The organism is uncultured Thermanaerothrix sp. (assembly GCF_938028735.1).
Lineage (GTDB): Bacteria > Chloroflexota > Anaerolineae > Anaerolineales > Anaerolineaceae > Thermanaerothrix.
The window spans coordinates 1-48,682 of record NZ_CALIMF010000030.1; the positions used below are offsets into that span (position 1 = coordinate 1).

General features: G+C 58.2%; 51 protein-coding genes, 1 tRNA gene, 2 pseudogenes and 1 other annotated feature. Of the genes and pseudogenes, 20 read left to right on the forward strand and 34 right to left on the reverse strand.

Annotated elements, in window-relative coordinates:
- A pseudogene (locus Q0721_RS11455) lies at window positions 1-581 on the reverse strand (tRNA uridine(34) 5-carboxymethylaminomethyl modification radical SAM/GNAT enzyme Elp3); the annotation flags it as partial.
- 48 nt (window positions 582-629) lie between these two features.
- Between Q0721_RS11455 and Q0721_RS11460 the strand changes: the two are divergent.
- Window positions 630-1,385 (forward strand): class I SAM-dependent methyltransferase, encoded by a 756-nt coding sequence (locus tag Q0721_RS11460; RefSeq protein ID WP_299030018.1) that lies wholly within the window; start codon window positions 630-632, stop codon window positions 1,383-1,385.
- A gap of 6 nt (window positions 1,386-1,391) precedes the next feature.
- On the opposite strand, the gene Q0721_RS11465 is transcribed toward Q0721_RS11460, so the two are convergent.
- The 5 genes from Q0721_RS11465 to Q0721_RS11485 all read right to left on the reverse strand — a co-directional run bounded on the left by Q0721_RS11465 (window position 1,392) and on the right by Q0721_RS11485 (window position 5,526).
- Window positions 1,392-2,042, reverse strand: coding sequence for a hypothetical protein (locus Q0721_RS11465; protein WP_299030021.1), 651 nt, complete (start codon window positions 2,040-2,042; stop codon window positions 1,392-1,394).
- A 162-nt stretch (window positions 2,043-2,204) separates the two neighbouring features.
- Window positions 2,205-2,657, reverse strand: a complete 453-nt coding sequence (locus tag Q0721_RS11470; protein WP_299030024.1) for an OsmC family protein — start codon at window positions 2,655-2,657, stop codon at window positions 2,205-2,207.
- Between the two features lie 220 nt (window positions 2,658-2,877).
- A complete protein-coding gene (gene cysE / locus Q0721_RS12395) occupies window positions 2,878-3,654 on the reverse strand; it encodes a serine O-acetyltransferase (protein WP_366519213.1) in 777 nt (258 codons plus the stop codon).
- Between the two features lie 22 nt (window positions 3,655-3,676).
- Window positions 3,677-4,639 (reverse strand): cysteine synthase A, encoded by a 963-nt coding sequence (gene cysK / locus Q0721_RS11480; protein ID WP_299030027.1) that lies wholly within the window; start codon window positions 4,637-4,639, stop codon window positions 3,677-3,679.
- A 389-nt stretch (window positions 4,640-5,028) separates the two neighbouring features.
- Entirely contained in the window at window positions 5,029-5,526 is a 498-nt protein-coding gene (locus Q0721_RS11485) for a DoxX family membrane protein (protein WP_299030030.1), read from the reverse strand.
- Between the two features lie 270 nt (window positions 5,527-5,796).
- On the opposite strand from Q0721_RS11485, the gene Q0721_RS11490 reads away from it, so the two are divergent.
- Complete coding sequence (locus Q0721_RS11490) at window positions 5,797-6,714, forward strand: VOC family protein (RefSeq protein ID WP_299030033.1); 918 nt, start codon at window positions 5,797-5,799, stop codon at window positions 6,712-6,714.
- Between the two features lie 137 nt (window positions 6,715-6,851).
- On the opposite strand, the gene Q0721_RS11495 is transcribed toward Q0721_RS11490, so the two are convergent.
- The 5 genes from Q0721_RS11495 to Q0721_RS11515 form a co-directional block, all read right to left on the reverse strand.
- A complete protein-coding gene (locus tag Q0721_RS11495) occupies window positions 6,852-7,526 on the reverse strand; it encodes a DUF4013 domain-containing protein (protein WP_299030036.1) in 675 nt (224 codons plus the stop codon).
- 104 nt (window positions 7,527-7,630) lie between these two features.
- Window positions 7,631-8,035 carry a hypothetical protein gene (locus Q0721_RS11500; RefSeq protein ID WP_299030038.1) on the reverse strand — a complete coding sequence of 135 codons (405 nt, stop codon included), beginning with the start codon at window positions 8,033-8,035 and terminating at the stop codon, window positions 7,631-7,633.
- Between the two features lie 101 nt (window positions 8,036-8,136).
- Entirely contained in the window at window positions 8,137-8,403 is a 267-nt protein-coding gene (locus Q0721_RS11505; RefSeq protein ID WP_366519215.1) for a cyclic-di-AMP receptor, read from the reverse strand.
- 6 nt (window positions 8,404-8,409) lie between these two features.
- The gene (locus Q0721_RS11510; protein ID WP_299030044.1) at window positions 8,410-8,763 is read right to left on the reverse strand and encodes a cyclic-di-AMP receptor; all 354 of its coding nucleotides are present in this window, start codon (window positions 8,761-8,763) and stop codon (window positions 8,410-8,412) included.
- A complete protein-coding gene (locus Q0721_RS11515) occupies window positions 8,760-11,159 on the reverse strand; it encodes a hypothetical protein (RefSeq protein WP_299030047.1) in 2,400 nt (799 codons plus the stop codon). The genes Q0721_RS11510 and Q0721_RS11515 overlap by 4 nt, the downstream gene beginning before the upstream one ends.
- A 763-nt stretch (window positions 11,160-11,922) precedes the next feature.
- On the opposite strand from Q0721_RS11515, the gene Q0721_RS11520 reads away from it, so the two are divergent.
- The 5 genes from Q0721_RS11520 (at window position 11,923) to Q0721_RS11540 (ending at window position 16,889) form a co-directional block, all read left to right on the forward strand.
- A complete protein-coding gene (locus Q0721_RS11520) occupies window positions 11,923-12,534 on the forward strand; it encodes a hypothetical protein (RefSeq protein WP_299030050.1) in 612 nt (203 codons plus the stop codon).
- 78 nt (window positions 12,535-12,612) lie between these two features.
- Window positions 12,613-13,230 (forward strand): hypothetical protein, encoded by a 618-nt coding sequence (locus tag Q0721_RS11525; protein WP_299030053.1) that lies wholly within the window; start codon window positions 12,613-12,615, stop codon window positions 13,228-13,230.
- Window positions 13,231-13,302: 72 nt separating this feature from the next.
- The gene (locus Q0721_RS11530) at window positions 13,303-14,514 is read left to right on the forward strand and encodes a signal peptidase I (protein WP_299030055.1); all 1,212 of its coding nucleotides are present in this window, start codon (window positions 13,303-13,305) and stop codon (window positions 14,512-14,514) included.
- Window positions 14,502-15,506, forward strand: coding sequence for a hypothetical protein (locus Q0721_RS11535; protein ID WP_299030058.1), 1,005 nt, complete (start codon window positions 14,502-14,504; stop codon window positions 15,504-15,506). Before Q0721_RS11530 ends, Q0721_RS11535 begins: the two co-directional genes overlap by 13 nt.
- 165 nt (window positions 15,507-15,671) lie before the next feature.
- The gene (locus tag Q0721_RS11540; RefSeq protein WP_299030061.1) at window positions 15,672-16,889 is read left to right on the forward strand and encodes a DUF3048 domain-containing protein; all 1,218 of its coding nucleotides are present in this window, start codon (window positions 15,672-15,674) and stop codon (window positions 16,887-16,889) included.
- Window positions 16,890-17,119: 230 nt separating this feature from the next.
- Here the strand turns inward: Q0721_RS11540 and Q0721_RS11545 are convergent, their stop codons facing one another.
- The 5 genes from Q0721_RS11545 to icd all read right to left on the reverse strand — a co-directional run bounded on the left by Q0721_RS11545 (window position 17,120) and on the right by icd (window position 23,374).
- Window positions 17,120-17,893: a nucleoside phosphorylase gene (locus Q0721_RS11545; RefSeq protein WP_299030064.1), complete on the reverse strand. Its 774-nt coding sequence runs from the start codon at window positions 17,891-17,893 to the stop codon at window positions 17,120-17,122.
- Between the two features lie 21 nt (window positions 17,894-17,914).
- Window positions 17,915-18,796: a site-specific DNA-methyltransferase gene (locus tag Q0721_RS11550; RefSeq protein ID WP_299030067.1), complete on the reverse strand. Its 882-nt coding sequence runs from the start codon at window positions 18,794-18,796 to the stop codon at window positions 17,915-17,917.
- A gap of 7 nt (window positions 18,797-18,803) precedes the next feature.
- Window positions 18,804-19,223 (reverse strand): secondary thiamine-phosphate synthase enzyme YjbQ, encoded by a 420-nt coding sequence (locus Q0721_RS11555; protein ID WP_299030069.1) that lies wholly within the window; start codon window positions 19,221-19,223, stop codon window positions 18,804-18,806.
- 84 nt (window positions 19,224-19,307) lie between these two features.
- Window positions 19,308-22,025 carry an aconitate hydratase AcnA gene (acnA, locus tag Q0721_RS11560; protein ID WP_299030071.1) on the reverse strand — a complete coding sequence of 906 codons (2,718 nt, stop codon included), beginning with the start codon at window positions 22,023-22,025 and terminating at the stop codon, window positions 19,308-19,310.
- A 17-nt stretch (window positions 22,026-22,042) separates the two neighbouring features.
- Window positions 22,043-23,374 (reverse strand): NADP-dependent isocitrate dehydrogenase, encoded by a 1,332-nt coding sequence (gene icd, locus Q0721_RS11565; protein WP_299030074.1) that lies wholly within the window; start codon window positions 23,372-23,374, stop codon window positions 22,043-22,045.
- 119 nt (window positions 23,375-23,493) lie between these two features.
- On the opposite strand from icd, the gene pdxS reads away from it, so the two are divergent.
- The 6 genes from pdxS (at window position 23,494) to Q0721_RS11595 (ending at window position 29,456) form a co-directional block, all read left to right on the forward strand.
- The gene (gene pdxS / locus Q0721_RS11570) at window positions 23,494-24,381 is read left to right on the forward strand and encodes a pyridoxal 5'-phosphate synthase lyase subunit PdxS (protein WP_299030078.1); all 888 of its coding nucleotides are present in this window, start codon (window positions 23,494-23,496) and stop codon (window positions 24,379-24,381) included.
- Window positions 24,382-24,399: 18 nt separating this feature from the next.
- The gene (gene pdxT, locus Q0721_RS11575) at window positions 24,400-25,017 is read left to right on the forward strand and encodes a pyridoxal 5'-phosphate synthase glutaminase subunit PdxT (protein ID WP_299030081.1); all 618 of its coding nucleotides are present in this window, start codon (window positions 24,400-24,402) and stop codon (window positions 25,015-25,017) included.
- A gap of 247 nt (window positions 25,018-25,264) precedes the next feature.
- Window positions 25,265-26,161, forward strand: coding sequence for a transporter substrate-binding domain-containing protein (locus tag Q0721_RS11580; protein ID WP_299030084.1), 897 nt, complete (start codon window positions 25,265-25,267; stop codon window positions 26,159-26,161).
- A 67-nt stretch (window positions 26,162-26,228) separates the two neighbouring features.
- Entirely contained in the window at window positions 26,229-27,104 is an 876-nt protein-coding gene (locus Q0721_RS11585; protein WP_299030089.1) for an amino acid ABC transporter permease, read from the forward strand.
- 120 nt (window positions 27,105-27,224) lie between these two features.
- A complete protein-coding gene (locus Q0721_RS11590; RefSeq protein ID WP_299030092.1) occupies window positions 27,225-28,043 on the forward strand; it encodes an IclR family transcriptional regulator in 819 nt (272 codons plus the stop codon).
- Window positions 28,044-28,103: 60 nt separating this feature from the next.
- Window positions 28,104-29,456 (forward strand): citrate (Si)-synthase, encoded by a 1,353-nt coding sequence (locus tag Q0721_RS11595; RefSeq protein ID WP_299030096.1) that lies wholly within the window; start codon window positions 28,104-28,106, stop codon window positions 29,454-29,456.
- Between the two features lie 6 nt (window positions 29,457-29,462).
- Here Q0721_RS11595 and Q0721_RS11600 read toward each other — a convergent pair whose 3' ends face one another.
- The gene (locus Q0721_RS11600; protein WP_299030099.1) at window positions 29,463-30,641 is read right to left on the reverse strand and encodes a L,D-transpeptidase; all 1,179 of its coding nucleotides are present in this window, start codon (window positions 30,639-30,641) and stop codon (window positions 29,463-29,465) included.
- Window positions 30,642-30,838: 197 nt separating this feature from the next.
- On the opposite strand from Q0721_RS11600, the gene Q0721_RS11605 reads away from it, so the two are divergent.
- Window positions 30,839-31,963 carry a VIT1/CCC1 transporter family protein gene (locus Q0721_RS11605; protein WP_299030102.1) on the forward strand — a complete coding sequence of 375 codons (1,125 nt, stop codon included), beginning with the start codon at window positions 30,839-30,841 and terminating at the stop codon, window positions 31,961-31,963.
- Here the strand turns inward: Q0721_RS11605 and der are convergent.
- Genes der through coaE form a run of 4 tightly spaced genes read right to left on the reverse strand, consistent with a single transcriptional unit; the run spans window position 31,960 to window position 36,660 of the window.
- The gene (der, locus tag Q0721_RS11610; RefSeq protein WP_299030105.1) at window positions 31,960-33,321 is read right to left on the reverse strand and encodes a ribosome biogenesis GTPase Der; all 1,362 of its coding nucleotides are present in this window, start codon (window positions 33,319-33,321) and stop codon (window positions 31,960-31,962) included. The two genes, Q0721_RS11605 and der, sit on opposite strands and share 4 nt — an antisense overlap.
- Before the next feature lie 15 nt (window positions 33,322-33,336).
- The gene (locus Q0721_RS11615) at window positions 33,337-34,599 is read right to left on the reverse strand and encodes a CdaR family protein (protein WP_299030108.1); all 1,263 of its coding nucleotides are present in this window, start codon (window positions 34,597-34,599) and stop codon (window positions 33,337-33,339) included.
- A gap of 3 nt (window positions 34,600-34,602) precedes the next feature.
- The gene (gene cdaA / locus Q0721_RS11620; RefSeq protein ID WP_299030111.1) at window positions 34,603-35,487 is read right to left on the reverse strand and encodes a diadenylate cyclase CdaA; all 885 of its coding nucleotides are present in this window, start codon (window positions 35,485-35,487) and stop codon (window positions 34,603-34,605) included.
- Between the two features lie 33 nt (window positions 35,488-35,520).
- On the reverse strand, window positions 35,521-36,660 hold the full coding sequence (gene coaE, locus Q0721_RS11625) for a dephospho-CoA kinase (RefSeq protein WP_299030114.1): 1,140 nt from the start codon (window positions 36,658-36,660) through the stop codon (window positions 35,521-35,523).
- A gap of 181 nt (window positions 36,661-36,841) precedes the next feature.
- Between coaE and Q0721_RS11630 the strand changes: the two genes are divergently transcribed.
- Window positions 36,842-37,450: a nitroreductase family deazaflavin-dependent oxidoreductase gene (locus tag Q0721_RS11630; protein ID WP_299030117.1), complete on the forward strand. Its 609-nt coding sequence runs from the start codon at window positions 36,842-36,844 to the stop codon at window positions 37,448-37,450.
- Here the strand turns inward: Q0721_RS11630 and Q0721_RS11635 are convergent.
- Both Q0721_RS11635 and Q0721_RS11640 read right to left on the reverse strand, forming a co-directional pair.
- Window positions 37,419-38,261 (reverse strand): inositol monophosphatase family protein, encoded by an 843-nt coding sequence (locus tag Q0721_RS11635; protein ID WP_299030120.1) that lies wholly within the window; start codon window positions 38,259-38,261, stop codon window positions 37,419-37,421. The genes Q0721_RS11630 and Q0721_RS11635 overlap by 32 nt on opposite strands.
- Window positions 38,262-38,307: 46 nt before the next feature.
- Window positions 38,308-38,931 carry a response regulator gene (locus tag Q0721_RS11640; RefSeq protein ID WP_299030123.1) on the reverse strand — a complete coding sequence of 208 codons (624 nt, stop codon included), beginning with the start codon at window positions 38,929-38,931 and terminating at the stop codon, window positions 38,308-38,310.
- A gap of 208 nt (window positions 38,932-39,139) precedes the next feature.
- On the opposite strand from Q0721_RS11640, the gene Q0721_RS11645 reads away from it, so the two are divergent.
- A complete protein-coding gene (locus tag Q0721_RS11645) occupies window positions 39,140-40,228 on the forward strand; it encodes a GGDEF domain-containing protein (RefSeq protein WP_299030126.1) in 1,089 nt (362 codons plus the stop codon).
- Here the strand turns inward: Q0721_RS11645 and Q0721_RS11650 are convergent.
- Window positions 40,225-40,599: a nuclear transport factor 2 family protein gene (locus Q0721_RS11650; protein ID WP_299030129.1), complete on the reverse strand. Its 375-nt coding sequence runs from the start codon at window positions 40,597-40,599 to the stop codon at window positions 40,225-40,227. The genes Q0721_RS11645 and Q0721_RS11650 overlap by 4 nt on opposite strands.
- Window positions 40,600-40,768: 169 nt before the next feature.
- Complete coding sequence (locus Q0721_RS11655; protein WP_299030131.1) at window positions 40,769-41,302, reverse strand: hypothetical protein; 534 nt, start codon at window positions 41,300-41,302, stop codon at window positions 40,769-40,771.
- Window positions 41,303-41,487: 185 nt separating this feature from the next.
- On the opposite strand from Q0721_RS11655, the gene Q0721_RS11660 reads away from it, so the two are divergent.
- The 4 genes from Q0721_RS11660 (at window position 41,488) to Q0721_RS11675 (ending at window position 44,454) form a co-directional block, all read left to right on the forward strand.
- Window positions 41,488-41,772: an FmdB family zinc ribbon protein gene (locus Q0721_RS11660; RefSeq protein ID WP_299030133.1), complete on the forward strand. Its 285-nt coding sequence runs from the start codon at window positions 41,488-41,490 to the stop codon at window positions 41,770-41,772.
- Window positions 41,773-41,898: 126 nt separating this feature from the next.
- On the forward strand, window positions 41,899-42,036 hold the full coding sequence (locus tag Q0721_RS11665) for a hypothetical protein (protein WP_299030135.1): 138 nt from the start codon (window positions 41,899-41,901) through the stop codon (window positions 42,034-42,036).
- A 52-nt stretch (window positions 42,037-42,088) separates the two neighbouring features.
- On the forward strand, window positions 42,089-43,123 hold the full coding sequence (locus Q0721_RS11670; protein WP_299030138.1) for a lysylphosphatidylglycerol synthase transmembrane domain-containing protein: 1,035 nt from the start codon (window positions 42,089-42,091) through the stop codon (window positions 43,121-43,123).
- 32 nt (window positions 43,124-43,155) lie between these two features.
- Window positions 43,156-44,454, forward strand: coding sequence for an NAD(P)/FAD-dependent oxidoreductase (locus Q0721_RS11675; RefSeq protein WP_299030141.1), 1,299 nt, complete (start codon window positions 43,156-43,158; stop codon window positions 44,452-44,454).
- Window positions 44,455-44,536: 82 nt separating this feature from the next.
- Here the strand turns inward: Q0721_RS11675 and rplL are convergent, their stop codons facing one another.
- From rplL to tuf, 9 genes and pseudogenes are all read right to left on the reverse strand, one after another.
- Window positions 44,537-44,923 carry a 50S ribosomal protein L7/L12 gene (rplL, locus tag Q0721_RS11680; protein ID WP_366519214.1) on the reverse strand — a complete coding sequence of 129 codons (387 nt, stop codon included), beginning with the start codon at window positions 44,921-44,923 and terminating at the stop codon, window positions 44,537-44,539.
- A 140-nt stretch (window positions 44,924-45,063) separates the two neighbouring features.
- Window positions 45,064-45,597 (reverse strand): 50S ribosomal protein L10, encoded by a 534-nt coding sequence (gene rplJ / locus Q0721_RS11685; RefSeq protein ID WP_299030143.1) that lies wholly within the window; start codon window positions 45,595-45,597, stop codon window positions 45,064-45,066.
- 15 nt (window positions 45,598-45,612) lie between these two features.
- Window positions 45,613-45,770, reverse strand: a sequence feature (ribosomal protein L10 leader region).
- A gap of 43 nt (window positions 45,771-45,813) precedes the next feature.
- Entirely contained in the window at window positions 45,814-46,533 is a 720-nt protein-coding gene (gene rplA / locus Q0721_RS11690) for a 50S ribosomal protein L1 (RefSeq protein WP_299030146.1), read from the reverse strand.
- Window positions 46,534-46,580: 47 nt separating this feature from the next.
- Window positions 46,581-47,006: a 50S ribosomal protein L11 gene (gene rplK, locus Q0721_RS11695; protein WP_299030149.1), complete on the reverse strand. Its 426-nt coding sequence runs from the start codon at window positions 47,004-47,006 to the stop codon at window positions 46,581-46,583.
- A gap of 78 nt (window positions 47,007-47,084) precedes the next feature.
- Window positions 47,085-47,642 carry a transcription termination/antitermination protein NusG gene (nusG, locus tag Q0721_RS11700; protein ID WP_366519216.1) on the reverse strand — a complete coding sequence of 186 codons (558 nt, stop codon included), beginning with the start codon at window positions 47,640-47,642 and terminating at the stop codon, window positions 47,085-47,087.
- A 155-nt stretch (window positions 47,643-47,797) separates the two neighbouring features.
- Window positions 47,798-48,136, reverse strand: coding sequence for a preprotein translocase subunit SecE (secE, locus tag Q0721_RS11705; RefSeq protein ID WP_299030154.1), 339 nt, complete (start codon window positions 48,134-48,136; stop codon window positions 47,798-47,800).
- A gap of 63 nt (window positions 48,137-48,199) precedes the next feature.
- A tRNA-Trp gene (locus Q0721_RS11710) sits at window positions 48,200-48,273 on the reverse strand.
- Between the two features lie 55 nt (window positions 48,274-48,328).
- The gene (gene rpmG / locus Q0721_RS11715; RefSeq protein WP_054520124.1) at window positions 48,329-48,499 is read right to left on the reverse strand and encodes a 50S ribosomal protein L33; all 171 of its coding nucleotides are present in this window, start codon (window positions 48,497-48,499) and stop codon (window positions 48,329-48,331) included.
- 43 nt (window positions 48,500-48,542) lie between these two features.
- Window positions 48,543-48,682: pseudogene (gene tuf, locus Q0721_RS11720) on the reverse strand (elongation factor Tu); the annotation flags it as partial.

A 48,682-nucleotide genomic window follows, 5' to 3' on the forward strand; every position in this document is an offset into this window, starting at 1 on the left:
TTCAAAGCTTCAAAACAGCGCTTTACAAACCACTCCTGGTAATCACGCTGATAAGCGCTCCAGGTCCCCCCCAAGATTAACAGCTCAACCTTATCAGTCGGGTGACCGACAGCCTTAAGCGCCTCCAAACGGGCATAAACCTGATCGAAGGGATCAAATTTGTGGTGTAGCCCACGCATGGCACCCGGTTCATCGGGCAGGTAGCTTTTCGGCATGCGCACATCTGTCGGGCAGAAGATGCATTTTCCCGGGCAGGGGTACGGCTTGGTCAGCACAGTGACAGTAGTAACGCCCGAAAGCGTGCGCACAGGTTTCATGCGCAAGCGGGCCAGCAGCTCGGGATCCTCTACCAAGCTACCCTGTTGCACCAGATGACGGTAGGCTGCCACCAGGACCGATTTTGCCAAGTGTCCGCCCTCGGGCAGCGGGTGACGACGAATGGCCTGAGCAACTTCTTCGCCTGCCTGCACAGATTCAATGATCTGTTGGGCCAACGCCAACCGCTCCGGCGTCAGCGCATAATGCCGTTCCCAACGCTGCACTTTATCATCGAATGTCACTGTCGGATAGTCCTCAATCATCCTTGCACCACCACTAAACACACACTTAATCCAAGTATAATCGCAAACGTGAAACCTGAAATTGCCGCCAAATTGCGCGCGCTCAATGCCCAATTTTATCAGACCTTTGGCCTGGCGTTTGCCACCACCCGCCGGCGCCTCCAGCCCGGCATCCTGCGCATCTTGCCGCGCCTGCCGCTGGCCGCGCGCTGGCTCGATCTGGGGTGTGCCCATGGGGAAATAGCCCGCTGGCTCGTTCAGCACCGCTTTCAAGGGCACTACTTAGGCTTGGATTTTAGCCCGGTGCTACTGGCCGAGGCGCAGGCCTGGACTGCCCAGCTCAAACCCGATCTTTCGGCACGCTTCACATTCCATCAAGCCGACCTGGGCAATTCCGCCTGGATTGAGGCCCTAGAGGGCCAACAGTTCGATGTGGTTCTGGCTTTTGCCGTTTTGCACCACATCCCCGGCCAGGCGAACCGCCTGCGTTTGCTGGCCCAAGTGCGCACTCGCCTTCATGAGGAAGGCTATCTGGTGCTCTCGGTATGGCAGTTCCAAAACAGCCCCCGCCTTCTCGCTCGCCGTCAGTCCTGGGCCCAGGTGGGAATAGACCCTGCCGATCTGGAGCCCGGCGACACCCTGCTGGATTGGCGCCACACCCTGCCGGATCAGCCCGAAAACGTCGGATTGCGTTATGTACACCAGTTCGACCGGCAGGAATTGGCTGCTCTTGCCAGTGCCAGTGGTTTCTACGTGGAAGAGACGTTTGAATCCGATGGTGAAGGCGGGCGGCTGGGGCTTTATCAAATCTGGCGGCCCGATTAAGGCGCTTCAAGGCACTGCGGGCGCCAGGATGTTTGCACGCACATCGAAGATCAGGTGACTGCCATCCGCGGCTTCGATGAGTAATTTTGCATCCAACACCGCCACCACACGCAACGCTCCTGCGCCCGCGGGGCCCTCTACCCACGTCTCAACCGCCGCACCCTCGGGTAGCACGATCAACGCTCCCTGCTCAGGTTGATAGGTATGCGCGCCGGCGAAAACACGTACCCACCGCCCATCCACCTCACCCTGCCAGGCATTGAGGGTGGTAAAGTCATCCGGGCTCACCGGCGCGGCTACTCCTTCCAGGATTCCCGGTTCACGAGATACTTGCTGCACGGCCAACGGCTCGGGTGGACGCAACGCATTCGGATCAGCGGGTTTGGTCGGCGCAACGTGCGCCAGTGCCTGCTGGCGTGCGGCTTCCTGCGTCTGCAACGGTGCCATCTTGGCTTCTAGGAAGGCGCGCTGTTCAGCATCCTGCACAACAGCCAGCGTTTGCGTGTATTGGGTAAGCATTTGCTGTTGCCAGGATGGCGCCTGGTCAGGTGCCGCCATCGCCTGGCGTTGGGAATACAACGCCAGCCCAATGCCCAGCCCTATCAGGACTAGTAAAAGGGCGAAATACGTCCCTGTTGTCCATAAACGCCTATTCACAAGTTCTACTCCTGACCAAATTCAGGCCCAAAGGCCAACAGCCCAGGAATCCGATACTTCTTTATTATAAATCAAAGCCCTGCCAGCACACGGGGCCTGGAGTTTTGGCAACCAGCGCGCTGGCAAGGCCGAAAAGCGGGGCCGAGGCCACAAAAACCGAAGTTACGCGAACGACGCTTCTTGGGCTAGCACCAGTGCAATCGGCGTCGCATTCCCAATATTATCGGAAATCGGGCAGCGGGCTTCAATCTGACGGACAAAAGCCTCTTTCTCCTCCCAGGAAAGATCGCCATCAACACGGAGATAAACCCGAATTTGCGAAGCACCCACCCGCGCGGCAGGATTCCTGCCCAGGAAGCCATCCGGGTCAATATCTCCTTCAACTCTCGCACTCAGGTTACGCACCGGTAAATTACGCTGTTGAGCAATGATTTTACCTACGGTTAAGAGGCAACTGGCCAGCCCGATCAACAAAAATTCCAATGGGGTGGGGCCAGCATCATTACCGCCCATTTCAACGGGTTGATCAACGTGCACAATGTGATGGCGGGCACGGGTTTCAACCTTGAAACCGTTGACCTGTTCTGCCTCAACGACTACTGTTTTAAGGGACATGGCTGCTGATCCTCCTTTTACGACGAATAGTGTAGGATAAAAGGGAAGCCAATAAAAGGTTCGTATAATGGGTTATACCTGTGCCTCGGCCCCATAACCCAACACCACCTGGGCATTCGCCTTATTTCGACAATATCGCACCCTCGGGTTGTCTCGCAGGTTGTTGACCGCGAGAGCTCCCGCTCCAATTTATGCGTTTGAACGTGTCCTATAAGACGGCTCAGATGCAGAAGTCTTCCCCGCGCCAGATGCCATCCTCAGGCGGGTGCACCAGCGGAGGGCGTTCCAACGCTTGCTCGTGATGGTGGCCGTTACCGTCCTTACCGTTGGTAGGGAGGGCTTCGTGCTCGGCAGACAACGTATGCACCTGTTTTTCCAAGGCTTCCAAGCGCACCAGGACCGAAGCCAGGGTCTGTCCGATGGCATCGGGCAGTTTATCGTGTTGCAAGTCAGGGGCAGCGGGGCGAGGTTGGCTGCGCACCACCACCTGCCCCGGCACCCCCACCACCACCGAGTTAGGAGGCACGGACTTAACCACCACTGCGTTGGCACCAATGCGACTGCCGCGTCCGACTACAATGTTCCCCAACACCTTGGCACCGGCGCCAATGACCACATCATCTTCAATGGTCGGGTGGCGCTTACCCTTCTCCAGGCTAACGCCGCCCAGCGTTACGCCATGATACATGGTCACGTTATTGCCCACTTCTGCCGTCTCACCGATAACGACCCCCATACCGTGGTCAATGAAGAAGCGCCGTCCGATCCTTGCCCCGGGATGAATCTCGATCCCGGTGAGGAAACGGTTGAGCGTCGAAAGCCAGCGAGCCAGCAATTTGAGGCGATGCCGCCAGAGCCAATGGGCAACACGATGAAGCCAGATCGCATGCAGGCCTGGATACGTCAGCAGCACCTCCAGGAAGGTACGTGCCGCAGGGTCACGCTCAAACACTGATTCAATATCTTCGCGCAAAGTCTGAAACACCTTTCCCAACATAGTTCCTTAGTATATCCACCATTTATTGAACGGCCTTCGCTGCCAGCATCTCTTCGGCCAGATCGGCGAACAACTGCGTGCTGAGGTAGCGCTCACCGAACGAGGGGATGATCACCACGATTAACTTACCCGCATTCTCAGGGCGACGCGCCACTTGCAAGGCGGCCCAGGTCGCTGCGCCGGAGGAAATACCGACCAACAACCCTTCTTTGCTCGCCAATTCGCGCGCCGTGCGGAAGGCATCCTCAGCCTTGACGCGGATCACCTCATCATAGATGCTCGTATTGAGCACATCTGGGATGAAACCGGCGCCAATACCCTGGATAGGGTGCGGGCCACGCTGCCCACCCGAGAGCACCGGCGAAGCATCTGGCTCCACAGCAATGGCCTTGAACGAGGGCTTGCGCGCCTTGATCACCTCACCCACACCGGTAATGGTGCCACCCGTTCCCACACCGGCTACCAGAATATCTACCTGACCGTCGGTATCGCGCCAGATCTCCTCTGCCGTGGTGCGGCGGTGAATTTCCGGGTTAGCCGGGTTTTTGAACTGCTGGGGCATAAAGTACCGCGTGGGATCGCTCGCCACAATCTCCTCAGCCTTGCGGATCGCTCCCGCCATGCCCTCACTGGCGGGGGTCAGGACAACCTCGGCCCCATAGGCACGTAATACGATGCGGCGTTCCTTGCTGGCCGTCTCTGGCATGGTCAGGATGCAATGATAGCCTCGCGCCGCGCACACCATTGCCAATGCAATACCCGTGTTGCCACTGGTTGGCTCTACAATGATTGAGCCCGGCCCGATCTTGCCTTCACGCTCGGCCGCATCAATCATTGCCACACCAATGCGATCCTTGACAGAATGTGCCGGGTTGTAGAATTCTAATTTTGCCACCACGTCAGCCACGCACCCCTCGGTGACGCGGTTCAGGCGTACCAACGGCGTATTGCCGATGAGTTCGGTTACATCACGGTAAATTTTCATGTCTGGCCTCCTTGAATGGATTGAGTCATATAAATACAAACAACCAGTCGCCTTAAAAAGGCAGTGAACCGCACTCACTTTTCATAAAAGCGGGACTGCGGTTCACTGCCCGGCGGACTGGTTGTTCAGGTCTGAGTCTAACAGCGCGCTACTCAGGCCGGGGCAGCGACTAGCCGCAGCCCCGCCCAGGACACGCGCATTGGCGTTTGCGAAGTGTCACAAATCTCACAATAAATGTCTTCTTAATCATCAAAATCTATTATAAGCAAAAGTCCACTTCTGTCAAGAAAAACGTCCAGCCTTTAGACAAAGAGACCTCTTGTGAGCACAAGGTAGGACAAGCCTTGAGCAACCCAACAAACTGTTCGCTGAAACACCCGAATGCATGGTCAGCGTGCCTCCGGCTGAGGCGGCTCTGCCACCAACCGCCCCCCGCGCACCGTGGCACCGATGACCAGCCCGGCGCTAATCAGTACCATATTCTTGAAGATGTACTGACCTTCCAGCGTGGGCGCATAAGGGATGCGGTAGAACACCTCGGCAGGGAACAAGAAAATCGGCGTGATGGTGCCCAGCATCTGGAAGAAGAGTAGGAACAGCGTCGCACGCAGATAAAGTCCCAGCATCAACCCCAACCCGATTAGGGTTTCCAACGTCGCCAGCAAGATGCGCGCCGCATCTGCCGAAAGCAGCCCTAGGCTGAGGGTGGTGATGGTACGCGTGGCCAAGCCCTCCGCCGGGCTCAGGCCGGGGAAGAACTTCAGCACACCAAACCAGAAGAACACCACCCCTAGGCTGATGCGAAGCAGGGTGATGCCGTGCCGCGCCATCCACTCGGTCAACACAGGATCTACACGGTGATAGAGTCTCAGCCACCAAGTTTTCATTTTAAGCCACCTCGTTTTGTGATTTTAGTCACAAGAAGTCTAACCTAAGGCCCCTAATAAATCAAGAGTAGAAATACCCATTTTGTAAAGATTTAACTGTTAATATACCGCCACACGCGAATATTTTGGACAATTTCGACCTTGACAGTTTAGAAAACGTGTTCTATATTTGATATCTCGCCCCCATTCACGATGTACGAAAAAGGCCCGGTGCAAAAATCGGTCTAAATTCAATCAACGGTCTTACCCGCCCAAAAGGAGCCCCCTATCATGAAGACCACAACCCCCAAAATCATCCCCAACCTTTGGTACGATCGAGAAGCCAGGGAGGCGGCGGAGTTTTACGTTGCCGCCTTCGGAAACGGCTCCCGGCTCACCAATATCACCACCCTGCACGATACTCCCTCGGAAGATGCCGATATTGTCTCATTCACCCTTGCCGACCAGCCGTTCATGGCCATTAGCGGCGGGCCGCCCTTCAAATTCAACCCCGCAATATCGTTCATCGTCAACTTTGATCCTGCGCGTGACCCGCAGGCCCGTTCCCACCTGGACGCGCTATGGACAAAATTATCCGCAGGGGGAACGATCCTTATGCCCCTCGATCGCTATCCCTTCAGCGATCATTTCGGTTGGATCGCGGATAGGTACGACCTTTCCTGGCAATTAATCCTCTCGAACCCTGCCGGCGAGGAACGCCCTTTTATCACCCCCCATCTGCTGTTTGTGGGTGAGGTGTATGGAAAAGCAGAAGAGGCGATAAATTTCTACCTTTCTGTATTCAAGGACACAACGTGGGGAAGCGTCTTTCGCTATGGTGAAGACCAGGTGCTGGAAAAGCCGGGGACGATCATGTTTGCCGATTTTATGCTCGAAGGGCAGTGGTTCTCCGCGGCGGACAGCGCCTATCCGCATGAGTTCGCATTTAACGAAGCCATTTCTTTCATAGTGTACTGCCGGGATCAGGATGAGATAGATGCGTACTGGGATAAACTCTCTGCTGTGCTCGAAGCCGAGCAGTGCGGCTGGCTCAAAGATCGCTACGGCGTTTCGTGGCAGATCGTCCCGGCGGAGATGGACGAGATGCTCCGCACTGGCATGCCGGAGCAAATCGCACAGTTAACCCAGGCGCTTTTGCCGATGAAGAAAATAAGGATTGCCGAATTACGCGAGGCATTCTACGGATGAAATGACCCTAAGCCCCATCCTCACTCCGGACATCGGCGCGGATCGGATTTCTTACCTCACATGGGTGATGAGTGACCGTAAAAGAGCCGCCTGCGCTCAACTTGACCGCAGGCGGCAGATGGGGCCCCTTGTGAACACTAAGCGGGGGTAGCCCCCACCCCAAGATTCTGAAGCGCCTGATTGTAGGCTTGCCCGTAAAGGTGCCCCATAACGGCCATGCCGTAGGCATACGTGAGCAGCACCCCGACAAAGCACAGGATTACGCCCAGCGGTGCAATCAAGCCCACGATGAACGACCCCACCAGCACCAGCAGATACGCCCCCGGCGCCGCGCGCACCAGACGGAACACCTCACCGAAATTCAGCCCTGCCCCCAGCGATCCCTTGGCCAGGAAATTGGCATACGCCGCCGGCAGGGCCAGCGCTAGAAAAACGCCATACACCAGGCTAAACAGACCAAAACAAAGCGAAAATAGCAGGTAGATCGCACCCACTGCATCCGAGGTATTGCCGCTGTCTATGCCCAGCAGTGAACCCAACAGCCCAAAGATCCCCGAGATCAGGATGATCGGCAGCGCGTACACCAACCCGATGACAAAGGCCTGGAATCCCCGCGCCAGATCATTACCAAAATCTAGATCTGGCAAGGGCTGCGGATCACGGGCCATTACCCGACGGGTCACGTTAAGCCCCCACCCCAGCACAACCAATTGCCCGATAATCGGGATCAAACTCACTAAGGCCACGATGAGGACCTTGCGTAACCAATCTTTGTCCTGAAAGACAAAACCAAAAGCCATTCCGAAGTCCATCACTGCCTCCTCAAGTACTTAAGATGATGATTTCATCATAGCAATGAAAGCGCTGATGCGCAAGCATTCAGCGGCTTGCAACTGCCTTACACACCCACCACGCCTTACGCTGCCGGGGTGTTGAGAGTCTCAAAGTAGCCCCGCACCTGGGCATCGCTATAAAACACCAGCGCCAGAATGCCCACTACTAAGGCGATCACATTGCCAAAGAGAATGCAGCAAATTTCCAAAATGGCAATCGTCTGGGAAAACTGTACCGGCACCGGCGGGTTAGCCAGGATCTTGGTGGCATAGAGGATCTCAAACACCCCCAGTACCGCTGGCAGCACCGTGATTGGCGCGCACAGCAGCCCGATTCCGAAGGTTCCCAGCACCAGACCCCCCGTCAGCCCCAACCCAGTGAGGATGTTAATAATGCCACTGACCAGCGTCAGCACCCCCAACGCCGTTACCGTGCCCGGCTTTTCCAGCGGTGGCCGCGTGGAGGGATAAGATGAAAATTCGCTCATGAGTTCCCAACTCCTCTCAAGTTGATCTACTAGCCCCATCCAGATAGGGCTTCCAGAGGTATCTACGCAAAAAGTCCCTCAGGGTTGCGCACAACAGAAGGTTAAAAGTGCTCAAAACGCTCAATGGGTAACACAAAAATGATAGCGCGCTGCTCGCCTGGCTCTGCTGGCGGGGTCAGGGTCTGGCGAATCACCTCAAGAGCAACCTCCACTCGTTCGGCCTCTACGCCGATCAGCAGGGTGGACTTGCCGCGGCGCAAAAACCCGCCCGTCGAGGCAATGCAAGTCACCCCAAAACCGGCCATTGTCAGCGCACGTGAGACCGGGTCATTGTCCACATCACGCACAATGGCGATGATCATCTTCATCATGGCTCAGACCTCCTCAAAGTGCTCCACTACTAGGCCAAAGACGGTTGCCCCACCGACCGTGATGGGCGTGGGCACAGGCAGAGCGAGCGGTGCGCTTTCTAGCGGCACAGCGATGTACTCCACACGCTGACGGCAGTTCTCCCGCAGGTCCTGCAGGGCCTGCTCTTCGCGGCTTGCAGGCAACCCGATCAACAGAGTGGTATTCCGCCGCCCTAGAAAACCGCCCTGACTGGGCAAACGGGTGATCGTAAAACCATGCCGCTCCAAGGCCAGGACTGCACCATCGGCATCCTGCGCCTGCACCACCACCACTAAGAGCCGATCAACCGGAAGAGAGGGGTTCGCTTGGGGGTTCACGACAGCCTCCGCACTGGGGATGAGCGAGTCCGCACAACCTGATACACACCCGGCCCCTCAATCTTGATTGTAGAATGCGCCGGGAAGGTCACCTGCGTGTGATTACGATGAAATTGTACCGTTATTCCCTGATATTGTACTGTAATTGGCCGGTTGAAAGGGTTTCCATTCTGCAAAATAACCCGTTCTGGCGTGATGGCCACCAAGCCCACCGTGCGCAGGAACAGGCTCAGCGGGGCCAAGCCGCCCACTGCATGCCGCTCTCCCTCGCCCTGCCCGCCCTCGCCCTCGTAAGCCAACCAAAAATCCCCGCTGGCGGCCAGCGAGCGTCCAATCCCATCCAACAACCGCCCCACCAGGTCTGCTGCCAGGTCGCGATAGCCATACCGCAACAGTCCCTCCCCCACAAAGGTATTCCAAAGAGGCCAGACAGATCGTTCGGCAGTACTTGCGCATTGATCTCGCGGGCATAGGCTCAACCCAAAGCGTTGCAGATAGCGCGGTTTGAGCGCTTGCTCTACCATCTGAGCCACTCGCGCCGACGAGGGAATGCCCGCCCACATTGGAAGAAAGAGACTCACATCCTCTAAGGTGTAATCAGGGCTGATCACCTGTCCGCGCATCCCGCGCGCTAGGCCCTCTACTACGATGGAGTCCAACCGAGCGAAGGGCATGGGGACAACCGCCATCCCATATCCCCCTCGCCATGACCACTGCCGCGGGGAAACTACTTCCTCAATACCCCCCTCAGGGCCCTCCCCGCGGAGCACTAGGGTCAGCGGCTGCGTGGTGCCCTCCCCCCCTTCAACAAGCAGCGCGATCCGTCGGAGAGTGGCAAAATCCCGTTCCAGGCCAAAGACGCCCTCGTGCTCAATGGTCAAGAGCACCTCGCCTGCAGGTGAGCAATGGGTGAAGGCATCACGATAACGGTAAGTAGACGCATCGCCATCCCAGGTGGCTTCAACCTCCTGGCGCAGTGCCGCCAGGCGCGCCCTCAGCCAGGGCAAGGGCTCTTCCACGCGCAGGTGCTGCGCCATGCGCAGCAGGCAGCGCCCCTCCTGGTAGAGCCAGGCCGCCAGGGCCGGACTTTCCATCCACGGGCTACCGGCCCCAAAACCTGCCGCGCCCGCGTGGCGAAAGATCGGGGCGGCGTCCAATCCCGTTTGGTAAGCATGATCCCACTCGGGGAAGCCATCCTGATCTCGATCATGGGCGGGCTCAAACCAGAGGCGATAAAACGCCAGCAAGCGCGGAAAAACCTCCATCCACCAAGCCACGGTATCCTCGAGGTGGGGACCGAGTTCCCAGGCCAGGGTTGCCAGCAGGGGCTGGGCCAGATAGCGCCCCCGTTGCCCGCCCAACCCCGGTCGCCAGTCTACGAACCCATCCGGGGATTGAACCGCCAGAAAGTTTTCCAGCCACCCGCGCACCCAAGCCGCACCACCCGGCAGCAGTACCCGGCTCAACCACCACGCTTCCAGCGCGGTTTGCCCAGCCCAGCGGTAGGGGTAATCCCCACCATCGCCACGCGCCGAATACCCCTCCTCGGGGCGGCGAGTGAGGACAAATGAAGCGTGCGGCAAGTGCTGGCTGGCAGGGAACAGGAATCCCCACGCTGCGCGCTGTGACTGGCGCAGTACGGTGTCCCAAGTGGGGTTGCCAGTAGCGATGTGCACTTCCTGCGCAGCCTGCTGCGCCTTCAAGCGGGTGATGTGCGCCTCCCAGGGTGCCCGCAAGCCTGCCTGTGCGCGCTGACGCGCCTCGGCTTCGGTCGCGCCGCGCCCCAGCCCCCAGGTCAATGTCTCGCGCTGTCCCGGCGCCAGCGTCATTTCCACCCCCAGCGCCGTCCATGGCGCCTCCACCGCCTGCGCCGCCGGCGCACTAACCCCCGCCACCCAGACCTGCCCCTGACCTTCAGCCTCCAGCCACCATTGCCCCCCACTGCGCCGCGGACGGAAAGTGCGACCCGCGCCCAGCCAACGCACCACCGCGGCCCACTCCAACCGTACCGCGCGTGCAGTCAGCCCACTATTGTGCAGGGTCAGCCGCCCCACCAGGCGGAACGAATCGGGCACCCAGGCCTCCACCTGCACCTCCAGATTGGGAAAAGGAGCGCAGTGCACCCGCGCATACGCGGCCTGAGCCTCTTCCACTCGCGGCGGGCGATAAAACCGCCGCGGATCGCTTACTGCCCAGCGCCCCTGCACAAAGCGCGGGAAGAGACGTAAATCGCGCACCCGCAGCCCCAGGCTGGTACCCAGCGCCAGGGCAGGAGGATCGCCGCCCCCCAAGGTCCACTCCCAGATGCCATCATCGGCGTAGCAAGGCACCCCCAAGCGCGCATCCGCCGCCAGGATCAGCCGCCAGTTCTCAAAAGACCAATCAGCGGGAAACATCTTAGGACCATTTTAGTCGGGTCGGTCACGCGGGTCAAACCGCTGCCAAAGGGGAAAGATCCACGGGAAGCCCACGCCTCAAAAAAACTACAAGTTAACTCGTTTTTGTCCAATAAATTCCTAGAACTTTTTTAGAATTTTCTAAGAATTTATTCACAATGCTTGACAACCCCTGTGGCACGCGCTATTATATAAATAGATGGGGTAAAACATTTGGCGTGGCGGCGATGAACTGCGGGGTGATGTTCTGGTCGCCTATCCGCCCAGAGGTAGAGGGGGGGACACCCCGCAGGGAGCCAATGGCGAAACCGGCCACAGCGTAGGTCGGTTTTTTGGTCTCTATGGGCTAAACAAGCGATGTGGCAGAGGGGAGCCACCGACCGGACTAAGGGCGAGAAGGATCATCAATTCCCTCAGCGCAATGATCGTTTTACCCCACGCACCTTAACACGCTTCGATGGTCAAAAAAACCCTTGCCCTGGGTGGCGGCCCGGGCAAGGGTGCGGACACAGGGACACGGGTAGCGCCCTCTGTGCATTTTTATTATAGCACGAACGCCAGGCTGGGGCAACTGCCCGGTCGGTTGGCGGACCGGCCGGGCGCCCCCACCCACCCACAAGCGCCAGAGGCCCGCTGCCCGTCCCACCCATGCGGAAAGGAGGTGAGCATCCGCTACGGAGTTGGACGGGTTCAGTCGTTTAAGTCGCTCATTTGCGCACCTTAAAAAACCACCTTTTTGAAATAAAGAAAGGAGTATTGAGCCATGACGAAGCGTCTGCCTCTGGCCTTTCTGGCCATCCTGCTGATCGTCCTGCTAGCCGGCCTGGGTGTAGCCTACGGTTTGTGGTCGGAGACCCTCACCATCAGCGGCACGGTAAAAACGGGTGAGGTGGATGTAGGCTTTTCCGGACCCTGGGTAACCGAGTGGGTCGAAGTGAACGGTGAGCCCCAACCAGAACCAAAAGAGAAGGATGGGGCTGCAGAATGTTATGCCAAGGCGATTGACTCAGACCTTACAAGCGATGGCAAGGAAACCATTCAGGTGACCGTCGAAGGTGCCTACCCCTCCTATCACTGCTTGGTCAAGTTTGATATCTCAAACCTTGGCACAGTGCCGGTGCACATTTCTAAGCCGAAAGCTGGAGAGGGTACCCCCTCATGGGTAAAAGCCTACGCCTGCTACCCTGAATGGTATCAGCTCCACGCCAAAGAAAGTGCCTGGGCCTCGATCCTCATCCATTTCACGAATGATGATGAAGTCAATGAAAACGGCAAATATACCTTTACCTTCACTATCGAGGCTTTGCAGTGGAACGAGGCACCAGCCACAGAAGAAACCACTTCCTGCTTCCCAGAGCCTGTGCTTCAAGAGTAACAATAACAAGGTTGCAGTCGGGGGCACCGTTCTGGTGCCCCCGATAAGGCCTAGTACTCTTGACAAAAGGAGAGCACCATGAGAACGAAGCCTCTGATGCTTCTTACGTTTCTGTTGCTCCTGCTATTGGGCAGTACCGGCATAGCCTATGCTCTATGGAGCGAGGTGCTCACCGTTGAGGGGACCGTCTACACCGGCGAGGTGTATGGGAAATGGGATTTGTGCTTCTGTCTGGATCGGGGGAAAGATCCTCTTCCTAATCCTTGGCCCTACCCCTATCCTAAACCAGTGCGCAAAAATGTAGGCAACACGATCTGCACTATTGACTCCCAAGACCCACGCATCGCCTACCTCACCGTCAACAATGGCTATCCCTCCTACTACAACGTGTGCGATTTCAAGTACATCAATGCCGGTTCAGTACCCGTCATAATTCGTGGTATCAAAATTGCCCCCGACAACTTCAGCGTAGCCACCCAGAATGGAAGTGGCGACGGTGAAATCTGGATTGCGGCAATAGATGGGGTGGGTTCTCAGTTAGAACCAGGCGATAAAAAATCGCTCAACGTCGAATTTCATGTTGAGCAACCGGCCAAGGAAAACTTCACTTATAACTTCAAAGTTTTGGTGTGTATCGCCCAATGGAACGAAACAGCCACACTAGATCAATGTTTGGCCGCCGCACCCAAATACTAGCACCGGTGTAACAAAGGGGCAGGCAATCCCTGGCCTGCCCCTTCACTCCCACTCCATGGAGGCCACCTGCTCATGCGCAAATCCTTTCACCACCGTCTGCTCACGTTCCTGAGCGCACCACGCACCCACCGCGCGGCCTGGTGGGTACTGGCGCTCAGTGCTGTTGCGGCTTACCTCCTCATTTACCTCCTTGCCCCCACGCTGGCGCCGGGGATCAATTTCTACCTTGTCCAACCCCTAGCCTGGCTGCTCCTGGGCGGGGTGGCCGCCCTGCTCGCCTGGAGCGGTTGGAGCGCCTGGCCCCGCCCAACCCGCCTGCTCTTCATGTTTGCCCTTTTGCTTGGACTCATCCAAACTGCCGCCTTCTTGTTGGCTGGTATCATCTTTGGTCTAGGTTATTCGCCGTATGCGCACCGCTTCCCGGCCGTTGTGGGCAACCTGTGGTACCTAGCCGCCGGCCTGTTCGGACTGGAAACTGCGCGGGCTACTTTCGTCCGTCGCGTTGGGCAGCATAACCTGCTGCTGGCCGTGGCCCTGGGAGCCCTCATCCCCACCCTCCTCCTCATCCCGCTGGCGCGCTGGACCACGTTGGATACCCCGCCGGAGATCATTGCCTTCCTGGGCGCCCATCTCCTGCCCGGCCTGGCCGAAGGACTGGTGGCCGCACTCCTGGCCTGGCTGGGCGGGCCGCTCCCAGCCATCCTCTACCGCGCCTTGCCCCTCCTCTTTGAGTGGCTCTCCCCCGTCTTGCCCAACTTGACCTGGTTGGTGCACGCGTTCATCGGCACCCTGGTGCCGCTCATCGGCTTTTTCTACTTACAGGGTTTCCTCCCCACCACGGCAAATCCTGATACCGCTGCCGAAGCACCGAGCTCCCATCATTCCCGCTCGCTCAACAGTTGGTGGTGGGCCCTGCTCATCGCACTGACTGTGTTCTGGTTCAACACCGGCTTCTTCGGTGTGCGCCCCTTTGTCGTCAGTGGCTACAGCATGAAACCCACCCTGGTAGCCGGGGATCTGGTCATTGTGCAACCGGTTACCCCCGAGGCCGTCCGCGTTGGCGATATCATCCAGTTCCGCCTGCCCGGTGGCTCGGTGGTGCACCGCGTGGTCGAAATACACCGCGAAAACAACCAACTCACCTTCATCACCCAGGGCGATAACAACAACGTCCGCGATGACCCCATCACCCCAGAGCAAGTGCAGGGACGGGTGGTGCTGGTCATCCCCAAGGTGGGTTGGCCGACCTTATGGCTTAAACAGGTGGTGCAATGGCTCTTCTAACTCGTTTACGCCGTTTGCCTCGCCCGCGCCTGACCTTCCAGCCGCCGCTGTGGAGCCTGGCGTTGGGCGTGCTCAGCCTCTGGCTGCTGACTCTCTTCATGCCGGTTGGGCAGACCCTATGGGCGGAGGTGCTTACCGTCTCAGGGGAAATCACTACCGGCCAGTGGATCTTCACCGAGACTCCCACCGCAACGCCCACCCCCACCCCAACCACCACCCCCCACGGCCAGGCGGGCACCACCATCCACGGCGACAAGACCGCCCAAACACGTTGGTCGGAGGGATTACCGGGCAATACGTTCATCGTTTTTGGGAAAATCTGCGTCACCAACGGCGGTGAACGCCCCACCGAAGGGCTGCGGATTGTAGATCAGGTAGAGATTAAACCCAAGCAGCAAAACTGGCAACCGCTGGCCGAGGCGCGCCTGGAGCTAGCCCCTGGCGAACCACTTGCGCCGGGCGAAACGCGTTGCTTTGATTACGAATTAGCCGTCCCCTGGTTGGCAAATACCGCTTACCGCAACACTGCCACGGTCACGATTCTCAATCACTCCGGTTGGCTACCAGGTGGCCCACACTGCGCGGGGCCAGAGCCTTGCCCCTATGGTTTCACCACCCGCACGAGTTTTGAGCCCCCCAGCCAAGGGGAGACCATTCCCGGCCCTACTCAGCCTAACCCGGGTGACGGTGATGGCACTGCCATTCCTCTGCCGCGCGGCTGGCAACCCACCTCCACCCCCAGCCTAACGACCAGCCCCACCCTTACCTTGACCTCTACGCCTACCCTCGCACCAACCGACACCCCCGTCCCTCCCAGCCCAACGACCACCCCACCTCCACCACCTACCCAAACCCCCACCCCGCTTCCACCGCCTACGGACACTCCCGCGCCAACAGTGACACCCGAGCCCCCCACCCCCACACCAGCACCACCCACTCCCACCCCTGTGCCACCTTCAAATCCCCCGCCACCTTCACCTGGTGGAAGTTAACCCTGCCCCTTCCGCCCGACGTCGCAACCGCTGCGACGCCCCGCTCACCCCTGCGGGCCCCCTGCCCGCAGGGCCCGTTTCTCCCTTGTCAAAGCCCGCCCTCGGCATTACCATACAGGCAACGTTGTATTCCACCCGCAACCCTTGCCGGAGGTTGGATTGCCCATGACGACCAAACCCTATTGGCTTATTCTGTTGACGACCCTGACGCTGAATGCGCTTGTGCTCGCTGGCTGTGCTACCTCTGCACTTCAGGCCACACCGACCGCTTCCGCGACCCCCTTTTTGCCCCGCGCAACTCAAACCCCGCTTCCCCTTGCCACCACCCCTGCTGCCAGTCCTACGGCGGCGCCCACTGCCACAGCCCCCTACCCGCCGGAGGGCTATGGGCCGACCAACTTCCCAGCCAATGTTAACCCCCTCACCGGGCTGCCGGTGAGCGATCCGGCTTTGCTCAACCGACGCCCCATCTTGATCAAGGTACAAAACCTACCGCGTAGCGACCGCCCTCAATCTGGTCTCTCGCGCGCTGATATCGTCTATGAACTCTACACCGAGTACGGCTCCACGCGCTACGCGGCGCTCTTTTACGGCCAGGATGCCGAGCGCGTCATGCCCATCCGCTCAGCACGTTACCCAGATATCAACCTCATCCGCATGTACAAAGCCGTATTCGTCTTCGGCAGCGCCTATGAGCCGATCTTCCGCCGTCTGGCCAACTCCGAATTTGGCAATCGCCTGATCCTGGAAGGTGGCGACACCTGTCCCGCGGTGTGCCGTTACGACCCCAATGGGCGCAATTACTTGGCCGCCAACACCCAGGCGCTTCAAACTTTGCTGGCAAAACGTGGGATTGACAACACCCGCCCCAACCTGGACGGCATGGTTTTCAACCTCACCCCGCCTCCGGGCGGCCAACCCGCTGAACGTGTCTTTGCCCGCTTCTCCGGCGCCATCTACAACCGCTGGGACTATGACCCCGCCAGCGGGCGCTACCAGCGCTATGTGGATAAAGAAAACGACGTGGATCAGCGTAATGAGGTCTATGAACAGCTGACCGATGCGCTGACTCAACAGCCCATCCAAGCCGATAATGTGGTTATCCTCTTTGTGCGCTATGAAGAGGTGGATCCGCGTCCCGAGGTTGAGGTGCTGGATTTCAAACTTCTTGGGAAAGGCACAGCCTACCTAGTGCGCGACGGGCAAATTTATCAAGTCAACTGGCAGCGCCTGCGCGAGGAAGACGTGCTAACTCTGGTGAATGATGCGGGCCAACTGGTGCCCTTCAAGCCTGGGCAGACCTGGTTTGAGGTGATGGGGCTGTCCACCCGCGTCCAAAACACGGGTGCCACCTGGCGCTTCACCTTTGGCCGCGACTGGTGAGCCTGTACAACCTCAGCACATTTTGGCTTGACAGCCACCCTGTTTTATGGGATACTGACCACAAGCAGGGCCTGCCCTGCGCACGGAAATGCCATCCCAAACGAGAGGAGGTGATGTCGAGCAATGGACAGTAGTCGTCAACGTAGGGCTGCGGCATCCCTCCTCCTGATCGCTTAAAGGGAGCCGCAGCCCGCCCCCCGGCAGACTGCCCATGATGGGCAGTTTGCCTTTTAAAGGCGCCGCACCGCCTCCACTGCCAGCCAAAAAAGTCGTTCGCGATCACTGGCGCGCCGGTACCACTCTCGTTCATCCCAGCCCTCAGGGATCACCAAATCTCCCCCATAGACCACCTGCCCCAGCGGAACCCCACGAAAGCGCGCCACTGCCATTAATGCGGCGGCTTCCATTTCTACCACCAAGCAGCCCTCAGCCACCCGCCGGGCACGCCGTGCCGCCGTTTCGCGGTACAGCCCATCGGTGGTCCAAGTTTTGCCCAGGCGGTAGGGCACCCGGTGGTGCTCCAGCGCTGCGACCAAGGCCGCCATCGCTTGGGGATCGGCTAGTACCTCACGTGCCGGGGGCAGGTAATGGTAGGAGGTGCCCTCATCCCGCACCGCCGCCGTGATCACGATCACGTGCCCAGCGGTAATCTCTGGAGTCAGTACGCCGCAACCCCCGCACACCATCACCTTGCGCACCCCCAACGCAATCACCTCCTCCAGGAAGCCGGCCGCCAGGGGTGCCCCTACCCCCGGATGGAGCACTAACACCGACTCGTTCCCCTCCTCTTCAAGCAAGTAGAGGGGATTAGGGCCGATCTCAGATTTGAGGTGCCCAATGACGCGCAGGCGCCCCCGCACACGCAATCCTTCCAAAACTTCCTGGAAGAAACACAGCACCGCCCGCCGCGGCACCGGCGCAGCAGGTAGCGGTAGTGCGGGCTCTAGGATGGCACGCGGATCGGGGTCGTATTCCAAGATAGGCCAGGCAGGCCGATCGGACATCTGCATTATCCCCTTGGAAGGCTAAGATGAGTGCAGCCCAGAGGGTGTTTCCGGCAAAATCCACTCAATGTCTTCCACTCCCGCAAAGCGTTGGCGCATGACCTCAAACGCTTGCGGGTTGTTGTCGATTAGGATGAAGCGTCGCCCCAATTCCAGGCAGGCTGCGCCGGTCGTACCACTCCCGGCAAAGAAATCCAGCACCAGATCGCCCGGATTGGACGAGGCTTGTAGGATACGGCGCAAGATCCCCAACGGTTTCTGCGTGGGGTAACCGGTGCGCTCGCTACCGTTGGTCGGCACAATCGTGTGCCACCAGGTATCCGTGGGAAACTTACCGCGGGCCGCTTTTTGCGGCCCCACCAAACCCGGCGCCATATAGGGAATGCGCTCCACCGCGTCATAGTTGAAGGTGTAGTGCTTGGGATCTTTGGCATAGAAAAGGATGTTATCGTGTTTGGGCGGCCATTTGCGCCGCGTGCGGGCGCCGTAGTCGTAAGCCCAAATGATTTCATTCAGAAAGCACTCCCGCCCGAAGATGCTGTCTAACAGCACCTTGCAGTAATGCACCTCGCGATAGTCAATGTGAAAGTAAAGACTGCCATGGGGTTTAAGCACGCGGTACGCCTCGCGCAAGCGCGGCTCCAAAAAGCCCAGGTAATCATCGAAAACATCCGCATAAGCCTGCTGGCCCAGTTTGACCGTCAGATAACGCCGCCCTCCAAACCCCACCCGGTCACCGCTCTCCGCTTGGAGGGTGCGCAGACGCGGACGCGCTTGCACTCGCCCGGTGTTGAAGGGGGGATCAATGTAGATCAGATCCACGCTCTCGGAAGGCAGGGCCTGCAGGATGGGCAGGTTATCCCCCAAGTAGACCCAGCCACGGGGTATACGCTGCGAACCCATCCGTGCCTCACTCGCCGATGATCTTCACCAGCACCCGCTTAGGGCGTCGACCATCGAACTCACCGTAGAAGATCTGCTCCCACGGGCCGAAATCCAGCTTGCCGTTAGTGATTGCCACCACCACCTCGCGCCCCATGACCTGACGCTTGAGGTGGGCATCGGCGTTGTCCTCACCGGTATCGTTGTGACGGTACTGCGAAACCGGTTCATGGGGAGCCAGTTTCTCCAACCAGCGTTCAAAATCCTGGTGCAGGCCCGGCTCATCGTCGTTGATAAACACCGAGGCGGTAATATGCATCGCATTGACCAACACCAGCCCCTCTTTGATCCCGCTTTCGCGCACACAGGCTTCGACCTGCGGCGTGATATTGATAAACGCCCGTCGCGAGGGTACGTTGAACCATAACTCCTTGCGATAACTCTTCATCCTCAACCCCTTGGCACAGGAATCAACGGCGCAGAGGTGCTGCGCCGTTGGATTTTAACATAGAATAGGCCGCGCGGGTGTCCCTTAGGGATTGACCACCGCCTGCTGCCCTAACAGATGATTGAGCACTGCCGGTAACAACCCGCCCTGGCGGTAGTAACGCACCTCATTGGGGGTATCCAGACGTAAGAGGGCTTCAAAATGCACTTCGCTCCCATCGGCGCGGCGTGCCCGCACACGCACCCACCCACCGGGATGCAGGTTCTCGGCCAGGCCGAGAATATCATAGACCTCCTCCCCGCTCAGCCCCAGGCTCTGGGCATTCTGTCCGGGCTGAAACTGCAACGGCAAAACCCCCATACCCGCCAGGTTGGCGCGATGGATGCGCTCAAAGGACTCGGCGATCACCGCCCGTACCCCTAGCAAGCGCGTGCCTTTAGCCGCCCAATCGCGGCTGGAACCGGTGCCGTATTCCTTGCCTGCTAGGATGATCAACGGCACCCCCTCCGCCTGGTAACGCATAGCCGCCTCATAGATGGTCATCTGCTCCCCACTAGGAAAGTGGCGGGTGTAGCCCCCTTCCACCCCAGGTACCAGCAGGTTTTTCAGACGGATGTTGGCAAACGTTCCCCGTACCATCACCTCATGGTTGCCACGCCGTGAGCCGTAAGAATTGAACTCCGAGGGCGGTACCCCCCGTGCCATCAAATACTGCCCGGCAGGGGTATTCACCGGAATGGTGCCGGCCGGGGAGATGTGATCGGTAGTTACCGAATCACCCAGCAGTGCCAGCACCCGCGCATCGCGGATATCGGCTATCCAGGCCGCTGCCTCAGGAGGGTCATAAAACGGCGGCGGTTGCAAATAGGTCGAATGTTCGTCCCAGGTGTAGAGCAGTCCCTCGCCGCTCTCAATGGCATTCCAAAGCGGGTTGCCAGCGTAAAGATCCGCGTAATCCCGTGCAAACAACTCCGGCGTGATAGCCTGCCGAATGGTCTCAAACACCTCTTGGGCTGAGGGCCAGAGATCTCGCAGATAGACCGGCTGTCCCTGCGGATCGTAACCGAGCGGTTCACGCGTGAGGTCGCGCCCGATTTCACCTGCCAGCGCATATGCCACCACCAGCGGCGGTGAGGCCAGGTAATTGGCGCGGGTGTGCGGACTGACGCGCCCTTCAAAGTTACGGTTGCCCGAAAGCACTGCCACCGCTACTAGGTTATTATCCTTGATCGCATTGACAATCGGCTCGGGTAGCGGCCCGGCATTGCCAATACAGGTGGTACAACCAAAACCCACCAGGTGGAAGCCCAGCGCCTCGAGGGGCTTGAGCAACCCAGCAGCGGCTAGGTAATCTATCACCACCCGTGAGCCTGGCGCCAAGCTGGTCTTGACATAAGGCGGAGTACGTAAGCCGCGCTCCACTGCCTTCTTGGCCAGCAGACCAGCCGCCACCATGACATACGGGTTGGAAGTATTGGTGCAGGAGGTGATGGCCGCAATTACCACCGAACCGTGGCGTAGCGTCACCCTCTGCTCATCCAGGTTGACTGTGACTTCAGTTGCCTGCTCAGTTTCGGGCACGCCAAAGCCGTTGGCCGTGCGCGGCGCCATCAGCGCCTGGCGGAAATTGGCCGGCACTTCGCTCAGCGCTACGCGATCCTGGGGGCGGCGTGGCCCGGCCAGGCTGGGTTCCACCTGACTCATATCCAGTTCCAGCACCGCTGTGTAAGCAGGAGCAGGTGTTTCCGCCGTGCGGAAGAGATGCTGCGCGCGATAATAGGCCTCCACCAGGCGCACCAGCGCCTCCGGGCGGCCGGAGAAGCGCAGGTAATCCAATGTCTGCGCATCTACCGGGAAGTACAGCATGGTCGCACCGCTCTCCGGGGCCATATTAGCGATCATCGCCCGGTCGGCCAGGGTCAGGTGATCCAGACCAGGGCCAAAGAACTCAACCACCTTATCCACCACACCAAAGCGACGCAGCATCTGCACAATGGTTAGGGTCAAGTCGGTCGGGGTAGTGCCCTCGGGCAAGCGACCACTCAGGTGAAAGCCGATCACATCCGGAATGACGATCTCAATCGGTTCGCCCAACATGGCAGCGATGGCTTCAATACCCCCTACTCCCCAGCCCACCACGCCCAGTCCGTTGATCATGGTGGTATGCGAGTCGGTGCCTACCAGGGTGTCCGGGAAAGCCAGGGGCAACCCGTCTGCCTCCTCAACAGTCAGCACGCCGCGGGCAAGATATTCCAAATTGACCTGGTGCACAATGCCCGAAGCCGGAGGCACGATGCGCAGGTTTTTGAACGCACGTTGGCACCAGTGCAGAAACTCATAACGTTCGCGGTTGCGTTCAAACTCCTTCTCTGCATTCAAGCGGAAAGCATCCGGCGTGCCATAGTAGTCCACCTGCACCGAATGATCAATGACCAGATCCACCGGTACCCGCGGGTTGACTGCAGCAGGGTCACCGCCCAAGCGTGCCACCGCAGCCCGCATACCGGCCAAGTCGTTGAGCACCGGCACACCGGTAAAGTCCTGCATCACCACCCGCCCGGGGAAGAAGGGCATGCTGGGGCGCTGGACGGCCTGAGGTTGCCAGGTGATGAGATGGATCAGGTCTTGAGGGTCAGCCCGTCCCCGAGCAACCTGCCGCGCTACGCCTTCAAGGAAAATACGAATGACAAAGGGTAACTGGGCCAGACGTTCCGGACTTAGATCGGGCAAGGCCGAGAGAGGATAATAGCGATAGTTCTGCTCACCTACCGTCAACGTGGCTAACGAAGGTAAAGGGTTCATCCGTCCACCTCTCAACGTTAAAGAATTCGTTCCTTGGGCGCTTGAGATTCACGGATCGCCATCACCAGCGCCTGCGTAAACTCTGAAGTTTTCAGTAGAGTTGCACCCTCGGTCAGATGGTACAAATCCTGCGTTAACTGGCGCGCCGCAATCACCTGTTCCAGTGCGCCGATCACTAGATCCGCCGCTTCGCGCCAGCCAATATACCGCAACAACATCTCGCCCGAGAGAATAAGGGAGGTTGGGTTGACCAGATCTCTGCCCGCCAGCGTGGGTGCGGTACCATGAGTAGCCTCAAAAATGGCTACCCCAGTTTCTTCATTGTAATTTGCCCCCGGTGCAATCCCCAAACCGCCCACCAGCGCCGCCAACGCATCGGAGAGGTAATCCCCGCTCAAATTCGGGGTTGCCAGCACGTCAAACTCGTGCGGACGGGTGATCGCAATTTCAAAGGCAGCATCGGTAATCACTTCTTTCACCCACAACTTACCCGCCGCCAGCGCCGCCTGGCGTTCCTGGTTGGCCGTTTCTTCATCATAGGCCAGGCGCGTGCGTTCCCACTGGCGCTGAGTGTAGACACGCTCACCAAATTCGCGTTCGGCCAGATCGTAACCCCAATTCCGAAACGCCCCTTCGGTCATCTTCATGATGTTGCCCTTATGCACCAGGGTCACGCTACGGCGGCGGTTGGCCAGCGCCCAACGGATGGCGGCGCGCACCAAGCGTTCGGTGCCGCGGCGTGAAATCGGCTTGAGGCTGAACGCCGTGCTCTCCGGGAAGAGCAGGCGAGTGTAAGCTTCAGGATAATGGGTCTGTAACCAGGCTTGAAAGGCATGGTTGATCTCGCTCTCGGCCGGGAATTCAATTTCTGCGTAGAGGTCTTCGGTGTTTTCACGGAAGACCACCATATTGACCTTTTCGGGGTGACGCACGGGCGAAGGCACGCCGGGCAACCAGCGCACCGGACGCTGGCACACATAAAGATCCAGCATGCGCCGCAGCGCCACCGTCACCGAACGCACCCCCTCACCAATGGGAGTAGCCAAAGGCCCCTTAATGCCCACCTTGTAGGTCTCGAACGCGCGCAGAGTTTCTTCTGGCAACCACACCCCGAAGCGTTGAAAGGCCTTCTGGCCGGCAAACACTTCGTACCATTGAATTTGGCGGCGGCCCCCATAGGCCACTGCAACGGCAGCGTCCAATACTGTGCGCGTCGCTCGCCAGATCTCGGGGCCGGAACCATCGCCCTCGATAAAAGGCACAATCGGGCGATCCGGCACTTGCCAACGTCCATCTACACGGAGAATGGGTTCACCTTGAGCGGGGGGAGGAGGGTAGTCATAAGCCATGCCCAAATTATAGCGCGAAAGTGGAGCATTTGGGTCGCAATGAAGGATGCGCGAATTTTTGAGTAGAGTGGTAAAATGTCAGTCAATCGCAGGTTTAGGAAATGATGGAGGTGACTCTCATGAATGCAGAAAAAGGTACATTCAAAGTCAAAGTTGGGCTGGCGCAGATGCTCAAAGGGGGAGTCATCATGGATGTGGTCACACCCGAACAAGCGCGCATTGCCGAAGATGCTGGTGCAGTAGCCGTCATGGCCTTGGAGCGCGTTCCGGCGGATATCCGTGCTCAGGGCGGGGTAGCACGGATGAGTGATCCGGAACTGATCCTCAAGATCATGGATGCGGTCAGCATCCCGGTCATGGCCAAGGTGCGCATCGGACACTTCGTGGAAGCGCAGATCCTGGAAGCCATTGGGGTGGATTACATTGACGAATCCGAAGTACTCACGCCCGCCGATGAAGAGCACCATATCAACAAACATGCTTTCAAGGTACCTTTCGTGTGTGGCGCGCGCGATCTGGGTGAGGCGCTGCGACGCATTGGCGAAGGGGCGGCCATGATTCGCACCAAGGGTGAGGCCGGCACCGGCGATGTGGTAGAAGCCGTGCGTCACGCGCGGCGCATCCTAGGACAAATCCGCCACCTGCAGAGCCTGCCTGAAGAAGAGGTGATGGCATATGCTAAAGAGATTGGGGCGCCTTACGAACTGGTCATGGAAACCCGTGCCTTGGGCCGTCTGCCGGTGGTCAATTTTGCTGCCGGCGGTATCGCCACCCCCGCTGATGCTGCCTTAATGATGCAATTGGGCATGGATGGCGTTTTTGTCGGCTCGGGCATCTTCAAATCCGGCGATCCGGCCAAGCGTGCTGCTGCCATCGTCAAAGCAGTGACCCACTACAACGATCCACAGATCCTAGCCGAAGTCAGCCGCAACCTGGGCGAGCCCATGGTTGGGCGCACGGTGGCCAGCCTGGCCGAGCACGAGATGATGGCCGGGCGCGGCTGGTAAGCCCAGGAGGAGGTGGGTATGCAAATCGGCATCCTCGCCCTCCAGGGGGATTTCATCGAACATCAGCACATCTTGGAACGCCTGGGCGTTCGCACCCGCCAGGTGCGCCTGCCGGCTCACCTGGAAGGCTTGGACGGCCTGATCATCCCCGGCGGCGAATCTACGACCATCGGCAAACTGGCGGCTGATTTCGGACTGATGGAACCGTTGCGCACCTTTGCGCTCACTCACGCCGTATGGGGCACCTGCGCCGGCGCTATCTTTCTCTCCAAAGATGCGCGCCGTCCTCAGCCCCTGCTCGGCCTGATGGATATCCAAGTGCAACGTAATGCTTTCGGGCGGCAGGTCGAAAGTTTTGAAATAGATCTTGATGTACCCGCCCTGCGCCAGGTCGAAGAGGAGGTGCGCCCCTTCCGCGCTGTCTTCATCCGCGCGCCGCTGATTGAGCGAGTGGGGCCAGGGGTGGAGATTCTGGCTACATTGCCCGACGGTCGCATCGTCGCCGCACGACAGGGACACTGGTTAGCCACTGCGTTCCATCCTGAACTGACAGACGACACACGTTTCCACCGCTTCTTCCTAAAAATAGCCGAAGAGGTCGCCACGCTTGATCTGGACGTGCCGTTGTCCCGCTGAATAGGACAAAGACTACCTTAAAAAATCCTATCAGCGGTTGACAAAGACGGCATCCTTTGCTATAAAGATGACATGTTGTTCTGGGCCGAAGCCAAGCGCCAACCACAGCCAAAGCCCCCTTCCGACGGAAGGGCAGGTGCCGTTTGGCTGAAGCCGTAATCGAGGAGTTCAAACGTAGCGCAGCAAGCCCTTCCGTAGCCAAAGGAAGGGCTTTTTATATTTTCCTAAATGTCTGGAGGAGACAGAGATGAAAACGTTGCGCGCTTGTGTTGTTGTCCTGGCCTTAGCGGCCATTATGCTGACGGCCTGTGCCCCTGCCGCCATGTCTACCCCAACCGCGGTTCCATCGCCCACCGTTGCACAAGCACAGACAGAACCCACAGCAACCACCTCAGTCGCTCAACCCGAGGGCTGCTTGGGTAGCGCTGAAACCGCCCTGGTAGACCTGAATTGCCGCAAGATCACCATCGCCGTTGAAAACGCCTATCCCCCCTTCAACTACATCGCGACCGATACCGGCCAACCCGGTGGCTGGGATTACGATGTTTGGCGTGAGATTTGCACCCTGCTGCACTGCACCCCGGTCTTTGTTGAGGCCGCCTGGGATGGCCTGATTCAAGCCATCTCACTGGGACAGTATGACGTGGCTGCCGACGGCATTACCATCACCGAAGACCGCAAGCAGGTGGTAGATTTTTCCGACGGCTATCTGCAAATTCAGCAGCGCCTCCTGGTGCGCAAGGGTGAGAATCGCTTCGATAGCCTGGAATCCTTTGTCGCCAACAATAACCTAATCCTGGGCACCCAGATTGCGACCACCAATTATGAAACGGCTGCCAAGTACTTGCCCGAAACCCGTATTAAGGGTTTTGAGCAATTCCCCTTCGCCGTCCAGGCCTTGCTTTCAGGGGATGTAGATGCGGTGATCATGGATGAAGTGATCGGATTGGGCTACGTGGGCGAGAACGCCGATCAACTTGAACTCATTGGCCCGCCCATTTCCAGCGATGAGCTGGGGTTCGCCTTCCCCAAAGGGAGCGACCTGGTTGCGCCAGTGAACCAAGCCATCGCTGCCTTGAAAGCCAGTGGCAAACTGGATGAGTACAACCTCAAATACTTTGGCCCCGATTTCAAGCAGCCCTGATCATTGCCTTTGCCCTGCCGCCTGTCTTACCCACAGGCGGCAGGTTCTAGCGGCTACGGAGGTTATCATGCTTAACCGCCTCTCCCTCAAATGGTTTGAAGCCATCTTCGGTGTTTCGTGGCCCAGCCTACGCCTGGGTGCACGCCTCAAGGCCATCCCCTGGTGGCTGATCGCTATCGCATTTATCGCCATTTATACCGCCATTACCATTTACAGTCGCCCCACCTACCGCCAAGCCTTCGACTTTATCAAGGTTGGGTTGAGCATCACCCTGACCACCACCTTGTTTGCTTTTGCCATTGCCCTTGTTTTGGGGTTGATCACAGGCCTGGGGCGCCTTTCCAACAATGTAATCATCAAAAACGCCGCCACGCTCTATATCGAAATCGTGCGCGGCATCCCTATGCTGGTGCTGATCTTCTACATTGCCTTGGTTGGCATGCCGGGTGTGGTCAGCGGGTTGAACCAGTTAGGGCGGTGGTTGACGGGACTGGGGGTAACCGGCCTGGGCAACCCCCTCAGCCAATTAGAAAACAACGCCGTCTCAATGGGCGTGCGCGCCATTGTTGCCCTTTCTATCACCTATGGCGCCTTCCTGGCCGAGGTCTTTCGCGCCGGCATTCAGTCTATCCCGAAGGGACAGATGGAAGCGGCACGTTCCTTGGGCATGACCTATGGCCAAGCAATGCGCTTCGTCATCCTGCCCCAGGCCGTGCGCAACATCCTGCCGGCGTTGGGCAATGATTTCATCTCCATGCTCAAAGATTCCTCGCTCGTTTCGGTACTGGCCGTGCGTGACATCACCCAGGTCACCCGCCTCTATGCTGCCCGCTCTTTCCAATATCAGGAAGCCTATACCACCCTGGCAGTTATGTATTTGACCATGACCATGGTGCTCTCGTTCATCGTCAAGGGTATAGAAAAGCGCCTGCACCGCGTTTGAGAATTTTTGCACAATTAGGATGATTTTAGTTGACTTTTGCGTGGGGTCTCTCTATAATGAAATTAGATCTTTGGGACAGCGTCCCTTTCTTCGGGACACCCCAAGGCGAGGAGCGTGACCATGCTGCCCGAAAAAGTCCAACTATTGGAGCGTATTGCCTGCATCTTGGATTGCTTTAACGCCGAATCGCGCCAGATGGGTGTGCGGCAGGTGGCGCGCAAGATCAATCTATCGGTCAGCACCACTGGACGGCTGATGCAAGCCATGCGCGAGATGGGGTTGTTGGTGCAGGATCCCACTACCTCGCTTTATGGTATCGGGCCGCGTGTGCTTTCCTGGGCAGATGCCTATTTGGCTAGCCTGGATGTACGCACGCTGGCTCTCCCCCATCTCCAAGCCCTGCACCGCGAGACGATGGAAACGATTAGCCTCTACATCCTAGATGGGGATGCGCGCATCTGCGTCGAGCGTCTGGAAAGTCCCCATAGCCTGCGCCTGGTAGCACCCTTGGGGCAACGTCTCCCGCTCTACGCCGGCTCAGCTGGCAAGGTGTTGCTGGCCTTCCTGCCCCGTGACGAGCAAGAGGCTTTGCTAGAGCAGATAGATCTGCACCCCCTCACCCCCCACACCATCACTGATCGCCGCACCCTTTTGCGCGAATTAGAAACGATCCGCGCCCAGGGTTATGCTGTCAGCCATGGGGAATGGATTGCCGAGGCCAACGGCGTTTCCGTGCCCATCTTTGACCGTACACAGGCCATTCATGCCGCCATCACCATCTCTGGCCCGGCGCAACGCCTGACCGATGAGAAAATTGGCGCCTTCCTGCCCCAACTGCTGGCCGCTGCCCGTGAAATTTCATTAGAAATGGGCTGGCGCCCACTTCCAGCCCTGACCATCCTGACCCGGGGAGGATTGGCACGTGCGCCCGAACGCTAGTCCCGCCCCTCTCACCGTGTTTTTACTCGCTCTTCACCTTTCCAACCGGAGGAATGCCACATGAGCCATCGTATGAAAGAACGCCTGGCTTACCATCTCAATGAACAGCGCCAGCGCATCGAGTATCTCAAAAAGCATTATGGCCAATTTAAGGTCAGTGAGGTGACCCTGGATCAGATTTTCAACGGGATCCGCGGGGTCACTTTGCTGATTACGGACACCTCGTATGTAGATCCACACCAGGGCATCCGCATCCGCGATTTCACCATCCCCGAGTTACTGCGCATCTTACCTAAGGCCCCCGGTTCGGCTTTTCCCCTTGCCGGCGGACTGTATTACCTGCTCATGACCGGCGAGGTGCCCGATGAAGCCGAAGCCTGGGAGGTTGAAGCCACCTGGAGAGAACGCATGGCGGTGCCGGAACACGTCTTCCGCGTTATTGATGCGATGCCACGGGATGCCCATCCCATGACCCTGCTCTCGCAGGCTATTCTGGCCCTGCAAACCGAATCCATCTTTGCAAAACGCTACGAAGAGGGCATCTCTAAGCCGGCTTTCTGGGGTTATTACCTGGAAGACAGCCTTAACCTCACTGCCAAACTACCCGTCCTAGCGGCTTACATTTACAACCGCAAGTACCAGCGGGGTGAGCATATCCCGCCCCATCCTGACCTAGACTGGAGCGCCAACTTCGCCTACATGATTGGGCGGAGTGATGACCCGATCTTCGTTGAACTGATGCGCCTCTACTTTGTGCTCCACTCCGACCACGAGGGCGGCAATGTCACCGCCTACTCGGCCAATGTAGTTTCCTCCTCACTGGCCGATATTTACTTCACCGCCTCCGCTGGCATTAATGGCCTAGCCGGCCCCTTGCACGGCTTGGCCAACCAAGAGTGCACGCGCTGGCTATTGCGGGTACTGCATCACTTCGGCGGTTTACCCAGTGAGGAGCAACTGGAAGCCTACGTGCGCGATCAACTGGAGAAGGGTATGACCATTCCTGGCTACGGGCACGCCGTCCTGCGCACGGTGGATCCGCGCTTTACTGCCCTGGCCGACCTAGCCGAGACCTACTTCCCCCAGGATACCCTTTACCGCTTGGTCAAGCGCGTTTATGCCGTTGTGCCGCGCGTTCTCTCGTCATTAGGTAAGGTCAAGAACCCATGGCCGAACGTAGATGCCATCAGCGGCGCCCTGCTCTATCACTTTGGCGTGCGCCAACTGGATTTCTACACCGTGCTCTTCGGCATCAGCCGCATGCTAGGCGTCACGGCACAAACAGTGTGGGCTCGCGGGCTTTACAAACCGCTGGAACGCCCCAAGTCCATCACCAGCCAGATGCTGGAGGCCATGATCGCCCAGACGGGTGAAACCGCGCCGGCGCCGCTGGCCTCGGCCCCGGTGGCCTGAAGGCGGCTAGGCACCGCCTGGCGTGTAGAGCGAGGGATCCGTCGGCGTCTGACCGGAGGGATCCCAAACGTAGACCCAATCGCCCTCACGCGCCCATTCAAAGAGCCAGTGGGCATCACCGAGGGACATGTTGACGCAGCCGTGGGTCTGCGGGAAGCCAAACCAGGCCCGCCAATAGGCACCATGTAGGGCACGCGCCTCATCAAAATACATCGTCCACGGCACATCTTCTAGATAGTAGTAATCCGAGCGGTCGGCGGCAAAAGCGCCGCTCATCGTCTCGGTCATTTTCTTCTGGTAGATCTTAAACAGGCCAGGGCGAGTGTAAAACGGCTCACCCCCACTGGCAATCAGGGTAGCAAAAACCAATTGTCCCTGATCATAAACCGCCAGTGTCTGATCATACAGGTTGACCTCGATCCAGCGGCTGCCTTCCACGCCTGGCGGCGGGGTGGGGTTAACGCGCACCTGGCGAATGAAAGTGCGCTCAATCCACTGATCAGGGCCGATCATGTACCAGTCCACATTGCCCACACGTTGCACGGTGTAAATCGGCACCGCTTGGTAGCGCTTGAGCACTAGGCCAGTCTTGGGGGCATCGTATCCCGGCGCCGAGCGCACCTCTGCCGGCCCGGCCAGATCTACGATCCAACCAAAATCATGGTTGGGGGTGGCATGAAAGACCAGCCCCTGGAAGGTTGAGTAGGCAATGGGTGAAGCACGCAGCCACTCGCCGGAGCGCAAACGCACGTAGGGTTTGCCGTTCACCCGCTGCGCGTCCACATAGGAGACATAGCGCAGCGGTCCAGGATCAATGAAACGCACGGGGTTTTGCCCAGCGATGGCGTCGTCCAACGAGGCATATAGCGGCGCGGGTTCCTCCGCCGGCAGGTTGATGCGGGCAATGTGCACCGGGCTTTCATTGAGAGTCGGGTCGGGAGATGCTGCCGGTAGGGGCCGCGGCGGCAGGGTCAATCCCAGGCGCGCCCAGGCCGTCAGGCGCTGTGAAGGCCCCAGCGGCAGGCAGTCGCCCGGATCGCTGAGATAGACCCCTGGCAGGCACAGCGGCAGACCACTGTACGACTCGCGCCAGGAGGCCTCTTCGGCCTGAGCGGGGGTTACCACCCGTCCCGCCAGCATCAAAAGCATCCCCACAATCCCTAAAAACCGCACCGCTTGTCGCATAATCGTCCTATTCTCCATGTACGGGTGGGCTCATTATAAACACAGCCTGGAGCAGGGGTCAAGTTGCCAATTGCATGACCCTACAAGCGGTGTCAAAGCCCCTTTCTTATCCCGCCGCTTCTCTTAAGGTGCCTTGCCCGCGCCCAAAGGAGGTAGAATTAGAGATGCACCTATTCCTTTTATGAGGGTTTCGAAAAATGAACGCTTCCCTGCCCCTCCGCACCCTGATCGAAAACTACCTAGATGAACGTAACAGCGCGCTAATCTACCAAACCTTGGCCGAGCACGAGAGTGATGAACGCCTGCGCGAGATCTATCGCCGGATGGCTGAAACCGAACTACGCCACGCCGAGACCTGGGCGGAGCGTATCCGCGCTGCCGGTGGTCAGGTGCCTTTGTTTCATCCTCCTCTGCGCACGCGCATTCTGCTCTGGCTAGCCCAGCGCTTTGGCCCGTCTCTCATCTTGCCCTCTCTGCAGGCTATGGAGCGCGGCGGCGCCAGCGGTTATATCCAGCAAGGTGCCCCAGCGGCCATGAGTCGCCAGGAACAGGGACACGCTCTCGTCCTAGGGCAACTGACTCGCCTCGCCCGTGGAGGTCTCTCGGGCAGCGCTCTGGCACAACTGGAAGGCCGCCACCGCGCCACCGGTGGTAATGCTCTGCGTGCCGCTGTCCTCGGCGCCAACGATGGTTTGGTCTCCAACCTCAGTCTGGTGATGGGTGTGGCCGGGGCAGCCTTGGATAACCGCACTGTGCTCATCACCGGTCTGGCCGGGTTACTGGCTGGCGCCATCTCCATGGCGCTGGGCGAGTGGCTCTCAGTGCAGAGCGCTCGAGAACTTTATGGCCACCAGATCAAAATTGAGGGCGAGGAGATCAAACAAGCCCCGGAAGAAGAAATGGAAGAGTTGGCACTGATTTATGAGGCACGCGGCTTAGACCGCGCGCAGGCACAGGCGCTGGCTGCGCAAATCTTAGCCGATCCGCAGAACGCCCTGGATACCCTGGCGCGCGAGGAACTCGGCGTTGATCCCGAGGAATTGGGCGGCTCGGCTTGGGAAGCAGCGCTGACGTCGTTCGTCTTGTTCGCACTGGGCGCCATCTTCCCGGTGCTACCCTTTGCCTTTTTCAGCGGATTCAGCGCCGTCATTGCCAGCATCCTCTTCAGCATTTTGGCGCTTTTCGGTCTGGGAGCGGTCATCACCCTCTTCACTGGACGCAGCGTGCTCTATTCTGGCTTGCGCATGGTCATCTTCGGCTTGCTGGCGGCTGCAGTGACCTTTGGTATTGGGCGGCTGATCGGCGTAGGGATTGCCGGCTAACGGCGCGGCTTGAGCACCAGGCGAATCGGCGTCCCAGTAAAAGGATATTCGCGCCGAATGCAGTTTTCCAAATAGCGCAAGTAAGTAAAATGCGCCAACCTAGGATCGTTAACGTAGATTAGAAAGGTGGGCGGGTCGCTACGTACCTGGGTGCCGTAGTAGATGCGCAGGCTTTTGCCCGTGCGCGAGGTGGGAGTGTGGGCATCCTGGGCTGCCTGCAAAATACGGTTGAGATGCGCGGTGGGCAGACGTGCCAGGCGCTCTTCCTGCACCTTGAGCGCCAGCGGCAGCACCTGATCCACCCGTTGGCCGGTTTTGGCCGAAATGAACAGAATGGGCACATAATCCATGAAATTCAATTCCTGACGGATGCGCCGGGTGTATTCTTGCATGGTCTGGGAGTCTTTGGGCACCGCATCCCACTTGTTGACCAGGACAACCACGCTTTTGTTGGCTTCCAGAATATACCCGGCGATGTGTGCATCCTGGGCGGTGATACCGGTGGTGGCATCTAGCATCAACAACGCCACATCGCAGCGTTCGATGGCGCGCAACGTGCGCAGGACGCTGTACTTCTCCACCCCCGGTTCAATGCGCCCGCGGCGACGGATACCAGCCGTGTCAATTAACACAATCCGCATCCCCTGATACTCTATTGGGGTATCAATGGCATCGCGAGTAGTCCCGGCAATTGGGCTGACGATGGCGCGCTCTTCGCCTACCAGGCGGTTAAGCAGGCTGGATTTACCCACGTTGGGCCGCCCCACAATGGCAATTTTGACCGCCTCCTCTTCTTCGGTTTCCACTGCCGGCGGGAAATGTGCCACCACTTCATCCAATAAATCCCCGATCCCCAGCCCATGCAGTGCTGAAACAGCATACGGTTCACCTAACCCCAACTCATAAAACTGCGCTGCCTGCTGGCGCAGGTTCTCGTTATCAGCCTTGTTGACCACCAAAAGCACTGGTGGATGGGGTTTTCCCTCAAGGATGCGTTGCTTGCGCCGCAGCAAATTGGCCACCTCCATATCGGCAGGGGTTACGCCACTGCTGGCATCCACCAGAAAGAGCACCACATCTGCCTCTTCGATCGCCATCTCGGCTTGTGCCCGAATCTGCTCAATATACTCCGCCGAACCAAGCGAAAGGGGGCGCTCACCGCCCACCCGCGGGTCAATACCGCCGGTATCTACCACCAGGAAGGGGTGCCCTGTCCACTCGGCCTCGGCAATCAGACGGTCTCGCGTGGTGCCGGGGACGCCATCCACAATCGCTAGGGGCTCACCCACCAGGCGGTTGAACAGCGTGCTCTTGCCCACATTCGGGCGACCCACCAGGGCTACCAAGGGTTTCGGCATGACATCTCCTCCATCTCAGGGTCGGCGAGTGGGGGTCAAGGCCGAAGCACGCCCGATCACCACCTCGACCGTCTCCGGCTGAATAGATTCTACCCGCAGATCGCTTAGCAAGACCTCAACGGTCGGCATAACCTGGTGCGTTCCAGGCGGCAGACCCTGCACGTTGACTACTACCCGTACATCGCCCGGCTGTAATCGGTCCAGCAACGCAACCGGCCCGCTAAGGATCACCGTCAATGCCTCTGGAGATACAGTAGCCGTGTAGCCCGGCGCCAGCCCGCTAACCTCCACGCGCAGGTTAGGCAAGGTGACGCTACTCTCGATGGCCGCCACCCCAACCCGCACCAGTACCTGGATCTGATCTCCTACCACTGAGATTCCCGGCGGCAGGTTGAGCGGCACCAGGACATCCAGGTCATCTTTAGCGTTCGTGATATCCACGGGGACGGTTTCGATATAACCGGGCAAATCCGTCACACGCTGGGGATCCTCCGAGAACACGGTAATCACCGGCGGAAAAACGGCAATATTGGTCAGGCGATAGCCACTGGCCACCTGCCCTTGCAGCACCACCTTGACCACCACATTGCGGTAGCCAAAACGCTGACGGATGGTCACATTCACCGTCACCCGATCCGGCACCAGCGCCAGCCCACTGACCGGGTTGCCATTCGCATCTAACGCCTGGAGGGGGAGGGTACGGCTCAGGCTCTCGCTAGCCCCGTTGATATCCAACACGGCTTGCACCTCGGCCACCTTATTGACACGAGATTCCGGGCCACTTATCACCACCGTTTCCCGATTTAGCACCGGGGGCTCGGCGCTAAAACCGCCCGCAGGCGTACCATTGACCACCAGTCGGATCGGCATCTCGCGCGATTCAAGGCGTTCTAGCGTTAGGGTCACCGTTTTGGGGGAATAAGCGACAACCCGCACTGGGCGCAGGGCAATTTGAATCTGCACTGGTACCGTATGCGTTCCGGGCGGTAGCCCGGTCAAATCCACCACCGCGCGCACGACCTGCGGCTCGCTGGTCAGGGCATTCCACAACGAGCGTGGCGCACGCAGAGTCAGAGTCACACTGTTCAAATCTTCTGGGCTTAGGATCAGGTTGGGATCTTTGCCTACTGCGGTAATTGGAATCGGACGAGGGTAAACGGCTTCCTCATTGGGATCGTTCGCCGTTACCGCCGAGACCCACACCGCCAGCGCCAACAGAAAAGCCGTCATAAACGCCGGCACCATGCGCCAGATACGTCGTAGCCAGTTGCCAACCATGGCTCAGTCCTCCTTGCGTGGCCGGGTGGGGGCGGGTCGCCGCGCAGCCCGAATCATATCCAGCAAGTTCCGCGAAGGCTGCACCGGCTGGTAGAACGCCAACAGGATGTTCTCCAGGCGCTCGGCATCTAGGCGGCGGATGATGCGCCCACCATGCGCCACCGAAATCGCCCCCGTCTCTTCAGATACCACCACCGCCACCGCGTCCGTGGCCTCTGAGGTGCCCAACGCGGCGCGATGGCGCAGACCCATCTGGCGCTCTGGCGAATGATTAAGGATACCGCTAGAGGAAAGCGGCATCACGCAGGCGGCCGCCACAATACGTTGATCGGCGATGATCACCGCCCCATCGTGGAGCGGGGTGTTGGGGTAGAAAATTTGGAGAAGCAGTTCTGCAGTCACCTCTGCATTGAGGGGCACCCCCGTACGGGCATACTCCTCCAGACTATCACCTCGCTGAAAGATAATTAGGGCGCCGTGCTGGCGCGCCGAAAGACGCGCACACGCGCTTACCACTGCCCGGATGGTACGTTGCACCCCCTCAGTCGAACTCGGGGCACGCCAGAGCCAGCCCTGCGCCGAGCCCGCCCGCCCTAGGCGCTCCAATCCGCGCCGTATCTCCGGCGCAAAAATGACTGGGATCGCCAGCACCAGCATTGGCAGGGCAGTGCGAATGAGCCATGAGAAGGCCGGTAGGTCTATCAGGCTGGTCACCAGGCTGAGCGAGACAATCAGCAAGAGCACACCCCGCATCAACACCAGGGCCTGGGTATCCCGCAGTAGCATGAGGATACCAAAAAACACCAGGGTCACCAGAAATAGGTCAAGGGCGCTCAGCCAGTTGAAGCGCTGGAAGATGAAGAGCAGTTCACCCAAGATATCTGGCATGGCAACCCTTTTCCTCACCCATTATCCACCGCCCTAAATCGGACGCAGGATGCGCTCCTGGCGCAGTTTCTTGAACAACAACACTGTTCCCGGCGGCATGGATTCGCGGGCTGCTTCCTGCCAAGCCAGGGCTTCCAACCGCTCGGGCAGGGTAGGCGTATAACCCAGTTCATGCCAAATGAGATCCTGCCGCGCCAATTCTGGCGCCACAAAAATCAATGAAGCCTCGCATTGCAAATCTTTCGAAGCGCGTTCCATCTCTTGAATTAACCGCACAAGCGCCGACTTCAAGGGCAGACCCGGTTCAAGCAGGATATCCGTGGTGCGCGCCACCAGATTCTCAACCTGCCAGCCCATCACCCCTTGTAGGGTTTTGCCGGCCCGTAGTAGCAAGAACGCTTTTTCGCCAAACGCTGCCATGATGTCATCTGCCGTGAGGGGTGGGTTTGCCGGGCGCAGGCGATTGATCAGCGCGGCAATCTGAGCCGCATCCCGCGGGCGCCCACGCACCACTTCCAATGTCATCTGGTCCGCGCTCACCGCTTCCGTAGCCAGGGGGCCTGCTTCAGCAACCGGCACTAGGCGCCGCCAAGCTACCACCACCTGCTTCCAGGTTTCCTCAAATGAGCCAGCATTGCGGATGATCACATCCGCGAGGGCCATCTTCTGCTCCTGGGGAGGCTGCGCGGCTATGCGTTGACGGGCTTCAGCCTCGCTTAGACCACGATTGCGCATCAGGCGTGCCAATTGTACTTCCACCGGTGCATAGACCACCCATAAACTATCACAGGCATAGTGCAGGTTGGCCTCTACCAGTTTAATCGCCTCGATGACCACAACCGGCTGGCTGACCCGGCGAACCAGAAAATCAATAGCCTGGGACACTAAGGGATGGACAATGCGTTCCAAGCTGGCCAATGCAACCGGATCGCTAAAAACGATTTTGCCTAGGCGGCGCCGATCGATCTCCCCATCTGGGCCGAGAATATAACGCCCGAAGAGCTCCACCACCGGCTGGTACCCTGGAGCACCGCGCGCGATGGCGCGGTGTGCGAGGGCATCGGCGTCAATACCGTAGGCGCCCAAATGCTCCAGCATGCGCCGTACGACGCTTTTACCGGTGGCAATATTACCGGTCAATCCGATGACATATTTTCCAGACCACTGACTCACGGCTTTTCTCACAACCTCCCTGGGCAGCGCACCCATGCCCTTACAGGGATGGCAACCCCACCCCGGCCCCCCTCTCCAAGCGTTTTCATGCCTGATTTTAGCCTTCCCCGCTCAGAATGTCAAAGTGAAAAATTGCCCATTGTTAAGTGAAAGAAAGTCCAAAAACAGGTACAATAACTTTATGATGGAGACAACCCCAAAGGCCAACTCCGTAAAGCGTAGGCCCTCCGCACTGCCGGCGCGTCTTTTGCGCCGTCTCAACGCATTGATTGTTCTATTGTGGCGGTTAGGGCTAGGCCCGTGGTTCAATTTCTGGCCCGCCCTGAGCGGACGTATTCTGATCCTCGTCCACAGCGGACGTAAGAGCGGAAAGCGCCATTTAACCCCGCTTAATTATGCCCTGCTGAACGGGGAGATTTACTGTGTTACGGGCTTTGGTCCCACCAGTGACTGGTACCGCAATCTGCTTGCCAATCCACAGGTCGAGCTGTGGTTGCCCGATGGCTGGTGGGTAGGCCTAGCTGAGGAGATTGTCGAACCTGTCCTGCGTGAGGAAGCCCTCAAAGCCGTACGGACGTCCGGCGGCCTCATCGCGCGACTCTTCGGGGCCCCCTCTCCTCGGGAAGATGAAACGCCCCTTTCATCCCACACCGCCCCCTATCGGGTCATCCGCCTGCGTCGGGTGGCCCCGCGCACCGGAACTCACGGCCCAGGTGACCTGGCGTGGGTGTGGCCGCTGATCACGCTGTGGGTGTGGCTTAGAGCACGCCGCGGCCGTCGCCGCGTGTGATCTCGGCTGAGACGGCCTGCGAGAGGCCCTGAACGGCGCGAATCTCCGCCAACAAGTGAGGATAGAGCCGCGGGTTGGCCGCCAGCAGGCTGCACGGTGGACGCAAGGGATCCGGCTCACCGGTGAGACGCGTCACCACCACCCCTGCCTCTTCGGCAATGACCATCCCAGCGGCAATATCCCAGGGTGCCACGCCCATTTCCCAGTAACCGTCTAGTCGCCCGGCTGCTACATAGCACAGGTCCAGTGCCGCTGAGCCTAAACGGCGTACTCCCTGGCTACGACGGGCAAAATGGGCATACAGATCCAGATTGTCCGGCTCGCGCCCACTCATATCATAAGGGAAGCCCGTTACCAGCAGGCTGTGTATCAAATCTGCCGTCTCCGCTGGACGCAGAGGCCGACCGTTCAGATAGGCGCCCTGGCCACGCACCGCGTAGAAACATTCATCCCGGCTTGGGTCCAGAACCACCCCCAGCTGGGGCACCCCGGCCTCCACATAAGCCACAGAGACGGCAAAAATGGGCAGGCCGTGGGCATAATTGACTGTGCCATCCAGGGGGTCAATGTACCAGTAGGCCGCTTCCCCTTCGCCTAGGACACCGCTCTCCTCCGTAATGATCATGTGCTCAGGAAAAGCGGCGCGGATACGCTGAATTAGGAGCGCCTCAGAGGCGCGATCCATCTCGGTGACGGGATCGGTCAATCCCTTATAACGAACCTCATGGGCGCGGCCCAACCCCTCCAGCAGAAGGTTACCGGCCTCGCGTGCCCAGGCAATCACCTCTTCCACGTTCGGAAGCCTCGACATGTTTTACCTCATAAAATAGTATAAGTTGGGGTGAACTGGTAGCGGATCAGCGCTCCTGTTCACCCAAAATGCGGTACAGTTGATTGAGTTCGCTCTGGATTTGATCGCGGTCTTCCAAGGTACGTGTCCGCAGCAACTCAAATGCTGGGCGCTGTTCCTCAGGCAAAGTCTGGAGCAGGCGCTCGATGCGCGCAATTTGCATCTGCTTGTGACGCAATTTGTACTCTAGGCGCTCGCGGTAACCGCGGTAGAATTCCAGGTCATCCAGCGGTGGCGGTGCGATGGCCAGATCTTGGGTCAGCACCTCTGCCACGGTGAGCAAAAAGTCCTCTGTATCGATGGGTTTTTCAATGAAGCGCACTGCCCCCAGACTCATGGCAAAGGCCTTGTCCTCCGGGGTGATATAAGTAGCGGAGATAAAAATGACCGGGATGCGCGTGGTGCGGGGATCTTTACGCAGGGTATGCACCAAGGCAAACCCATCCATCTTTGGCATGAGGATGTCGGTCACAATAAGCGCCGGATGCTCGTGAGCAATAAACTCCAACGCTGCCTGCCCGTTCTCCACCGCCACTACTGGGTAACCCTTGAAGTGCAGAGTTACCTCGAGTAACTCACGCACATTGGGATTGTCTTCGACAATCAGAATGGGACCATAGGGGATATTCATGCCATCTATTCTAGCCTGCTTTGAGCACAGGAGCAAGCATCCTGCCGCAAATGCACCTTACAATTCTGCAATGTGAGTCCTGAGGGAGTCTTAGCCATAGGGCTCCTCAACATATTGATTACTTTTTACATCATCTTTATCTTGTCTTGCATAGAGCCTTATCCTTATGCGATAATAGCAACAATAAAAACGCTATGGACATCCATCATTGCTGAGCGACTCCTCTGCCCCCAATACTTCCACCGAAAACCCTGCTGAGATCACCCGGCGTTGGGAACGCCGACGGCGCTACTTTTACCTGGTAGTCAGCCTTGCAGGCATTCCATCCATCCTGGCCGTTTGGTGGCAGCACCACGCCGATAACCCTTTCATCGCCATCGTTTATCCCCTGCTGATCTTGGCCGGCCTGGCCTGGAGTGCTGCCTTACTCTGGCCGCGCATTCCCCTGGCATGGATCGAACGCACGGTACTCTTCATCATCAGCCTGCTTTTCTTGAGCAAATTGGTGTACCTGCTGTTCTTCACCCAAGACCTTAACGGGGTTTGGGCCGAGGTCGAAGCCGTTTATTGGGTCTTCGTTTTCATCTTGGTGATCGGCTATATCGCCCTACCGCGTCGACTGGCGCTGGAGTTAAGCCTGTTGCTCCTAGTGGCCACCTCAGCGCTTGGCTTGTGGCGCTTCTGGGATGGCCCTAGCCTGCCTGGGATCGAGTTCCTGCGACTGGAAGTGCGCATTGCCGGGCTTTCCTTTCTGCTTTTCGTCCTCGCCCGCACCAAAGACGAGTTCAATCAGACCTTGCTAGCGGCCAATCAGATGCATCGGATAGCACACACTGATAGTCTGACCCAGTTGCCGAACCGCCGCGGCCTGAACCACTTGCTAGAAGAGCATCTTACCCGCCGCAAACCTTTCACCGTGATCCTGATTGACATTGATCACTTCAAACTCATCAACGACACCTTCGGGCACGAAAGCGGCGATGCCATTTTGTGCCAGGTGGGCGAATGCCTGCAACACCAAATCCGCGCTGGTGATGTGCTCGGACGTTGGGGCGGCGAGGAATTTCTAATCCTGACGACTGAGGAAGAGGCACACAGCGCCCTCCACCTGGCACACCGCCTGCGCGAGGCAGTAGAAGCCTTTGAATTCAGTCAGGGCATTCCAGTAACGGCTTCGTTCGGGGTCACCCTGAGTTGCGAGCAGGATACTCCCATCAATCTGATCAAGCGCGCCGACCTGGCGTTGTATCGCGCCAAACACAACGGGCGCAATCGGGTAGAGTGGGAAGCGCCCTAGCCTTTCACGTAGGAAAGTTTCTCGCAGATGTGATCTTGCTTGATGCGATAAATATCCACACCGCGAACGTGCCCCGGTATGCCGCTTGCATCCACCCACGTATAACGCCAGCGCATGACGCAGCGAAAGCCCATTCCAAAAATCTCTTCAATCTCAATGTGGGCCTGGGGAGATTGACGGAAGAACTCCTCCCAAAAGCGAGTAACGGCTTCTTTACCCCGATAAACGGCGCCGTCTGGGGCCGGACTGGTATTTTCAAACACCACATCCTCACTCATCAAGGCCATCATGGCCTTGATATCCTGTCGGTTGAAAGCTTCGTTGAACGCCAGCACTAGGCGTGTGGCTGCTTCTACTTGTGCCATTCTCATGGAAGACCCTCCCGTAGATTAACCGTGGGGCAATCCGCTCAAGATGGATCCAGATCCTATGGTGTGTAGAGCGATCTCCTGGGCTCATTATAGCCCGAAGCATGGATAAAGAAACCCAGGGCCTAAATCTGGGGCATTTTTTGCCCTAATTCCAGCACGTCGCTTCCTTTCACGATGCTTCTCGCACCTGTGCTAGCACATTTTCTGCCTCTGCGGCGCAGGTTTCCCAATCCGTGGGAGGGACCAAGAGCAACACGCCCTCACTTTCAAGATAATCTAACCCTTTCAGATGATATACCAGAAACTGAACACGACCCTCAGCATCAATGAAGTGTCGGCGCAGGACTGTTTGCGCACCTAATGTTATTTCCGTTTCAGTGATCTGCCAGTTCTCAGGCACACCTCGCCCGATGTTCTGGGCCAAGATACACGCTGGCGACCCTCGCCACACTAATTGGTTTTGTGTGTCATCAAATGTCCAGCGCTCTGCATCGTAAACCACAACCACAGAAGGCGTTATTTTCCATACTGCAGTTGTCGCAGTAGGTGTTGCAGTAGGCGCTTGTGGGGTATCGGTCACTAGAGAGGCATGGACCGCCGTCGAGATCAGAGTGGGTTCGGTAGCTGGCGTTGAAGGAGCACAAGCATTAATCAGCACCGCCAATAGACCCGCCAAAGCAAGCCCAAAGTAAATTCGAGACATTGCCTACCTCCTGAATGGTTAACTTGGACTGAAATTATCTGTTCTATAGACGCTCAAGCGGATGTTTGAGTTTCATCTGTAAAGCAACCGCAATGTTAAAAACCTTGTCAATCTGGCTCAAACGTCTTACAATTTAGGCCTGTGTTAGGGTGTTTCTTGACTGGCCTTTTTAAGGAGGTGAGCGTATGCCGGTCTATACCTATCGGTGCGACAATTGTGGAGTTCAATTTGAACGCAACCAACGCTTTTCCGACGCGCCTTTGACCTGGTGTCCGGAGTGCGGGAAGAAATCCCTGCACAAGGTCTATGCGCCGGTGGGCATCATTTTCAAGGGTTCAGGGTTTTACGCTACCGATCATCGCTCGCCCTCCGGAGCAGGCCGTTCCTCGTCCCATCACAGCGAGAGCAAGACGTCCGAGAGCACGGCAGAAAGCAGCCCAACCGGCAGCGCCAGCAACACCAACGACTAATTCCGAGACTTACATTCTATCCGCTTCCTCTAGACCCGGATGCGCCCGGGTCTTTTCATTTCCTACCGTTTCGCCTGCCCGTGAGTCATAATTTTGGGGTAGAATCAAGGCCAGTTGGAGGTCACCATGGGATCCAAACCACGCCCGAAACTTTCGCGCAAAGAGGCTGAACAGCGGCGCCTGCGATTCCAGCAATATGTCTTTGCTGCGTTAGCGGTGATGATCATCCTGGCCATGATTATTACCGCCGTTGTACAGTTCTAAGCGAATTGCCGGGCCACCCACCCCACCTCGCAGAATTGGAACAAGCCACGGCATGAACATCCTCAAACGCTGGCAATTTTGGCTTGGGCTGGTTATCAGCCTAGTCTTTCTAACCCTAGCGCTGCGCAACCTCCACCTACCCCTGGTGTGGCAAACGGTTAAACGAGCCGCTTACATCTGGATCTTGCCCGGCGTGGCAGTGTACTTTCTCGGCGTGTGGGTGCGCGCCTGGCGCTGGCATTATCTCTTGCGCCCGCTCAAGCCTATCCCCACCCGCGTCATGTTCCCCATTGTGGCTATCGGCTACATGGGCAACAACATTTACCCCGCCCGCGCGGGCGAAGTCCTGCGCGCCGCCGTGCTCAAGCAGCGCGAGGGTGTGCCTATCTCTGCCTCCCTGGCTACCATCATCGTCGAACGCATCTATGACGGGGTGGTCATGTTGGCCTTTGTGTTCCTCAATCTGGCCGAACTGGCGCGTCTGACACACGGCTCAGGGGTGATCGGTGCGTTGAGCATTCGAGACGTGGCGCTGTGGGGAACGGCCATTTTCGTGGGGGCCCTCCTGGCTTTTCTACTGGCGGCCATGTTTCCTAAGCCGGCCGAGCGGTTGCTCACCTGGTGGGTCAACCACCTACTCCCGCTGCGCTTGCGCACGCGCGTGCTCGATCTGGCACTGCGCTTCCTCAGCGGATTGGAGGCCCTGCGTTCCCCGCTGGAAGCCCTGATGATTTTTGTCACCACCGTGATTATCTGGCTGCTCGAGACAGGCAAATATTGGTTTGTCATGCACGCCTTTTCATTTGAAGTTTCTTTCTTTGCCCTGATGCTGATGAACGGCATTGTCAATCTGGCAACGACTCTGCCCTCGGCGCCAGGATACGTGGGCACATTCGATGCACCGGGCATTGCCCTGCTTGTGGCTTACGGCATACCGGGTGAGGTGGCCGCTGGCTATACTTTGGTGCTACACGCTGCCCTGTGGTTGCCGATTACTGCATTGGGGTTTTACTATTACCTGCGGCAACCATTGCGCTGGGGCAAGGAAGTGGAACAAATGCGCGGTGAACGTCAGGCTACCATCTGAAGATCATCTCATCTAGGCGAGGAACTCCGGTTATGAAGATTGCAATCATCGGCGCAGGCTTTGGCGGACTGGCGGCAGCCTATGACCTGCGCAAGGCTGGTTATGAAGTAACCATCTTTGAGGCCGCCGACTATGTGGGAGGACTTTCGGCGGGTTTCAAAGCGCCACATTGGTCCTGGTCGGTCGAGCGTTTTTACCACCACTGGTTCCAGAGCGATCGCGACATGCTGGGCCTCATCCGCGAATTAGGGTGGCAGGACAAGGTCATCTTCCCCCGCCCTAAAACGGTGGTTTATTACAACGAACGTTTCTATCCCCTAGATTCCCCTTTGGCTGCTTTGCTCTTCCCCGGCTTCACCCTTCTGGATAAGGCCCGTTTTGGCCTGGTGACGGCTTACCTGCGCTACTTGGCTCCCTGGCAACCCCTGGAGCAATACACAGCCGATGCCTGGCTGCGTAAATACTACGGTGCACGGCTCTACAGCATCCTCTATGAACCGTTGCTGGTAGGCAAGTTCGGCCCCCACTACACCGAGGTCAACATGGCCTGGTTTTGGGCGCGCCTCAAAGCCCGGACGACCCGGCTGGGCACCTTTGAAGGGGGCTTCCAGGCTTTCGCGGATGCTTTTGCCGCCCACTTGCAAGAGCGAGGGGTGATCTTGCATCTGAACACGCCGGTTGAGCAGATTCGGCCTCATCCCGCAGGTGGCCTGACCCTGGAACTGCCTGGCGGCAGGCACGAGGACGTTGCCGCCTGTCTGGTGACGGTGGGGCCTTCCATTCTGGCCCGCCTTGCTCCGGATTTGCCCGGGAACTATCTGGACGGCCTACTGCGCCTGAAAAGCATGGGCGCGGTTGCGTTAGTGCTGGCACTGCGTCATCGCCTCTCGGAAGAGGGGTACTACTGGTTCAACCTCCCCAAGCGCGCCGGTTTTCCCTTTCTGGCACTGGTGGAACATACCAATTTTGTCTCCCCTGAGCACTTTGGTGGCGATCACATTGTCTATTGCGGTGATTACCTGGACCCAGATCATGAGTACTTCCGTTTGAGCCAAGAGGAATTGCTGGCTCGTTTTCTGCCTAGCCTCACCCGCTTCAACCCTCGCTTCTCGCCCGATTGGGTGCGCGAGACCTGGCTCTTCCGCACCCCTTACGCGCAGCCCATTCCTCTACTCAACCACAGCCGCAACATTCCTGCTATTCGCACGCCTCTGCGTGGCCTGTATTTTGCCAGCATGAGCCAGGTATACCCCTGGGATCGGGGCACCAATTTTGCTGTGCAGATTGCCCGGCAGGCCGCCCGTCTCATGTTGAGCGATCTGGCCGCCTGAGAACTGAGCCGCAAAACAACAAAAGCGGGCTTTTCCTGAACCCAGGTAGCCCGCTTTTGATTCTGGGGGGTTGTGGGATTGCTTAGACAACCTCAACCACAGCGCCAGCGGCCTCAAGTTTAGCCTTGGCGTCCTGCGCCACCTCTTTGCTCACGCCAGTGAGCACTTTGGCGCCTGCGGTCTCTGCCATCTGCTTGGCCTCGACCAGACCCAGGTTGGTCAGTTGGCGGATAACCTTGATGGTCTCGATCTTCTTGGGGCCGGCATCCTTGATCACCACGTCGAACTCGGTCTTCTCCTCAACCGGTTCAGCCGCTGCAGCCGCGCCCGCGGCAGGCATGGCCGCCACCGCCGCAACCGGCGCCGCTGCCGAAACGCCCCACTTCTCCTCGAGTTTCTTGACCAGTTCGGCTGCTTCCAAAACAGTTAGTTGGCTCAGTTCTTCGACCAGTTTTTCCAGATCAGCCATGGTTATACATCTCCTTCAGTTTCTAGTTGTTTTAAGATGTGTCACCCTAAAACATCATCAGGTTAGTTGTTAACTCTCCTACAACTTGCCAGGTCTGTGGGTGGCTGAACAACCACCGCCCGCCTGGGATTGACAATACACTACGCGGCTGTGGGTTGGGCTTCTTTCTCAGAGTAGGCCTTAACCACAGCAGCCAAGGCGCGCGCCGGTTCGGCCAGCGTGCGGACCAAACGTGTGGCTGGGGCGGCAAGAACGCCCAGGAGTTGCGCCCGCATGACCGGCAACGGCGGTAGTTCGGCCAGGGCTTTGACCTGCTCGGCGGTGATGCGACGCGAGCCCAAATATCCGCCCTTAAGCGCGTAAACTTCCGAGTTGCGCGCGGCCTCGTTCAGCACCTTGGCCAAGCCTGGGGCATCTTGGAAAGCAAAGCCTACCAGGGATGAACCCTCAAACAGCCCATCGGTCGGGTAGCCCACTTCCTGGAGCGCCAGTTTGACCAGGGTGTTCTTGACCACATGCAACTCGCCACCCGCCTCGCGTACCTTTGCCCGCAAGGCATCAATCTCTTTCATGTTCATTTTGGTGAACGAAAGCACGATCATTGCCTGGCTGGCCTTAATCCATTCGACGTAGCGCGCCACCATTTGGGTCTTTTCTTTCTTTGTAAAGGCCAATGAATATCACCTCCTTTCCACAAAAATAAAGGTCTTTGCCTGCAGGGGCCGGGCAAAGACCTGGAAACTACCTCAAAGGTAGCCACGCTTACACATGTTTCCGGTCTTCACCTCGGCGGGATATTAAGCCCCCAGGGGGCACCTGCTTTCTACGGTGAAGCACAACCTCAATTGTTAATCACAGGGTGCGTCAGTACGCGCTCCTATGTCTCAACCTCACTCCTTGACGACCATAGACTGAGCCTGAAGCGGATCCACCCGGATACCAGGGCCCATGGTGGTAGTCACGGTGACGCGCTTAATGTAGGTCCCTTTGGCCGCCGCAGGCTTGGCTTTCTTGATGGCATCCATCAACGCGGCCATGTTAGCGTAGAGTTTATCCACATCGAACGAGACTTTGCCGATCGGCACGTGAATGTTGGCGGTCTTATCCATGCGGAACTCCACGCGCCCGGCCTTTGCTTCGCGAATGACGCGCGGCAGGTCATCCGCAGGTACAACTGTTCCCGCCTTGGGGTTCGGCATCAAACCGCGCGGGCCAAGCACGCGCCCCAAGCGCCCCACCTTACTCATCATATCCGGCGTTGCGATGGCCACGTCAAAATCCGTCCAGCCATTCTGAATTTTAGTGATCCACTCATCACTATCAGCAACGTAGTCGGCACCAGCCTGTTGCGCAATGGTGGCAGCCTCACCTTGGGCGAAGACCAACACGCGCACGGTCTTGCCCAACCCATGGGGGAGCACGACCACATCGCGCACCTGCTGATCCGCCTGACGCGGGTCTAGCCCCATGCGCAAATGCACTTCTACTGTGCCATCAAAATTGGTAATCGAGGTTTCTTTGGCCAGTTTCAGCGCCTCTTCGGGTGAATAGGCGCGACCAGCATCCACTTTTGCTTTTGCAGCCAGGTATTTCTTTCCGTGTTTTGCCATAGTCTCTCCTCGTGGTCCTGACGGGCAAAATGCCCTCCCACCTAAGATTAGTCAACAACGACAATGCCCATATTGCGGGCTGTGCCCTCGATCTGCCGCATGGCATCTTCCAGATCCACGGCGTTCATGTCTTTCATCTTGATCTCCGCAATCTCGCGGATCTGGGCACGGGTTACCTTGCCCACCTTTTGCCGATTCGGGGCCGGGGAGCCTTTCTCGATCCCGGCGGCTTTCTTCAGCAGCACCGAAGCCGGCGGCGATTTCAGCACAAAGGTAAACGAGCCATCACTGTAGATGCTGATCTCTGCTGGGATCACTTCTCCGGCGCGGTTCTGCGTGCGGGCGTTGTATTCTTTGCAGAATGCCATAATATTGATCCCATGCCCGGCCAGGGCAGGACCGACTGGCGGGGCCGGGTTGGCCTTTCCCGCCACCAATTGTAACCGTACGACTGCTTTAAGTTTCTTGGCCACTTTACTTAACTCCTTTCGTGGTTTTAGCGGGTGTTTGGGGGATCACCCTCCCACTAAAAACGGGCTAGTGCCCGTTGTTTATGCCTTCTCCACCTGCAAAAAGTCTAATTCAACCGGCGTTTCGCGCCCGAAGAAGTTCACCATCACACGCACTTTGTTGCGTTCTTGGTCAATCTCCGCCACCGTGCCACGGAAATCGTTGAACGGCCCATCAATGATACGCACCCGTTCACCCACCTTGAAGGTAACCTTGACCCGCGGCGCTTCGGCTTCCATGCGCTTGAGAATTTGCGCCACTTCCTCTGGGCGCAAGGGCGTGGGCTGGTTGCCCATACCCACGAACCCGGTTACCCCTGGCGTATTGCGCACTACAAACCAGGACTCATCGTCCAAGATCATATTGACCAGGACATAGCCCGGAAAGACGTGGCGCTCCACCACCCGCCGCTTGCCATCTTTCACCTCAATCTCTTCCTGCGTGGGGACGATGACCTCAAAAATCTTGTCTTTCATCCCCATGGTTTCAATGCGCTGTTCAAGGTTGTGGCGCACCTTATTTTCGTAGCCCGAATAGCAATGAATCACGTACCAGGCGCGTTCCTTATTGGTCTGCTCCAGAGGTTCATACCCCTCCATCGCAAATGCGCGGCTGCCTTCGCTCTTCGCAGAGACCTCGGAAGCCACCTCAGGCACGGACTCCTGGGCCTTACGTCGCGAAGATTTTCGCTTCTTCTCGGTCATCTCGCCTTCTGGCACCATCATCACCTATACGCTCGCTCAAACCCAATGATTCAACTCAAGATCAAACGAATCAGCCAGGAGAACAGGAAGTCCAACAACCCCAAAACGAGACTCATCCCGAACATGACCACCAGGACAATCTTGGTCAGACGCCAGGCTTCCTCTGGAGTTGGCCAGGTCACCTTGCGCAATTCGCCCATAGTTTCACGCCACCAGCGCACCAGCGCCTTCGGTTGCTTGCTTTTCTCGGGCGACTTGGCTTTCTCGGCCGCTTTGGGCTTCTCGGCGACCCGCGCTTTCTCAACCGCCTTCGGTTTCTCAGCCACTGCAGGCTGGACGGCGGCCTTGGGTTGGGTATTGGGCTTGGACTTCACCTTTTTCTCAGCCACGACATACTCCTTGTTTTCAGGGCAGACGCCGTCACCTTACCGACGGCGTCCCCTTCATCGAGGCAGGCCAGGCAGGACTCGAACCCACAACCTCCTGTTTTGGAGACAGGCGCTCTGCCAAATTGAGCTACTGGCCTGCATTGCGTTGTATTATTATAACTCAAAAATTGAGTTATAACGCGCCTGAATCCGCTATTTCGTCTCGCGGTGCAAAGTGTGCTTGCGACACCGCGGACAGTACTTCTTGATTTCCAAGCGCCCGGGATCGTTACGGCGATTCTTCTCGGTGGTGTAATTGCGTTCTTTGCAATCTGTGCACGCCAGCGTGATCACCAGGCGGATATCTTTCTTCTTAGAAGCCATACTTTTCTCACCTCACTCAGCCCTCGCGGGCAGATCCTAACCCCTAGTCCAAAATCTTGGTGATGACGCCGGCGCCCACGGTCAAGCCACCTTCGCGGATCGCAAACTTCGACCCCTGCTCCAGCGCCACCGGCACGATCAACTCCACTTCCATGTTCACGTTGTCGCCCGGCATCACCATCT

Coding starts and splice junctions, on each gene's coding strand:
- Q0721_RS11495 (WP_299030036.1), bottom strand. CDS start 7,526: ATGGACTTCGGAATGGCTTTTGGTTTTGTCTTTCAGGACAAAGATTGG.
- Q0721_RS11485 (WP_299030030.1), bottom strand. CDS start 5,526: ATGAAAACTTGGTGGCTGAGACTCTATCACCGTGTAGATCCTGTGTTG.
- Q0721_RS11530 (WP_299030055.1), top strand. CDS start 13,303: ATGCGCAAATCCTTTCACCACCGTCTGCTCACGTTCCTGAGCGCACCA.
- Q0721_RS11555 (WP_299030069.1), bottom strand. CDS start 19,223: ATGAAGAGTTATCGCAAGGAGTTATGGTTCAACGTACCCTCGCGACGG.
- Q0721_RS11545 (WP_299030064.1), bottom strand. CDS start 17,893: ATGTCCGATCGGCCTGCCTGGCCTATCTTGGAATACGACCCCGATCCG.
- Q0721_RS11655 (WP_299030131.1), bottom strand. CDS start 41,302: ATGTCTCGAATTTACTTTGGGCTTGCTTTGGCGGGTCTATTGGCGGTG.
- Q0721_RS11605 (WP_299030102.1), top strand. CDS start 30,839: ATGAACGCTTCCCTGCCCCTCCGCACCCTGATCGAAAACTACCTAGAT.
- rplA (WP_299030146.1), bottom strand. CDS start 46,533: ATGGCAAAACACGGAAAGAAATACCTGGCTGCAAAAGCAAAAGTGGAT.
- nusG (WP_366519216.1), bottom strand. CDS start 47,642: ATGGAGGGGTATGAACCTCTGGAGCAGACCAATAAGGAACGCGCCTGG.
- cysK (WP_299030027.1), bottom strand. CDS start 4,639: ATGAAAATTTACCGTGATGTAACCGAACTCATCGGCAATACGCCGTTG.
- Q0721_RS11505 (WP_366519215.1), bottom strand. CDS start 8,403: ATGAAGATGATCATCGCCATTGTGCGTGATGTGGACAATGACCCGGTC.
- Q0721_RS11670 (WP_299030138.1), top strand. CDS start 42,089: ATGAACATCCTCAAACGCTGGCAATTTTGGCTTGGGCTGGTTATCAGC.
- Q0721_RS11490 (WP_299030033.1), top strand. CDS start 5,797: ATGAAGACCACAACCCCCAAAATCATCCCCAACCTTTGGTACGATCGA.
- Q0721_RS11640 (WP_299030123.1), bottom strand. CDS start 38,931: ATGAATATCCCCTATGGTCCCATTCTGATTGTCGAAGACAATCCCAAT.
- Q0721_RS11675 (WP_299030141.1), top strand. CDS start 43,156: ATGAAGATTGCAATCATCGGCGCAGGCTTTGGCGGACTGGCGGCAGCC.
- Q0721_RS11535 (WP_299030058.1), top strand. CDS start 14,502: ATGGCTCTTCTAACTCGTTTACGCCGTTTGCCTCGCCCGCGCCTGACC.
- Q0721_RS11600 (WP_299030099.1), bottom strand. CDS start 30,641: ATGCGACAAGCGGTGCGGTTTTTAGGGATTGTGGGGATGCTTTTGATG.
- Q0721_RS11515 (WP_299030047.1), bottom strand. CDS start 11,159: ATGTTTCCCGCTGATTGGTCTTTTGAGAACTGGCGGCTGATCCTGGCG.
- acnA (WP_299030071.1), bottom strand. CDS start 22,025: ATGAACCCTTTACCTTCGTTAGCCACGTTGACGGTAGGTGAGCAGAAC.
- Q0721_RS11595 (WP_299030096.1), top strand. CDS start 28,104: ATGAGCCATCGTATGAAAGAACGCCTGGCTTACCATCTCAATGAACAG.
- rplL (WP_366519214.1), bottom strand. CDS start 44,923: ATGGCTGATCTGGAAAAACTGGTCGAAGAACTGAGCCAACTAACTGTT.
- Q0721_RS11500 (WP_299030038.1), bottom strand. CDS start 8,035: ATGAGCGAATTTTCATCTTATCCCTCCACGCGGCCACCGCTGGAAAAG.
- rpmG (WP_054520124.1), bottom strand. CDS start 48,499: ATGGCTTCTAAGAAGAAAGATATCCGCCTGGTGATCACGCTGGCGTGC.
- der (WP_299030105.1), bottom strand. CDS start 33,321: ATGCCGAAACCCTTGGTAGCCCTGGTGGGTCGCCCGAATGTGGGCAAG.
- pdxS (WP_299030078.1), top strand. CDS start 23,494: ATGAATGCAGAAAAAGGTACATTCAAAGTCAAAGTTGGGCTGGCGCAG.
- icd (WP_299030074.1), bottom strand. CDS start 23,374: ATGGCTTATGACTACCCTCCTCCCCCCGCTCAAGGTGAACCCATTCTC.
- Q0721_RS11590 (WP_299030092.1), top strand. CDS start 27,225: ATGCTGCCCGAAAAAGTCCAACTATTGGAGCGTATTGCCTGCATCTTG.
- Q0721_RS11525 (WP_299030053.1), top strand. CDS start 12,613: ATGAGAACGAAGCCTCTGATGCTTCTTACGTTTCTGTTGCTCCTGCTA.
- Q0721_RS11550 (WP_299030067.1), bottom strand. CDS start 18,796: ATGGGTTCGCAGCGTATACCCCGTGGCTGGGTCTACTTGGGGGATAAC.
- Q0721_RS11540 (WP_299030061.1), top strand. CDS start 15,672: ATGACGACCAAACCCTATTGGCTTATTCTGTTGACGACCCTGACGCTG.
- Q0721_RS11520 (WP_299030050.1), top strand. CDS start 11,923: ATGACGAAGCGTCTGCCTCTGGCCTTTCTGGCCATCCTGCTGATCGTC.
- Q0721_RS11665 (WP_299030135.1), top strand. CDS start 41,899: ATGGGATCCAAACCACGCCCGAAACTTTCGCGCAAAGAGGCTGAACAG.
- cysE (WP_366519213.1), bottom strand. CDS start 3,654: ATGTTGGGAAAGGTGTTTCAGACTTTGCGCGAAGATATTGAATCAGTG.
- Q0721_RS11580 (WP_299030084.1), top strand. CDS start 25,265: ATGAAAACGTTGCGCGCTTGTGTTGTTGTCCTGGCCTTAGCGGCCATT.
- pdxT (WP_299030081.1), top strand. CDS start 24,400: ATGCAAATCGGCATCCTCGCCCTCCAGGGGGATTTCATCGAACATCAG.
- Q0721_RS11585 (WP_299030089.1), top strand. CDS start 26,229: ATGCTTAACCGCCTCTCCCTCAAATGGTTTGAAGCCATCTTCGGTGTT.
- Q0721_RS11635 (WP_299030120.1), bottom strand. CDS start 38,261: ATGTCGAGGCTTCCGAACGTGGAAGAGGTGATTGCCTGGGCACGCGAG.
- Q0721_RS11630 (WP_299030117.1), top strand. CDS start 36,842: ATGATGGAGACAACCCCAAAGGCCAACTCCGTAAAGCGTAGGCCCTCC.
- Q0721_RS11615 (WP_299030108.1), bottom strand. CDS start 34,599: ATGGTTGGCAACTGGCTACGACGTATCTGGCGCATGGTGCCGGCGTTT.
- Q0721_RS11470 (WP_299030024.1), bottom strand. CDS start 2,657: ATGTCCCTTAAAACAGTAGTCGTTGAGGCAGAACAGGTCAACGGTTTC.
- Q0721_RS11650 (WP_299030129.1), bottom strand. CDS start 40,599: ATGAGAATGGCACAAGTAGAAGCAGCCACACGCCTAGTGCTGGCGTTC.
- cdaA (WP_299030111.1), bottom strand. CDS start 35,487: ATGCCAGATATCTTGGGTGAACTGCTCTTCATCTTCCAGCGCTTCAAC.
- Q0721_RS11660 (WP_299030133.1), top strand. CDS start 41,488: ATGCCGGTCTATACCTATCGGTGCGACAATTGTGGAGTTCAATTTGAA.